The organism is Pseudomonas sp. Sample_23, from assembly GCF_004307595.1.
In the GTDB taxonomy this organism is placed as follows: Bacteria; Pseudomonadota; Gammaproteobacteria; order Pseudomonadales; family Pseudomonadaceae; genus Aquipseudomonas; species Aquipseudomonas atacamensis.
The window spans coordinates 1-55,617 of sequence record NZ_RCNX01000066.1; the positions used below are offsets into that span (position 1 = coordinate 1).

Sequence of the window (55,617 nt, forward strand, 5' to 3'; positions counted from 1 at the left end):
ATTCATGACTGAAGTTATGCGGGCGCGGGCGGGAAGATGCAAGTACCGCTGGGGATCTCAGAGACAGTCAGGCCCTTATCGTCGGCAAGCCAACTCCCACAGGATTCATGCCTGGCACAAAACTGTGGGAGCTGGCTTGCCAGCGATGAGGCCGGTTGCCTCAATACAAATCCCCGCATCTACACTTTACGGATGACGGTTGCGCACTAAACCCGCAAAATGCAACGATTCCGGCAATTATCGACGACGGTTCCACGAGAACCGTCGCTAAAGCCATCGTTCCAATCAGACTGGGCCTGCTGACTCTATGCGAATGCGCCTTATGTTACTGGGCGGCGGAAATGCCCTTGGGCAGGCGCTGATTCGCCTCGGTGCGGAAGAAGACATCGGTTTCCTCGCCCCCCGCCCGCCCGAAAACGGCTGGGATGCCGCGAGCCTCACCCAACTGCTCGACGACACCCGTCCCGATGCGTTGATCAACCTCGCCTACTATTTCGACTGGTTCCAGGCCGAGAGCGTCAGCGAAAGCCGCATGACCGGCCAGGAACGCGCCATCGAGCGTCTGGCCGAACTGTGCCAGCACCACAACATTGTCCTCGTGCAGCCGTCTAGCTATCGCGTGTTCGACGGCTCGCGGGCCACGGCCTACAGCGAGAAAGACGAACCGGTGCCGCTGGGCCTGCGCGGTCAGGCCTTGTGGCGCATCGAGCAAAGCGTGCGCGCGACCTGCCCGCAACATGTACTGCTGCGTTTCGGCTGGCTGCTCGACGACAGCCCGGACGGCACCCTCGGGCGCTTCCTCGCCCGTGCGGAACAACCCGAAGAGTTGCTGCTGGCCGATGATCGGCGCGGCAATCCGACTCCGGTCGATGACGCCGCGCGAGTGATCATCTCCGTGCTCAAGCAACTCGACTGCGCCGCGCCGCTGTGGGGCACTTACCATTACGCCGGCCACGAAGCGACCACACCGCTGGCGCTGGGCCAGGCGATTCTCACCGAAGCACGCAGCCTGCATCCGCTGGCGATCGAAGCACCGACCGCGCAGGCCCACGCCGCGCGCCCGGACGCCGCCGAAGAACCGCAACACGCGGTGCTGGCCTGCAAGAAAATTCTCCACACTTTCGGGATCAAGCCGCGCGCCTGGCGTGCCGCGCTCCCGGGTCTACTGGACAGGTTTTACCGACATGGCTGAAGCAACGGTTCTAATCACCGGCGGAGCAGGATTCATCGGCTCGCACCTGACCGACGCCTTGCTCGCCAAGGGCTATGCGGTACGCGTGCTCGACGATTTGTCGACCGGCAAGCGCAGCAACCTGCCGCTGGACAATCCCAAGGTCGAACTGGTGGTCGGCGATGTCGCCGATGCCGCTTTGGTCGCCCGCGCCATGCAAGGTTGCAACGCTGTCGCGCATCTGGCGGCCGTGGCTTCGGTGCAGGCCTCGGTGGACGATCCGGTGAAAACCCACCAGAGCAATTTCATTGGCACCCTGAATGTCTGCGAAGCCATGCGCCTGGCCGGGGTCAAACGTGTGGTGTACGCCTCCAGCGCGGCGGTGTACGGCAACAATGGCGAGGGCGAGTCGATTGATGAAGACACGCCAAAAGCGCCGCTGACACCCTATGCCTCGGACAAACTGGCCGGTGAGCAGTACTTCGATTTCTACCGTCGCCAGCATGGCCTGGAACCGGCAATTTTTCGCTTCTTCAACATCTTCGGCCCACGCCAGGATCCGTCCTCGCCGTATTCCGGGGTGATCAGCATTTTCAGCGAGCGCGCCTCGAAGGGTTTGCCGATCACCGTGTTTGGCGATGGCGAGCAGACTCGCGATTTCCTCTATGTCGGTGATCTGGTCGATTTGCTGGTGCAGGCGCTGGAAAAGCCTGATGTACAGGAAGGCGCGGTCAATGTTGGCTGGAATCAGGCGATGAGCCTGAAGCAGATGCTCGAAGCGTTGAAATCGGTAATCGGTGAGTTGCCGCCCGTGAGTTACGGGCCGGCGCGTTCGGGTGATATCCGCCATTCGCGAGCCGATAACCGGCGTTTGCAGCAGCGCTTCGAAATGCCGCCGCAGACGCCGATGAGTGTGGGCTTGGCGCGCTTGCTGGGGCGCTCCTGAGAAGCCCCTCACCCTAGCCCTCTCCCAGGGGAGAGGGAACTGACTGAGGTGTTTGTAAGAAGTACGCCGACTTGCGATACCCAGTCGAACTCAGGTTTTGAACAACACACAAATCGGCTCCCTCTCCCCCGGGAGAGGGCTGGGGTGAGGGGCCCGGGCCTCCAACGCCCCACATGACTCAGCACCAAATGAAAAAGGCGCCTTTTTCAACAGGCGCCTTTTTCACGGCCGGAATATTGCTATCCCTGTGGCGAGGGAATGTTATCCCCCGATCGACTGCGTACGGTCTTCGTCAGGTCTGTGCCTGCCCGCCACCAAGCCTCATTCACCACCACGTGAACGTTCAAAAAAAATCGACTTAGAACTTATAGCCCAGACCGACCATGTAGATGAACGGATCGACATCCACATTCACCCGTGCACGGGTGCCGGGGGCGACGGCGTTGTTCTCGACGGTCGCGCGGGTGTCGATATCGATGTAGCGCACCTGGGCGTTGAGCATGATGTTGTCGGTGATCATGTAGTCGGCGCCGACCTGCCAGGCCAGGCCCCAGGAGTTTTTCGCCTTGAAGTTGCTGAAGCCGTTGGCGCTGGCTTCGCTGCCGACGTGTTCGTCGTAGATCCAGGTGTAGTTGATGCCACCACCCACATACGGCTGGAAGGCCGATTTCGAATCCAGCGGGTAGTAGACCACGCTGAGGGTCGGCGGCAGGTGTTTCAGGGTGCCGAGCTTGCCGTTGGCGGCGGGCAGGGCGGTGCCCTTGAGCTTGACGTCATGCTCGAACGGCGTGGCTGCCAGCAGTTCGATACCGATGTTGTTGGTGAGCATGTAGGCGAAGTTCAGACCCAGTTGGGTGTCGCTGCTCATGGTCGCCTTGCCGCCCAGATTGGTGCCGCTCAGCGGACCCTGATCGACTTTGACGCTGGAACTGTCGGCCTTCGGGTTGACGGTGATCGCGCCAGCGCGCACGAGAATGTCACCGGCTTCGTGGGCGTGGGCGAGCGGGGCTGCGAGCGCGAGGGCAAACAGCGGGGCGCTGAGCAAGGACTTGTTCATGGGGGCTCCGAAAGGACGTAAAAATTCGATGTCCTAGGGTACGAAGCCGTCTGATACGGTGTTTTGACTCAGCTCAATGAAACAGAAGGGGCGGGGTTTTGTGGAACCTTTGAGGGCCTATTCGCGAGCAGGCTCGCTCCCACCTTGGAATGTGATCACCTGTGGGAGCGAGCCTGCTCGCGAAGACGATAGACCAGCCAATACAAAACTACCGGGAATTACTCCGGCAGTTCATACGCATAAATCTTCTCCGCCTCCATCTGATACCCGGCATCGGCCAGCTCACTGCTCGAGGCTTTCACCTGCAACGGTCCTTCAACCCAATACGGCTGATACAGCTCATCGAGCTTCACGCCCAGTTCGCTTTTCACATGGACGATCTGGTTCGACGGCGGTGGCGGTACGTGGATGCAGGCGCCGAAATACGGCACCAGCAAAAAGTCGGTGGTGCGCCCCTCTTCGCTGACTTCCAGCGGCACGATGTAACCGGGCAGGCGAATGTTCTGTCCGTCGAGGCTCTTCACGACCGGCGCATTCGGCATGTCCTGCTTGGCCGCTGGTGCGGACTCGGCGGAAAGTGCGTCGCCCATCTTCGACAGGTCGTGCAGCGGGGTCATGTTGGGTACTTCCGGCGCGGCGTCCGGCGGGATCATTTCCGACCATGTCAGGTCTTTCGGCGCCGCCGCCCACACGGGCAGGGCGACCAGCATCAGCAGCGCAAGCAGGGCGCGGGGCATGGTGAACATCCTCATAAACGGATCGACAGGCCATCGGCCAGGGATTGGCGATACGCGCGCCAGGCCGGCACGCTGCCCATCAGCAGCGCGGCCGCCAGAATGCCACCGAGCAGCGTCCATTCATACTCGCTCGGCCATGCCAGCGGCAGGTACAAACCGTAATTGGCCTGCACGTAACCTTGCGCAGCGGCGATGCCGATGTACAGCAATGCCAGTCCCGCGATGACTCCGGTCAGCGCTAACGCAAAGGCTTCCAGCACCAGCAGGCTTGCGATGTGCCACGGCCGCGCCCCCACTGAACGCAGAATCGCCATCTCGCGGCGACGTTCGTTGAGGCTGGTGAGAATCGCCGTGAGCATGCCGATCAGCCCCGTCAGCACAACGAACAGCGAGACGACGAACAAGGCTTTCTCGGCCGTACTCATCAGGCTCCACAATTCCTGCAAGGCCACGCCCGGCAGGATCGCCAGCATCGGTTCGCCACGGTACTCGTTGATCTCGCGCTGCAAGGCGAAGGTGGAAATCTTGCTGTTGAGGCCGAGCATGAACGCGGTGATCGCTTGCGGGGTCAGGTCCATGTTGCGCGCCTGATCAGCGCTGATCCGCCCGTTGCCGCGCGCCGGCACACCGTTGTGCCAGTCGATGTGAATCGCCTCCATGCCGCCGAGGCTGATGTGCAGCGTGCGGTCCACCGGGGTGCCGGTACGCTGGAGGATGCCGACTACGGTGAAGGGTTTGTCGTCGTGCTTGACCAGGCTGATCGCCGCCACGCCGTGGGCCAGTACCAGTTTGTCGCCGAGCTTGTAGTGCAGCGCTTCGGCGACTTCGGCACCGAGCACCACTTCGAAAGGATCGGTGGCAAACGCGCGACCGTCGGCCAGCGCCAGGTGTTGCTGGCGCCCGTACTGGTAGTGCTCGAAGTAGGCTTCGGTGGTGCCCATCACGCGATAGCCGCGATGGGAATCGCCGAGGGACATGGGGATTGCCCACTTCACTTTCGGGTTGTTGGCGAAGTGTTCAAAGCTGTCCCAACGGATGTTGTTGGTAGCGTTGCCGATGCGGAACACCGAATACAGCAGCAGGTTTACCGACCCCGAACGAGCACCGACGATCAGGTCAGTGCCGCTGATGGTGCTGGCGAAACTGGCCTTGGCTTCGGTGCGCACGCGCTCGACGGCGAGCAGCAGGCACACCGACAGGGCAATGGCGAAAGCGGTGAGCAGTGCGGTGAAGCGGCGGTTGGCCAAGCTGGCCATGGCCAGACGAAACAGATACATCTCAGACCTCGGCGGACGTGGCGGCGCGATTGAGTTCGGCCAGGGACAGATGACGGTCGAACAGCGGCGCCAGGCTCTGGTCGTGGCTGACGAACAACAGACTCGATCCGGCCTCGCGGCACTCGGCAAACAGCAGGCGAATGAAGTTCTCGCGGGCGTCGTAATCCAGTGCCGAGGTCGGTTCGTCGGCGATCACCAGTTCCGGTTGGCCGATCAACGCACGGGCGGCGGCGACCCGTTGTTGCTGGCCGATGGACAAGGAATCGGCGCGGCGACTGAGCAGGCTTTCATCCTTCAGACCCAAGTGCGCGAGCAGGGTGGCGGCGGCCTGATCGACGCTGCCGTGGCGCTGTTTCGCCCGTTGCGCACGCAGTTTCGAGAAGTGACACGGCAGCTCAACGTTCTCGCGCACCGAGAGAAACGGCAGCAGATTGAATTGCTGGAAAATGTAGCCGGTGTGATCGACACGAAACGTATCGCGCTTGCCGGCAGACAGTTCGGTCAGCTCCTGGCCGAGCAGGCGAATGCTGCCGCGACCGGGCTTCTGCACTCCGCCGAGCAGGCCGAGCAGGGTGGTCTTGCCGCTGCCGCTGGGGCCTTTGAGAAACAGGGTTTCGCCGGCTTCCAGACGAAACGCCGGGATGTCCAGCAGCGGCGGGTGACCGGGCCAGTTGAAGCCAAGGTCGGAAAGTTCGATGAGTGCTTGGGTCATGGCACCGATTTTCATGAAGTGAACACATAACCCTGTGGGAGCGAGCCTGCTCGCGAAAGCGCTGGGTCAGACACCCACATGTCAGCTGACACGCCGCCTTCGCGAGCAGGCTCGCTCCCACAGGGGATTTCGGTGGATCCTAGAATTTCAGCGCAGCCGACTTGGCCGTCACTTCGGTACCTTGCTGGCCGGTCGCGCTGATCAGTTGTACCTGAATCTTCTGCGTCGCCGGGAAGGTCTTGAAGATGTTCGTCAGGTTCAGCGTGCTCAGCGCGCCCGGTGTGGCGCAGCTGAATTGGTAATGTGCATGGATTTCGCTGTGGTCGTGGTGATGCTCGTGACCGTCCTTGTCCGCTTCATCTTCGTCGTGATCATCGGCGTCCGGCTTGTCGCCGAACAGCGGGCTTTCCAGTTCCTGGCTGACCACCTTGCAACCGGCCGCAGCGGGCAGGCTGAACAGGGCCAATGGTTTTTCCAACTGCGCACGAGCGGCAGCGACTTTGGCCTTGTCGGCATCGGACGTGGCGGCGTGTTCAAAACCGACCAGATTCATCGCCGGGCTTTCCAACTCCAGCTCCAGGGTCTGACCGTCGAGCGCGGCGTTCAGCCGACCCACGCCATGTTCGTGAGCGCCGAGGCTGCCGTGCTCATGATCGTGATCGTGCTCATCAACCGCATGGGCAGCGGCCAGCGGCAACAGGGCAAACGGCAAAGCGAGCAACAGACGACGCATGACGGACTCCGAGAAAAATGAAAAGTTTGTTATGTAATCTTATAACGAAAGTCCGCAGAGTGTGCCCGTGCGCTTGAGATTGCGCAAGACATGGCTAAGCACCGCCCGGGATGAGTTCGCGGGCGGTGCTGGGATTGGATGTCATGCTTGCAGAATCAGAAGCCTGCGCCGGGATAGTCGAACCAATAGTGTCCCGAAAGAACATCGTTGATCAGATTTGCGTCGAGCACATTCGGGGCATCGCGACTGAAACGCTGTCGCCAAGCCGGAAGCCACCAGTAGTTGATGGCTGTTCCGCGCGGAAATACCACCAGAGTCAGCACCTCCTTATCCATTTTGCCCTGCGTGTAGAGTTGATGACTGCGATCCATCAGGGCCATGTACTGGTCGATTGGCAGTCTGAACATAAGTGCCATGGTGAAGATTTTTTCACTCTGACTGAACGCCGGACTCTGCAGTACCCGCAATGCTTCGCAAGTGTGTGAATTCGGTTGACTCGCTATGCTCTGGCCTTCGGGGGTTGAAAGTATGTCGAAACGATCATCCATGTCTCGCCAGTCGGTCCGGTTATTGCGCTCAAAGTAATCACGAATAACAAGGGTCAGTGGACCTGCAGTTTCCCCGTCAGCGGGACAAGCCGAAAGATCGGCAGGCAACCAGATGCGCCATGCCACGATGAGCAAAAACGGAATTATGAGGAGGAGCGAATAAGGGCGTTTCATTGTGGCGTGCTGTGTTTATAGCGTCGGAAAATAGTGAAGTCATGGTCGCTGGGATTTGCATTACCGGTCGCATGGCGAAAACCTGCGTCGTTAACTTCAACTTTTTCCCACCCTGCAGAAATGCATACGCCCTTCGTTAGAACGAAGCCGACATGGCCGCTGGCGTCGGAATAATTCATTGCGTAAGCGCCGACGTCCCCGGGCAACGGCGTGCGCTCGACTTTCCAGCTATTGAGCAATCGTTGTCCATTCGCCCATTCACCCGCAAGCGGAGGACTAACCTTGGAGAAATATGGCAGGTATTTCGATTTGCCATGTTCAATCAACGCCACGTTGACCCCAATTGCGGTCAGCACGTCGTAGACGAACAGATTGCATTTATTTGTGTTTGGTGGAAATTCCACGCTCTGCCTGAGAGTAGGGTGTGGCAGCGACTTTTTGCTTTTATTCCCTGCCCACTGTGTTGATCCCCGGTGTGACAGCGCCTCCATCAGTATCCTGCGCGGCATGTCCTGAATGACGACTTTCACCGTTCGGGTTTCATTTGTACGTTTCACACCATATTCGACTTCGTAGAACGCGTCGTTCGAGACAGCGCCGCTGGTCGTTAGCGGGACTTTTACCCACGGTGATATCGCTATGATCGAAAGAGACTTCCCTGGATTCAACGTAGCAGTGTGCATACCTTTTTTTGTACCGGAGTTCCCCACAATCTGAACTGTCACTTCGTGGGTGTCTCGGGTTTTGATCGACGGTAGTTCCTTGCCCGCGAGCGTTATAGCGATCTGGCCGTTTTTGGACATCAATGAATAAATGCGAGGCCTGTCATCGTTTTGAACGATGTTGTCATCTACGACCTGACCGTCGATAAGCAGCTGAAATTTTACGCCTGGCGGTGGCTGCATCAGAAAGTCTTTAAAGATGAGTTTGATTTCCGATTTCATGACAAATCCTGTGTCAGGGGCTCTTCATAGGCATAGAAAGTCCATTCGGAATCTTCCCCTACCAACAGGGTGTCGTAATCCGAAGCGTTTTTTACCGGGTGTTCGCAGCCTTCGCCTGTGAGGTTGCAAGTGCTGTCTTGTAAAACGGCAACCTTCGCTTTGTCCTTGAGTTTGTAAGCCAAACCTGGCTTTTCCGTGTCATCGAGGCGTTCGATGATGACCTGCAAGTAGCGATAAGAGGTCAGGGCAGCAATCGGTGGCCCCATGTCAATTGGAGCGGGCCGGCCAATTCCTGCAAAACCACTGTGTTGCTGAGTGAGCAGCTTATTGATCATGGGCGGACAACCGCAGGCGACGTAGTCACCCTCTAGCGCAGCTGGTCCGGCAGGTAAAATCAGCGTTCTTTCACCCACTGCTACGATGGGGCCTTTGCCAGGCCCACAGACCGGACAACTGGCGAGTTGTCCAATGGAAGCGATTATTCTTCCTTCGATATTGAGGTTCTCATTTCCTTCAAGTATCACGCCACCTGTAGAGGTCGGGCCTCCTTTAGAGGCCAGTTTTCGTCCTGAAGACATTGGGAATCCTTCCCGCAAAAAAGAGATTAATTTAGCCGATTAACCGGGAATTACCAGATGTGTTTGGCGCCCTTTACTTGGCGTTGCACAAGTCCCGTGGGAGCATGCAGGTCAGAAAAATGCAGGAGCGAACTCGATGTTGCGGATACGCGGAACGGTCGGCGAGGTGCCGGTGGATTTGACGGTGGAGCTGGATGACAGCGATTGGGCGAGGCTGGGTTCCGCGCTAAGCGGGCAGGCGCCGATTGCGCAGTCTGAGGCGGTTGCGTCCGCCCCGGCGGCAAAGCCCGTGAATCAGGATGATGCGCTGTGGCAGGTGGCCAAAGACGTGTTGCGCAACGCCGGGCAACTTAGCGGGCCGGATCTGCTCGATCAGTTGGAGGCGCTCACCGGCAGTGCGGCAGCGGGCAAGCGTTTGCTCGTGCGTTTGCGCCACAGTGCCGATGTGAAAGTGGCGAGCGGCGGGGATACGCCGCTCTATAGCTGGATCGGGTGAGGCCTTAATACAGCGCCGCAAACACTTTGCGACGGTAAGCCGTCACCAACGGATGATCATTGCCCAGCAGCTCGAACACCTGCAGCAAGGTCTTGTGCGGCAAGCCTTCGCCGTAGCTGCGGTTGCGGATGAATAGCTTCAGCAGGGCGTCCAGTGCCGCTTCGTATTGCTGGCGCGCCAGTTGCTGGATCGCCAGTTGGTACACCGCTTCATCATCCTGCGGATTTTGCGCCAGGCGGCTTTTCAGGTCGGCGGCGTCCGGCAGGTCGCGGGCGAGGCCGAGGAACTGGATCTGCGCCTTGGCCCCGGCGAGTGCGGCTTTGTGCTCATCGCTCTTGACCGCGTCGAGCACAGTTTGCGCTTCGCCCAGCTCACCGCGCTCGGTCAGGCAGCGTGCGTAGAGGATCAGCGCCCTGGCGTTGGTATTGTCTTCATTGAGCAGGGTCACCAGCACCGCTTCCGCCTCGGCGAAGTGACCTTCGTCGAACATCGCTTGGGCCTGTTCGAACGGGTCGGCAGCAGCCGGTGGCGGCATCTGCACATGCGGTTCGAGCAGGGCGCGCACGGCGGATTCCGGTTGTGCCCCGGCAAAGCCATCGACCGGCTGACCGTCCTTGAACAGCACCACGGTCGGCAGGCTGCGGATGCCGAAGCGGGCAACGATGTCCTGCTCGATGTCGCAGTTGACCTTGGCCAGCAGCAGCTCGCCCTGATAGCTCTCGGCAATGCCTTGCAACATCGGCATCAACGCCTTGCACGGCGCACACCATTCGGCCCAGAAATCCACCAGCACCGGTTTGTTGAAGGAGGCTTCGATCACCGACTGGTCGAAATCGGCAGTCGTGGCGTCGAAGATGTACGGCGTTTGCTGACTCATGGGGGATCTCGTCAAAGCGTGGATGGGCTCACTATAAAGCTTCGCGAGGGGCTGCTGAAAGCTGTAACACTGATCGTTCCCATGCTCCGCGTGGGAATGCCTCCGGTGACGCTCTGCGTTACGCCGTACGAAGGGACGCGGAGCGTCCCGGGCTGCATTCCCACGCAGAGCGTGGGAACGATCATGCGCGGGTGGCGTGGTAAAGGCTCACATGCCGAAACTCTTCCGGCTCGGCCAGATCCGGCAAGGTCATCGCCTCGAGCACTTCGATTCGCTCATACAACGGATGACGAAAATCCCGCACCCGTGAATCCGCCACCAGCGCTTCGCGTCCGCGAGTGAGAAACGCGTCGAGCAGCGGCAGGTTGGCCCGGTCATACAACACGTCCGCCACCAGAATCAGATCGAAGCGATCGGCCTCGGCAAAGAAATCCGTCGAATAACTCATCTGCACATCGTTGAGCTCGGCGTTCGCCTTGCACGCGGCGATCGCCAACGGATCGAGATCGCAGGCCACCACTTCCAGCGCCCCGGCCTTCACCGCCGCGATGCCGGCGATCCCGGAACCGGCGCCGAAATCCAGCACGCGCTTGCCGCGCACCCACTCTGGAAACTGTGCCAGATAACGCGCCACGGCCAAGCCGCTGGCCCAGCAAAAACTCCAATACGGCGGTTCATGCAGGATCCGCTGGGTTTCTTCCTGGCTGAATTCGCGGGCCATGTTGTCGCCGTCGATCAACCACAGCTGCAAATCAGTGCCCGGCAACGCACAGGCTTTCAGTCTGGCGTCGCCGAGCAATTCCCCCAAGGCCTGTCGCAGGTCGAGCGGTGCTGTCATGGCGCTTTGACGAATTGCAGCTGGCCCAAAGCCTGAGTGGTCGGTTGAGTGATGGTCTGCGACGGCAGGTGCAGAATCAGTTGTCCGGACTGGCTGGCGCGACCGCGCAGCTCAACCCGTGCGCCGGCCGGAAATGCCTCGGGGTTGAAGCGCAGATGAAACGGCAGGATCTGGTTGTTGCCGATCAGGCTGGAACTGGCGAGCAATTGTTGCGGGCGATCCTTTTCATCAATCACCAGCAGCGCCAACTCGACTTCGGCGCCGGTTGGCACGCCTTGCAGGGTGCCGCTCAATTCGCGCTGATGCGCTGGCAGCGGGCCGAGTTCGGCGGCCTCTTTGGCTTTTTTCTGCGCCTGTTGCGGCGCGGGGCCCGGCGTCGGCGGTTGCGGCTTGGGTGCGTCGCTGCCACAGGCCACCAGCAGGCTGAAAAGACTGAGCAGAACGAGCGGACGTAACGGCATTGGAGGCTCCGGCAGAATGAATTCCATGGATCAGACGATCATGCCGTTCTGTATACCGCAAAGCCTATGGCTTGTCTTGCCACGGGGATGCGCTACCATGGCCCTCCCATTTTTTGTTGCCAGCCACCATGCACTGTCCCTTCTGCGGTGCCAACGACACCAAGGTCATCGACTCGCGTCTGGTCGCCGAGGGCGAACAGGTGCGCCGTCGGCGTGAATGCCTGGCCTGCGGCGAACGTTTCACGACGTTCGAGACGGCCGAACTGGTGTTGCCGCGCCTGATCAAAACCGACGGCAGCCGCCAACCGTTCGACGAAGAAAAACTCCGCGCCGGCATACAACGCGCGCTGGAGAAACGTCCGGTCAGCGTCGAGCGCCTCGAATCCTCTCTGGTCCATATCAAGCACAAGCTGCGCGCCACCGGCGAACGCGAGGTCAAATCCCTCGTGGTCGGCGAGCTGGTGATGGCCGAGCTGCAAAAGCTTGATGAAGTCGCCTATATCCGTTTTGCCTCGGTGTACAAGCGCTTCCAGGACCTCAATGAATTCCGCGAAGAGATCGACCGCCTCGCCCGCGAACCGGTGAAAGAATGACCACCGCCGCCGAGCAGGCGATCCTCGACGCCCATTTCATGGCCCGCGCACTGGAACTGGCGCGCAAGGGCCACTACACCACCCATCCCAATCCGCGAGTCGGTTGCGTGGTGGTGCGTGACGGCCAGATTGTCGGCGAAGGCTGGCATGAGCGCGCCGGCGAACCCCATGCTGAAGTCCACGCCCTGCGCGCCGCTGGCGAGCAGGCCCGGGGCGCGACGGCTTATGTGACCCTCGAACCTTGCAGCCACCACGGGCGCACGCCGCCGTGTGCCGATGCCTTGGTGACCGCTGGCGTTGCCCGGGTCGTGGCGGCGATGCGTGATCCCAATCCGCAGGTCGCCGGGCGCGGTTTGCAGCGCTTGGCTGATGCCGGTATCGCCACTGAAAGCGGGGTGCTGGAAGCAGAAGCACGCAAGCTCAATCAAGGTTTTCTGAAACGCATGGAACACGGCTTGCCGTTTGTGCGGGTCAAGTTGGCCATGAGCCTCGACGGGCGCACGGCGATGGAAAGCGGCGAGAGCCAGTGGATCACCGGCCCGGCGGCGCGTTCAGCGGTACAGCGTTTGCGCGCTGAGGCGGCGGTGGTGCTGACCGGCGCCGATACGGTGCTGGCCGACGGCGCGCGGTTGACCGTGCGCGCGGACGAACTCGGTCTCGACAGCGAGCAAACCGCGCTGGCCGTGAGTCGCCCGCCATTGCGCGTGTTGATCGATGGCCGCCTGCGGGTGCCGCTGGATGCGCCGTTCTTCAAGGCCGGGCCGGCGCTGGTCGCCACCTGTGTCGCGGTCGAGGAGCAATATGCCAATGGCCCGGAATGCCTGATCGTGCCGGGTGATGACGGCCAGGTCGATCTGCATCAATTGCTCATCGAACTGGCCAGTCGTGGCACCAATGAGGTGCTGGTCGAGGCCGGGCCGCGTCTGGCCGGCGCCTTTGCGCAACTGGGGCTGGTCGACGAATTCGTGATCTTCATTGCCGGCAAATTCCTCGGCTCCACGGCGCGTCCGCTGCTCGACTGGCCGCTGGCGCAGATGAAAGATGCGCCGGAACTGAAAATCACTGAAATCCGCGCGGTGGGCGATGACTGGCGAGTCACTGCGATCCCTGTCCCTTCGGCCCGCGTATAATTCCCGGCCATTGCGTTAGCGCTGGCCTCGTTCTCAAGGAGAACCCCATGTTCACCGGCATCATCGAATCCATCGGCAGTATCCGCGCACTGACCCCAAAGGGCGGTGATGTACGGGTGCACGTCGCAACCGGCAAGCTCGATCTGAGCGACGTCAAACTCGGCGACAGCATCGCGGTCAACGGCGTTTGCCTGACCGCCGTCGAGTTGCCGGGCGACGGCTTTGCCGCCGACGTCAGCCGCGAAACCCTCGATTGCACCGCCATGAATGACCTGAAAAGCGGCAGCCCGGTCAATCTGGAAAAAGCCCTGACCCCGACCACTCGCCTCGGCGGACATCTGGTCAGCGGTCATGTCGATGGTGTTGGCGAAGTGGTATCGCGCAGCGACAATGCCCGCGCCGTGGAATTTCGCATCCGCGCGCCGAAAGAGCTGGCCAAGTACATCGCCCACAAAGGCTCGATCACCGTCGACGGCACCAGCCTTACAGTGAACGAAGTCGATGGCGCCGAATTCATGCTGACGATCATTCCGCACACCCTCAGCGAAACCATCATGGCTTCATACAAGCCGGGCCGCCGGGTGAATCTGGAAGTCGACCTGCTGGCGCGTTATCTGGAGCGTCTGCTGCTGGGCGACAAGGCCGCCGAGAAGACCGCCGGCAGCACCATCACCGAAAGCTTTCTGGCCCAAAACGGCTACCTCAAATAATTCAAAAGAAGGGGGTGCCTTGTGGCGCTCAATAGCATCGAAGAACTGGTTGAAGACATCCGCCAAGGCAAGATGGTTATCCTCATGGATGACGAAGACCGCGAGAACGAAGGCGACCTGATCATGGCCGCCGAATGCTGCCAGGCCGAACACATCAACTTCATGGCCAAGCACGCCCGTGGCCTGATCTGCATGCCGATGAGCCGCGAGCGCTGCGAACTGTTGAAGCTGCCGCTGATGGCGCCACGCAACGGTTCCGGTTTCGGCACCAAGTTCACCGTCTCGATCGAAGCCGCCGAAGGCGTGACCACCGGCATCTCCGCCGCCGATCGCGCGCGCACCGTGCAGGCCGCTGCGGCCAAGGACGCCAAGGCTGAAGACATCGTCAGCCCGGGCCACATCTTCCCGCTGATGGCCCAGGCCGGCGGCACTCTCGCTCGCGCCGGCCACACCGAAGCCGCTTGCGACCTGGCGCGCATGGCCGGTTTCGAGCCGAGCGGGGTGATCTGCGAAGTGATGAACGACGACGGCACCATGTCCCGTCGCGCTGAACTCGAAGCTTTCGCCGCTGAACACAACATCAAGATCGGCACCATCGCCGACCTGATTCACTACCGGATGATCCACGAACGTACCGTTCAGCGGATTGCCGAGCAGCCGCTGGACAGCGAACTGGGCCAATTCAACCTGGTGACCTATCGTGATTCGGTGGAAGGCGACGTGCACATGGCTCTGACGCTGGGCACTGTCTGCGCTGAGGAGCCGACGCTGGTTCGCGTGCACAACATGGACCCGCTGCGCGATCTGCTGATGGTCAAGCAACCGGGCCGCTGGAGCCTGCGCGCCGCCATGGCTGCGGTCGCCGAGGCCGGCAGCGGTGTAGTGCTGCTGCTCGGTCACCCGCTCGATGGCGACGTGCTGCTGGCGCATATCCGTGAAACCGGTGAGCAGGCAGCGCCGAAAAAACCGACCACTTACAGCATTGTCGGTGCCGGTTCGCAGATCCTGCGTGACCTCGGCGTGCGCAAAATGCGCTTGATGTCGGCACCAATGAAGTTCAATGCGATATCCGGTTTCGATCTGGAAGTTGTAGAATACGTGCCCTCCGAATAATGACCGGCTGTTTCCGGACTCCGATTCGCGGCAAATAATCACTGAGGGGCGCGTAGCAGACGCGTCCCGGCTCTTTAAGAGAACTGACGAATGACCCTGAAGACCATCGAAGGTACCTTCATCGCCCCCAAAGGCCGCTACGCTCTGGTAGTAGGCCGCTTCAACAGCTTCGTGGTTGAAAGCCTGGTCAGCGGTGCCGTTGATGCCCTGGTTCGCCACGGCGTGAGCGAAAGCGACATCACCATCATCCGCGCACCGGGCGCCTTCGAAATCCCGCTGGTTGCGCAGAAAGTCGCCCAGAAAGGCGAGTTCGCAGCGATCATCGCCCTTGGCGCGGTCATTCGTGGCGGTACTCCGCACTTCGAATACGTGGCTGGCGAGTGCACCAAAGGCCTGGCCCAGGTCTCCATGGAATTCGGCGTACCGGTCGCGTTCGGCGTGCTGACCGTCGACTCCATCGAGCAAGCCATCGAACGTTCCGGCACCAAGGCCGGTAACAAAGGTGCCGAAGCTGCCCTGTCCGCTCTGGAAATGGTCAGCCTGCTGGCGCAGTTGGAGGCCAAGTGATTAGCGACGAAAGCGATCGTTTCAACCCGCGCGATCCGAAACCTGCGGATGCCGGCAAGCCGTCGAAGAGCGCCAAGCGTCGCGAAGCCCGTCAGCTCGCGACTCAAGCGCTGTACCAGTGGCACATGGCCCGGCAATCGCTGAACGAGATCGAAGCGCAGTTTCGCGTTGATAACGATTTCACCGATGTCGACGGTGCCTACTTCCGTGAAATCCTTCACGGGGTTCCGCAGTTCAAGACCGAAATCGACACTGCCCTGACGCCTTGCCTGGATCTGGCGATCGAAGAGCTCGACCCGGTTGAACTGGCGGTTCTGCGCCTGTCGACCTGGGAACTGCTCAAGCGCGTCGACGTGCCTTACCGCGTTGTGATCAACGAAGGTATCGAACTGGCCAAAGTGTTCGGTTCGACCGACGGCCACAAGTTCGTCAACGGCGTGCTCGACAAGCTGGCCCCGCGCCTGCGTGAAGCTGAAGTGAAGGCGTTCAAGCGCTGATCGGCGCTTGAATACTTTATCTCGGCCATGGGCGAGTTTGAGCTGATCCGCAATTTCTTCGCCGCCGCGCCTTGTGCGCAGGGCGGCGAAGGCGTTGCTCTGGGGATCGGCGACGACTGCGCCTTGCTGGCGGTTCCCACTGGGGAACAGCTGGCGGTTTCTACCGATACGCTGGTGGCCGGTGTGCATTTCGCCGACCCCTGCGATCCGTTTCTGCTCGGTCAGCGCTCGCTGGCCGTCGCGGTCAGTGACCTGGCCGCCATGGGCGCCGCGCCCGTTGCCTTTACCCTTGCCCTGACCTTGCCGACGGTGACTGCCGATTGGCTGCAAGCCTATGCCCGGGGTTTGAACCGCATGGCGCAAAGCTGCGGCGTCGCGCTGGTCGGCGGCGATACCACGCGCGGACCGTTGAGCCTGACGGTCACCGTGTTCGGCCGCGTACCCGCTGGCCAGGCCTTGACCCGCAGCGGTGCGCAGGCCGGTGATCTGCTCTGCGTCGGCGGCGAACTGGGCAATGCAGCCGGCGCCTTGCCGCTGGTTTTGGCTCAACGTGATGCCGAAGCGCATATCGCCCAGCCGCTGCTCGAGCATTACTGGTCGCCACAACCGCAACTGGCGCTCGGTCAGGCCCTGCGCGGCAAGGCCACGGCGGCACTGGATATCTCTGACGGCCTGCTCGCCGATTGCGGACATATCGCGCTGGCGTCGAAGGTGCGACTTGAGATTGAACGCGAGCGTGTACCGTTGTCGGATGCTTTAGTCGCGTTTCTCGGCCAGCGCGGTGCCGAGCGCGCGGCATTGAGCGGTGGTGATGATTACGTACTGGCCTTCACCTTGCCGTCCGCCGAGTTGCCGGCACTGCTGGCCGACGGCTGGCCGATTCATGTGATCGGCCGTGTGCTGCCGGGCCAGGGCGTGCTGCTGCTGGACCGCGACGGGCGCGACATCACTCCGCAGATTCGCGGCTACCAACATTTTCAGGAGACACCGTGACAGATCACCCGAAACAGGTCCCTGCCGAATTCGTGCCTCCTTCGGTCTGGCGCAATCCGTGGCATTTCCTCGCGTTCGGCTTCGGCTCCGGGACCTTGCCAAAAGCGCCGGGCACGTGGGGCTCGCTGGTGGCGCTGCCGTTCATTCCGCTGTGGCAGATGCTGCCCGACTGGGGCTACTGGCTGATGCTCGGCATCACCATGCTGTTCGGCTTCTGGCTGTGCGGCAAAGTCGCTGACGATTTGCGCGTGCACGACCACGAAGGCATTGTCTGGGACGAAATGGTCGGCATGTGGATCACCCTGTGGCTGGTGCCGGAAGGCTGGTACTGGTTGCTCGCGGGTTTTCTGGTGTTCCGCTTCTTCGATATCCTCAAGCCGTGGCCGATCCGCTGGATCGACAAGCACGTGCATGGCGGCGTCGGCATCATGCTCGACGACGTGCTGGCCGGTGTGTTCGCCTGGCTGGCGATGCAAGGGCTGGTATGGGCATTCGCCTGATTCGACTCACGTGAGGAACCACGCAATGCTGCGACGCGGGTTGGCGCTGCTGCTTCTGGCTCTGCTGGGCACGTTCGCCCACGCGCAGGCCGCCGCGCCTGTGCCTGGGGTGATCCATCTGGCCAGCGAAGACTGGGAGGATTACACCGCCGCCGATGGTCACGGTCTGGCCTGGGACGTGTTGCGCAAAGTGTTCGAGCCGGCCGGGGTCAAGCTGGACATCCGCACGGTGCCGTACACCCGTTCGATCGGGCTGGTGCAGTTGAAGGAAGTCGACGCGCTGGTCGGCTCCTACCGCGACGAAGCCGAGCACGTGCTGTACCCGCAATCGAAGTTCGATTCTGATCACATCTACGCGCTGGGCCTGGCGAGCAGCCCGCCGCCGACCCAGGCGACCTTGGGCAAATATCGGTTGGCCTGGGTGCGCGGCTACCGCTACGAAAACTACTTGCCGAACATCCAGCGCTTCAACCAGATCGAACGACGTACCGGCATTCTGCTGATGCTCAAGCAGGGCCGGGCGGATTACTACATCGATGCGCTGACCGAGATTGAAGCGGTCGTGCGCGATGCCGCGGATCCAGCGCAGTATCGCTATTCGCATCTGGCTGAGTTGCCGCTGTTTCTCGGTTTCGCCGATACCCCACAGGCTCGCGCGTTGATGGCGCTGTATGACCGGCGCATGGCGGAGCTGGTCAAGAGCGGAGAGTTGAAGCCGGTCTTCGAGAAGTGGCAGCAGCCGTATCCGTTTGATCCAAAATGATCACAATGTCCTGTGGGAGCGTATGGCAGCTGTCATCAAACTTTTTGATAGTTATGCCCGATAATTCAGCCTAAGCGTCCACAGGAACCTGCTGTTACAATGCCCGCCTGCGAATTTTCAGTCTTCTAGATCAGGAGCACATCGGTGCCTGTCGTCTTCGTCGCCGCTTCCAAGCTGCCAACGCCTTTTGCGCAATTCACCATGCACGGCTTTCTCGATGAGAGCACCGGGCGTGAGCACGTCGTGCTGAGCCTCGGTGAAATTGCCGATGGCGCCCCGGTACTCGGTCGCCTGCATTCCGAATGCCTGACCGGCGATGCCTTGTTCAGCCAGCGTTGCGACTGCGGCTCGCAATTAGAGGCAGCTTTGCAGGCGATTGCGCGCGAAGGCCGCGGCGTGCTGCTGTATCTGCGTCAGGAAGGGCGCGGCATCGGTCTGCTGAACAAGATCCGCGCTTACGAGTTGCAGGACGGCGGCGCCGATACCGTGGAAGCCAACGAGCGTCTGGGCTTTGCCGCCGATCAGCGCGACTACGCCATGTGCCTGCCGATGCTTGAGCATCTGGGCGTGAAATCCCTGCGCCTGATGACCAACAACCCGCGCAAGGTCAAAGCGCTGACCGATATGGGCATCGTCGTCGCCGAGCGCGTGCCGCTGCACACCGGGCACAATCCGCACAACAAACTCTATCTGGCGACCAAGGCCAGCAAGCTCGACCACATGATGGGCAACGAACATCAGGGCGAGGTCGACCGCGCGTGACCCGTGGCCAGGTGCGGCGGCGGTTGGCGGTGGCCTTGTGGCAATACCTGGCGCTGGCGCTGTTGCCGCTGTTCGTGCTCAACGCGCTGTTCGGTGAAGGCCAGGGCCTGCTGCCAGTGCTGGCAATGCCTTTGTTCATCGCCGGCGTCGCCTCGATGTTTGTCAGCCTGAAGTATTTCGCCCGCTACAAACACGCCCTGATCGCCACGCAAAAAGCCCTCGATACCGCCGAAGAACCCGCCGCCTGGATTGCCCTTGCGGCGCGTCGGCGTACGGCGTTGCTGGTAGCGTCCTTGCCGGCCTGGATTGGCGCACTGGCGGTATTCGTCGGCCTCGAAGCCGTGCCGTTGATGTTGCTGGCGCTGTCCACCGCCGTGCTGTTCTACCTCTATCATATTCCGCGTCAACTCGGCTGATGCATCGCCTGTGGCTGGCGGTTCTGCTGCTCGCCCTGAGCAGCCCGGCGCTGGCCGCACTGCGTGTGGTCAGCCTCGCCCCCTCACTGTCTGAAATCGTCGTTGAACTGGATTCCGCTGACCTGCTGGTCGGCGTACTGGATGCGGGCGAGCGGCCGGCGGCGATAGCGGATGTTCCATCAGTGGGCCGCTACGGCCAGCTCGACATGGAGCGCTTGCTCAGCCTGAAACCGGATTTGCTGCTGCTCTGGCCCGGCAGTGTTGGCGCGGGGCAGCGTGATCAGCTCAAGCACCTGAACATTCCGACCTTCGTCGCCGAACCGCACACGTTGGCGCAACTCGCGGCGCAGATCGAAGCCATTGCCAAACAGCTCGGGCGTCCTGAACGCGGGGCGAAACGGGCGGCCGAATTGCGCAAACAACTGGATGACCTTCGTCAGCGTTATAGCCGTGACGAACCGCTGCGGGTTTTCTATCAAGTCTGGGACAAACCGCTATACACCGTCGGTGGCGGGCAGATCATCAGCGATGCGCTTGAAGTGTGCGGTGCGCGCAATGTGTTTGCCGAGCTGAATCTGCCGGCGCCGCAGGTGAGTATCGAGGCGGTGTTGCAGCGTGATCCGGAAGTGATTGTCGCCGGTGATCAGGCGCAGCTAGGGGCGTGGAAGACCTGGCCGCAGGTGGCGGCGGTCAGGCAGGGGAGACTGATATTGGTCACTGACAAAGGCCTTGAGCGACCGAGCGGGCAGATGATCAGCGCCACCGCCAAACTATGCCAATTGATCGCGCCGGATCGGTAGACCGCATCGCCTGTATTCGCGAGCAGGCTCGCTCCCACACTGGATTTTCGCTGAAAACAAACTGTGTGGCCGCACTCAGTCTACTGTGGGAGCGAGCCTGCTCGCGAAGAGGTCAGCCAGCCAATACAAATCTCAGCTCAGAGTTCAGGGGTCCACGTCACCCCGAACATCCACGCCCGACCTTCCTCGCGATAGCCATACTGCGCGCCGTCATAGCTGTAATTCGCCCGGCTGTAGCCCTTGTCCAGCAAGTTATCCACCTTCAGATCCAGCTTGATCTCACGGTTCAGCGCCCAACTGCTGCGCAGCCCGAGCGTGCCGTAGCCACCCAGCGACTGGGTGTTGTTCAAGTCGTCGTAACTGCCGCTGACCAATTGCCAACTGGCGCCGAGTCCCAAGCGATCAAACTGCCGATCCACATCCCAACTGGCCGTGCGCCGCGCCCGTCGCGCCAGCGTATGCCCGGTATCGCGATCACGTGGATCAATGATCGCTACGCCAAGATTGCTCTGCCAGCCAAACAGCTCGTGCTTCAGTGCCGCTTCAAAGCCATTGATCCGCGCTGACGCAACGTTCTGTGGGCGTGAGTTGCTGCCGAAGATGATCGCGTCTTCCAGGTCGGTACGGTAAATCGAGGCTTCCAGCCGCGCGCTGTCGCTCAACTGGCTGCGCCATTGCAGTTCGTAGCTTTTCGAAGTTTCCGGTTTCAGGTCGGGATTGCTGAAATCCGGGTAGTACAGGTCGTTGAAGGTCGGCGCGCGGAAACCTTCGCTGTAGCTCAGCAGCACGTCGTTGTCCGGGTTCAGCGGCAGGGTGAAGGTGCCGCTCCAGGTGTTCTGGCTGCCGAACTGCTGGTTGTCGTCGTGGCGCAGGCCGATCTCGGTGGAGAAGCTGTCGGCCTGATAGCGATGCTGGATGAACGCTGCGCGATTCCAGCGGCTGTCCTCGTCAAACGCAGTGCTGCTGTTGACCCGGTCTTCGTACCAGTCGCCGCCCAGAATCAGGCTGTTGCGAGCGTCCAGCGTCAGGTCGTTCTGCCAGTTCACCGAGTCGCGATAAGTGTTGAACACCGTGCGCTCGTCGCTGAGCTTGTCGAAGGTCTTTTCGCGGTTTTCGCTGTGGCCGAATTCAATGCGGGTTTTCCAGGTTTCGTTGACCCGCGCATCGACATAACTGCTGATGCTGCTGACATTGAAATCACTGTATGGCTGCTGTTGCACCGACTCGAAAGTGTCCATGTCGAAGCGGCCGAACGGGTTGTCGAATTCGCTCCTGCCACGGTTATCCAGCAGATTGGCGCCGACTTCGACGTCATCGGTCAGCGCGTGGCTGAGGCTCAGGCTCAGGGATTTGTTGCGGTAGGCGTCATGGTCGCTGTCGCTTGGATACGACTCGTGGGTACGGTCGATTCCGGCCGTTTCGTCGAGGCTGGCGCCGAGGTTGAAGCGGGTTTTCTCGTCGCCGCCGGACAAGCCGAGGCTGCGTTCCCATGTCTGCTGACTGCCAAAGCCCAGATGCAGGCGTGGCTGCAAGCCTTGCTCGGTGCCGCGCCGGGTGAAGATCTGGATCACCCCGCCAATCGCGTCGCTGCCGTAAATCACCGAGCGTGAACCGCGCAGCACTTCGACGCGCTCGATCTGCTCGATGTTCAGATGTTGCAGGTTGCTGTCGCCGGAAGTCGAGTTACCGATGCGCTGGCCATCGACCAGCACCAGGCTCTGCGCCGATTGCGTGCCGCGAATGTAGATCCCCGGCAGACTGCCGCGCCCGCCGGTCTGCGCCACTTGCACGCCGGGCACGCGCCGCAGCAGATCGGGCACGTCGCTTGGTTGCAGGCGATCGATGTCTTCGCGGGTGAACACGGTGTTGGCGGCGCTGCTGTCGTTGCGCGCTTCGACCTGACGATTGGCGCTGATCAGCGTGTCCGGCAGCTTCAGCGCCTGATCGCGTTCGAATGTATCGGCAAGGGCGCTGGCGGTTGGCAGCAGGAGGAAGGGCAGGGCGAGGCGCGAGAGGTTCATGGACAGTCCAACGGGAGTTTCAGGTGTACACAAATCAAATGTGGGAGCGAGCCTGCTCGCGAAGGCGGTGTATCAGTCAGTTCGTCTTTGACTGACAGTCCGCTTTCGCGAGCAGGCTCGCTCCCACAAGGGTATTGCGTTTATTGGGCGAGCAATGCCAGGCGCTGGCGAATCGACGCTTCGATCCCGGCCTCATCCAGCCCGCACTCGGCAAGCATCTGTGCCGGTTTCGCATGCTCGACGTAAATGTCCGGCAAGCCCAGATGCAGCATCGACTTGAGGATGTTTTCGCGGGCGAGAAACTCGCTGACCGCGCCACCGGCGCCGCCCATGATTGCGTTCTCTTCGATAGTCACCAGCAACTCGTGGTTGCCGGCGATCTCGCGCACCAGCGCTTCATCCAGCGGTTTGACGAAACGCATGTCGACCACGGTGGCGTCGAGCTTCTCGGCGACTTTCAAGGCTTCGCTCAGTTGCACGCCGAACACCAGCATGGCGACCTTGCTGCCCTGGCGACGGACAATGCCCTTGCCGATTTCGATCGCTTCGAGATCTTTTTCGATGACTGCGTTCGGCCCGCTGCCACGCGGGTAACGCACTGCCGCCGGGCCGTTGTAGAGGTGGCCGGTGGTGAGCATCTTGCGCAATTCGTTTTCATCGCTCGGGGTCATGATGACCATGCCCGGGATGCACCGCAGGTACGACAGGTCGTAGCTGCCAGCGTGGGTCGGGCCGTCTTCGCCGACCAGGCCGGCACGGTCGATGGCGAACAGCACGTCGAGGTTCTGCACGGCGACGTCGTGTACCAACTGGTCGTAGCCGCGTTGCAGGAACGTCGAATAGATCGCCACCACCGGTTTCGCACCTTCGCAGGCCATGCCGGCGGCGAACGTGACCGCGTGCTGCTCGGCAATCGCCACGTCGAAATAACGCTCGGGGAAGCGCTCGCTGAACGCCACCAGATCCGAGCCTTCCTTCATCGCCGGGGTAATTCCGACCAGACGAGCGTCAGCCGCCGCCATGTCACACAGCCACTCGCCAAACACCGCCGAATACTTCGGCCCGCTGACGGCTTTCGGCGCAGCGGCGGGAGCGTCCAGAGGTTCGAGTTTGGTGATGGCGTGGTAACCGATCGGGTCGACTTCCGCCGGGGCGAAGCCTTTGCCTTTCTTGGTGACGATGTGCAGGAACTGCGGGCCTTTGAGATCGCGCATGTTGCGCAGCGTGGCGATCAGGGTCGGCAGATCGTGGCCGTCGATCGGGCCGATGTAATTCCAGCCCAGCTCTTCGAACAGGGTGCCAGGGACCAGCATGCCCTTGGCATATTCTTCGGTGCGACGGGCGATTTCCCACGCACCGGGCAGGCGCGAAAGGACTTTCTTGCTGCCCTCGCGCATGCTCGCGTAGGTGCGGCTGGACAGGATCTTCGCCAGATAATTCGACAACCCGCCGACGTTGCGCGAGATCGACATGTCGTTGTCGTTGAGGATCACCAGCATGTTGGCGTTGACTTCCGGCGCATGGTTGAGCGCCTCGAAAGCCATGCCGGCGGTCAGCGCGCCGTCGCCGATCACGGCGATAGCCTTGCGGTCGCTGTCCTGCAGACGGGCGGCAATGGCCATGCCCAGCGCAGCGCTGATCGAGGTGCTGGAGTGGCCGACGCCGAAGGTGTCGTACTCGCTCTCGGAGCGGCGCGGGAACGCGGCAATGCCGTCCTTCTGACGCAGGCTGGCCATGCGCTCGCGGCGACCGGTGAGGATCTTGTGCGGATACGCCTGATGCCCGACGTCCCACAGCAGACGGTCGTCCGGGGTGTCGAAAACGTAATGCAGCGCGATGGTCAGCTCGATCACGCCCAGGCCGGCACCGAAATGCCCACCGGTCTGGCCGACCGTGTAGAGCAATTCCAGGCGCAACTCATCGGCCAGGGTTTCCAGCTCGGCTTCGCCTAACCGGCGCAGGCCGTCCGGCGTGTTCGCGCGGTCGAGCAGGGGCGTGGTCGGGCGCTTGCGGGGAATCTCATGAAACGTCGTGGGCATCAGGCGAATCGTTATAGGTATAAAAGATGCGGCAGTTTACCTGATGCATCGCCCCCTGCCCACGCGTTGGTCTTTTTTGGCCGATACGCCGTCAGTTGCGTCGCTCGACGATATACCGCGCCAGCTCGCGCAACGGCTCGGCGGCCGCGTCAAACGGTCGCAGCGCCTGCAGAGCCTGATCGCGCAGTTCCAGAGCGTAGGCCTTGGCGGCGTCGAGGCCGAGCAGGGCCGGGTAGGTCGGCTTGTCGCGGGCGATATCGGCGCCCTGGCGTTTGCCGAGGGTCGCGGTATCGCTTTCCACGTCGAGGATGTCGTCCTGCACCTGAAAGGCCAGGCCGATGGCCTGTGCATAAGTCTGCAACGCCTGAAGCTGATCAGGCTGGGCGCGGCCGCTGGCCAGGGCGCCGAGCCTGACGCTGACTTCAATCAGCGCGCCGGTCTTGTGCCGGTGCATTTGTTCGAGGGCTGTTTGATCGAGCTTGAGACCGACCGAACCCAGATCGATGGCCTGACCACCGACCATGCCCGCCGGACCGGCTGCATGGGCCAGCGCCGTGACCATCTGCAGACGGATGTCGCTGCTGCAATCGCTCAGGCGCGGATCGAGCAGGGCGCTGAAGGCCAGGCTCTGCAAGCCGTCACCGGCGAGGATCGCGCAGGCTTCGTCGAATTTCTTGTGGGTCGTCGGCTGGCCGCGACGCAGATCGTCATCGTCCATCGCCGGCAAATCGTCATGCACCAGCGAGTAGGCGTGGATCAACTCGACCGCACAGGCCGCGCCGCTGGCCTGTTCAGCCTGGCCACCGAGGGCTTCGCACGCCGCGTAAGCCAGCAACGGACGCACGCGTTTGCCGCCGTTCATCACGCTGTAGCGCATCGCTTCGTAGAGCCGCGCCAGTTCCGGCAGCGGCGCGTTGAACAGCGTCTCCAGCGCCGCGTTGACCCGGGCCTGACTGCTCGCCGAATACGCCGCGATCATTCTGGCTCATCCGCGTCGAAGGGTTCCTCGGCGAGCTCGCCATCGCGCTCCAGCAGCACCTGCACTTTCTGCTCGGCCTGGGCCAGCGCCGCCTGGCAGTCACGGGTCAGGCCGATGCCCTGCTCGAAAGCGGTCAGCGAGTCTTCCAGCGACAATTCACCGTTCTCCAGACGCTCGACCAGTGTTTGCAGGTCGGCGAGGGATTGTTCGAAATCCAGTGCAGCTTTTTTGCGGGCCATGGCGGCAATTTCCGGTAGACGTTAAACCGGCGCGACACTAGCAGATAGGGGGGGTATGGGCAAATGAGCGGGCCGTCGCTAGGCCCCTCCATAACGGTCGGCGAGTCAATCCGGATAGTTGATTTTGTAACGCGTACTGCGTCCGCCGCCCGGCAGGCGTTGCAGGCAGCCCTTGTCCAGCAACTCCGCCAGATGCCGCGTTGCGGTGGCTTTGGAAACTTTCGCAACCGCTTGATATTGCCCTGCGCTGAGGCCCTGTTCGAAACCGCGCTCACCGCCATCGAGCAAGCGATTGAGCACTTTGATCTGCTCCGCTGAAAGGTCGGATTCGCGGTGCGCCTGCCAGAAGCGAGTCTTGCCCAACACCGAATCTATCCGGGTGATGGCTTGCTGCAGGCTGCGCAGCAGTGTCTGCAAAAACCAGGTCAGCCATTCGGTGATATCGAGCGTGGCCTTTTGGCTCGACTCCAGAATCCGGTAATAACCGGCGCGATCCTCGAGAATGCTTGCGGACATCGCGTAGAAGCGGATCGCCTGCGCTTCGCCTTGCGCCAGCGCCAGATCGGTGATTGTGCGGGTCAGACGACCGTTGCCGTCGTCGAAAGGGTGCAGAGTGACAAACCAGAAATGCGCGATGCCTGCGCGTAACAGCGGATCCAGCGAAACCTGATCGCGGCTGGCTTCGAACCAGCTCAAGAAACGCTCAATTTGCTGTTCCAGCCCTTGGCGCGGTGGCGCCTCAAAGTGAACCGTTGGCCGGTCGAGCCGACCGGACACCACCTGCATCGGTTCGTCGCCGCGCAAGGTACCGACGAGTATTGGCCGTGCGCTGGACATCGCTTCCTCGGCGGGGAAAAGCCAGGTGTGCCATTCCAGCAATCGGGCCAGGGTCAGCGGCTCGTCGAAGCCATGGGTGGCATCGAGCATCAATTGCGCCAAGCCCTCGCTACGCTGGCTGACGCTATCGCGATCAATCCATTCCAGACCCAGGCGCCGGGCCAGAGAAGAACGCACGGAGCCGACATTCAGTTGCTCACCTTCGATGGCGGAGGAGGTGACGATGTTCTGAAGCAACGCATCGAGCTCGCTCTGTGCGCTCATCGAATCGCCCACTGAGCCGGCCATTCCCAAGAGTCGGCCCTGCGTCTGCACGCACTCGCGCAGCAGCGGGGCGAGGCGCTCTGCTTGCCAGTTGAAGTCGGGCCAATCGGGCTGTTGCCAGATCCAATGTGCGGTCATTGATCACCTGTCATGGAAGCGTGAGCCGAATAAAAACGCTATTCGGCTCATTTGGTGAGCCGAATATGCCGGCTATTCGGCTCATCGTCTACCCGGATGGCGCGATTCCTACAGCAATCACACATGTATCCGATTGTTAAAAAACTGCCGAATCGCTACTCTTCGCGGCTTCTACGGCCCCGACAGTTGCGGGGTATTCAGACGAAACGCAGTTCACCGCTGTGAAGTACCGAGGATCGGGTGCAAGGTTTCGTTCAAGGCATGGCAGGAGGCGTCACATGCGTTCATTTCTTTTGCTGCTGATCGGCCTCGCCTGCGCGCCTGCGCTGTGGGCCGCGCCGACTGCGCAGTTGTCCGAGCCGGTCGGCGGCTGGCGTTATCACGGCCTGCTCGATCGTTCGGAAAATCCGCAGGTCGCCTACCCGACGCCGCCGATCGATCGCGGCATCCAGCGCAATCGCACGATGATCCAGGGCCAGCTCAAAGCCCTCGGCCGCATGCGTCCGCCGCACAGCCTCGCCGTCAACGGCAATCCATTGAATCTGTACACCGACGATCAGGGGCGTTTTGCCCGGCCTTACGCCTTCGGCGCCGGCTCCAACAGCGTTGAAGTGATCAGCGCCGAGGGCCAGTCGCTCAAGCGCGTGCAATTTTATGAAGCAAATAATCTGCGCACGCCGGCGAAGATTCGTCTTGTCTTGGGATGGGACGACCCGAAAGCCGAGCTGGATCTGCATATTGTCACCCCCGACGGTCAGCATGCCTTTTGGGCACGGCCGGCGCTGAGCAATGGCGGCGGCCTCGACCCGGATGGTGTCGACGGCCCCGGCCCGGAAATGTTCACCATGACCGCGCCGCTGCACGGCACGTATCTGGTCTACGTCAACTATTGGGGCAACTACGGCGATGGTGGCTATAACTTCGAGGAAACCGGTAATCAGAACGAGGTGATCACCTCACAGATCACCCTGGTGCTCAACGAAAACACCGTCGACGAAAAACGCGAAACCTTCATCGTGCCCCTGCGGGCGATCGGTGATTTGTTGCTGGTCAAGACTTTCAACTATTAAGCATCCCGCCACGGATGAACTCGGATGTTGTGAACATGAGCGATAACACTGTGACTCCAGCTGCCGCGACACCGGCGGCCAAACCTTCGCGGCGCTGGCCGCTGGTCGTGCTCGGCCTGTGCCTGGTGGCCGGTGTGGCGGGCGGTTTCGGCTGGCTGCTGCTCAAGCCCAAAGCGCCGCCGGCGACACTTGCCAGTGACAAGCTCGGCCTCGGCCGTCCAGACGCCTTGCTCGAAACTCGCTCGCTGAGCCAGTTGCCCAAGGACCTCCTGACGGTGCCGTTTCTCAAGGCCACGCTCACCGAGGATTTCGTCTTCTATTACGAAACTCACGCCGACCGCCTCGGCCTGATCGGCAGCCTGCGGCGGATCATCTACGAGCATGACCTGAAGTTGCAGGACAGCCTGATCGAGCAGCTTTTCGATCAACCGGCCGATGTTGCGCTGTGGCGTGGCGCCGATGGCCGCTTGAAGGATTTCCTGCTGGTGATGGATCGCGGCGGATTGGCCAAGCTGCTCGAGCCGTTGGCGAAAGTGGCGCTGGATGACACTCAGCTCAGCATCTTCGGCACTCTCAAAGTCGGCGGCGATGACGTGCCGCTGTATCAACTCAGCTACAACGCCAGCAAATCACTGCTGTTCGCGTCGCGCGGCGACAAACTGGTGGTGCTGTCCAATCCAGCCAAGTACTACGACTCCGAGAGCGGCGTCTCGGAAGAGTCGGGCCGCGTTTCCGCGCAAGCGCTGGCAGCGTTGCTCAACGGTGAAAAACTGTTTCCGGAAGCGTTCGGCTTGCCGGCGAAAAGCCCGGAAACCAAGCAGCGTCTGTCGGTCAATTCCAGCGTGCTCGCCATGGGCTATCAGCGCTTCATCCCGAATTTCGCCGGCCTGCGTTTCGACATGGACGACAAGGGCTGGCACAGCTATCTGGCCATGGATGAACTGGAAAACCAGCCGGACTTCGATTTCAAACCGGTCTGGCAGGCGATGCCGTTGGGGGCGAGCGCTTGCGTGACCCTGCCGGTGGCGGCCGAGCCGCAGAAACCGATATTGATCAAACTCGGTGCCGATGAAGCTGTTGCGCAAACGCTGACCGAACACGTCGCTGGCGCGGCCGGCCTGTGCTGGTACGCCGATTCGCGGTTGTACACACCGCTGCTGGTCGCCAGCCTAAAAGACGAGGACAGCAGCAAGCTTGACGGTGATCTGGGCAAACTGTTCGGCTCGATGGTCGGCGCGTTCGAAGCGAATGTCGCCGAAAGCGTATTCCCGGTGATCGACAAGCAGGAAGGCCAGAGCCACGTCTGGCAGCGTCAGGTCAGTTCCAGTTTCGGTCCGTACGCGGCGAAGACCGCTGAAAACCCGGAGGCGATTTCCGGCAAGGCGTTCATGAAAGTCAGCCTCGCCCGTCATGGCTCGACGCTGCTGTTCTCCCTCGACGACAAACTCGTCGATAAAGCCCTCGGCACCCTCGACAAGCGCTTCCCGCCGATGGCCGACGTGCTGCCAAAAGACGTATTGATGCCGATCTACTTCGGCCCGGATGCGATGGCGCAACTGATGCAGCGCGAAACCCTCGACAGCCTGCCGCAGGACATGGAACCGGTGTTTTATAACGCTGCGCAAACCTACCTGATGCCGAAACTGCGCACCCTCGGGGGCTACGGCAAATATGCCCTGACCCTGCCTGAAGGCAGCGAGCCTGACGGCCACTGGCAATGGCTGCCGCTGGAATGGAAAGCGCTGTGAGCGCACTGATCCGCAGCCTCGGCTTGCTTGCGTTGCTGCTGAGCGCAGGCGCCCGTGCGGTTGAAGCTCCAGCGCTCGACCCGGCGCAATCCCAGGTATTCCGCGCCTGGTTTGTGCGCATCGCTCAAGAGCAGCTCAGCCAAGGCCCGAGCCCGCGCTGGTATCAGCAGGACTGCGCCGGGCTGGTGCGCTTTGCCGCCAACGAAGCGCTGAAAGTCCATGACGACAAATGGCTGCGCAGCAATGGTCTGTCCAATCGCTATCTGCCGCCGGAACTGGCGCTGAGCGACGAGCAACGCAAGCTCGCGCAACAGTGGCAGCAGGGCGGCGGCAAGGTCGGGCCGTACGTCAACGCGATCAAACTGATTCAGTTCAACAGCCATCTGGTCGGCCGCGATGTGTCGCAGGCGCGGCCCGGTGACCTGATGTTTTTCGATCAGGGCGACGACCAGCACCTGATGATCTGGATGGGCCGCTACATCGCCTATCACACCGGCACCACCACCCCCACTGACAACGGCATGCGTTCGGCAAGCCTGCAGCAACTCATGACATGGAAGGACACCCGATGGATACCCGACGCAGCCAACCCCAACTTCATCGGCGTCTATCGACTGAACTTTCTCTCCCAATGACCGGTGCTCGCATGTTGCGTATCTGTTCGCGAATTTCCTTGCTGTTGGCGTTGTTGCTGCCGTTTACCTGCGTCAACGCCGAAGACTCGGTGGAGCCGAGCAATTACACGCCGGTGGCCGGTGAGAGTTTTTTCTTGCTCGCCGATAGCAGTTTTGCCAGCGACGAACCGGCGATGGTCCGCCTCGAAGCCCCGGGTCGTGACTACCGGCGCTTTCGCATGGAGCCGTACGGCGGCGCCGACATTCGCGTGTATCGCATCGACAAGCCGCTGGATTTCCTCAAGCGCCAGAAGAACCTGCATCGCGTCGTCAGCGACGGCCAGTTCAAGGGCGAAAGCCTGTCCAACACCCTCGCGTATCTGTGGGACAACTGGTATCGCAAATCCCGCCGGGTGATGCAGCGTGCGTTCTCCTACGAGTCGCGCAAGCAGGTCACCGAAGAAGTGCCGGAGCTGAAAATGGGCGAGGCCATGGCCGCGCCGACGCCGTACGACGCGCAGCCGCAATTCGCGCTGATCCCGGGTCTGCCGGTGGTCAGCCAGTTCCGTTATCCGCTGTGGCAGGCCAAGCCTATCCAGCCGCCGGCCGGGGTTAATCTGGCCGGCTCGTCCAGCGACTTCGTCAGCGTCGCGCCGGGCAACGTCTACATCCCGCTGGGTAACCTGAAACCGGGGCTGTATCTGGTTGAAGCGCTGATCGGCAAGTACCGCGCGACCACCATGGTTTTCGTCTCCAACACCGTCGCGGTGAGCAAGATTGCCGGCGATGAACTGCTGGTCTGGGCCGCGCGCAAACACGAAGGCAGTTCGGTGCCGAAGGTCAACGTGCTATGGACCGATGGCCTCGGCGTGATGAGCAGCGGTGCTACCGATGCCGACGGTTTGCTGCGCCTGAAACACGTCAGCCCGGAGCGCTCGTTCGTCATCGGCGAGGACGAAGAGGGCGGCGTGTTCGTCTCGGAAAACTTCTATTACGACAGCGAAATCTACGACACCAAACTCTATGCCTTCACCGACCGGCCGCTGTATCGTCCGGGCGATTGGGTGTCGTTGAAAATCGTCGGTCGCGAGTTCAAGAATGCCCGTGATTCGGTGTTGCCGGGTGCGGCGGATGTCAGTGTCAGCGTGCTTGATGCCACGGGGACCGAGTTGCAAACCCTCGATCTGAAACTGGATTCCAAGGCCGGTACCCAGGGCCGTTTCCAGTTGCCGGATAACGCCGTGGCCGGTGGTTACGAGATCCGTTTCAACTACAAGGAGCAGGCCTACAGCAGTGCTTTCCGTGTGGCTGAATACATCAAGCCGCACTTCGAAATCTCGCTGAATCTGGCCAAGCAGGATTACCGTACCGGTGAGCCGGTGAAAGGCAGTCTGGTGTTGCTCTACCCAGACGGCAAACCGGTGGCCAACGCCAAATTGAGCCTGAGCCTGCGCGCCCAGCAACTGTCGATGGTCGACAACGAGCTGCAATACCTCGGGCAATTCCCGGTGGAATTGACCAGCACTGAACTGACCACCGACAGCAAGGGCAACGCGACCCTCGATCTGCCAGCCGCCGACAAGCCAAGCCGCTACATGCTCACTGTGTTTGCCAGCGACGGCGCGGCTTATCGGGTCAAGACCACCAAGGAAATCCTCATCGACCGTGGTGCGGCGAGCTTCCGCTTGAGCGCGCCGCAGCGGTTCAGCGCGGTCGGCGACAAGGTTGTCTTCAGCTACGCGAATGAGGGTGGCACCGAACAAAGCAAAGCCGTAACGCCGAGCAGCTACGCCTGGGTGCGCCTGGAAGATCAGAGCACCGGCGAAGGCAAACTCGCCGCAACAGACAAAGGCTTCAGCCTCGCCTTCGAACGTCCGGGCACCTACAACCTGACGCTGAAGGATCAACACGGTCGCGTCCTCGGCGCCACCGGCCATTCGGTCACCGGCGACGGCGTGAAAGCGGTGCCGGGTACCGTGGAAATCGTCCTCGACAAGCCCGAGTACAAGGCGGGCGAAGAAGCGCTGGCGCTGATCACCTTCCCTGAGCCGGTCAGCGATGCACTGCTGTCGCTGGAGCGCGACAAGGTCGAGGCCACTGCGCTGCTGGCCAAGGGCGCTGACTGGTTGACGCTGGAAAAACTCAGCGACACCCAATACCGCGCGCGCATTGCGGTGAAGGATAACTTCGCGCCGAACCTGACCTTCTCCGTGCTCTACACCAAGGGCGGTCAGTACAGCTTCCAGAACGCCGGGATCAAAGTGGTCGCGCCGCAAATCGACGTGGCGATCAGCACCGACAAAGCGGTGTATCTGCCGGGCGATACGGTCACGGTCGACCTGACCACTCAGTTCGCCGGCAAAGCGGTTCCGGCGCATCTGACGGTCAGCGTGGTCGACGAAATGGTCTACGCGCTGCAACCGGAAGTCGCGCCGACCATCGACCAGTTCTTCTATCACCCACGGCGCAACAACGTGCGCACCAGTGCCAGCCTGTCGTTCATCAGCTACGACGTGGCCTTGCCGGGCAGCCCCGGCGCACCGGGCAAGGCCAATCGCAGCGAGCGCGGCGTGAAAGTGCTTGAGCGTCCGCGCCGTGAAGACGTCGACACCGCTGCATGGCAGCCGGAGTTGTTGACTGGCGCCGACGGCAAAACCCGCTTCACCTTCAAGATGCCGGACTCGCTGACCCGCTGGCGCATCACCGCGCGGGCGATTGCCGATGACGGTCAGGTCGGGCAGAAGAAGCAGTTTGTCCGTTCGGAAAAACCGCTGTACCTGAAGTGGAGCGGGCCGAGCAGATTCCGCAAGGGCGATCAGCCGCAACTGGGTGTGTTCGCTTTCAGTCAGGCGGAGAAACCGGTCAAGGCGGAACTGGTGACTCACTATGCCGGTAGCGAACAACGTCTGCCGGTGACTCTGAACAGCGGCATCAATTACCTGCCACTGCCGGCGTTCGCTTTGGCCTCTGGCGAGTGGACGGCGGAGCTGGTGCAGGATGGCAAAGTCGCCGATGCCCTGGCTGTGCGCTTGAGTGCCACCGGTGAAGGCTGGCAGGTCACCCAGACCCAAAGCCTCGACGTGGTCAGCGGCGATACGCCGTTGAGTTTGCCGGCGGATGCCACGGATATCCGCCTGCGTCTGGATGACAGTCCGCAAGCGCTGTTCCGTTCCGCCCTCGATGATCTGCTCGGCTACCCGTACGGCGGCGTCGAGCAGACGGCCAGTCGCTTGCTGCCGCTAAGCATCGCTTATCCATCGCTGGCCTCGAATCCGCAGATTCGCGATCGCTTGCGCCTGATCATGCAGAACAGCCGCCTGCGCCTGGTGCAAATGGCCGGGCCGTCGGCGAGCTTCACCTGGTGGGGCTACGACGGCGAGCCGGATGCATTTCTCACCGCCTATGCCTATTACGCCGACTGGAACGCCAGCCGCGTACTCGACCTGACCCTGCCGCCGGACCACTGGCAGCGGGTGCTGGAGGTTTATGCCAAGCAAGCGCCGAATACGCCATTGCTGCAACGGGCGCTGATTCTGTCGTTCGCCAAACAGATGCAGCTGCCAGTGAACACGCTGCTCAGCGGTTTGATCGACGATCTGGCCAAGGCCGGTGAAGGCGCTGCCGAAACCTTGCTCGACGACGGCCAGGACAGTCTGGTGATGAACGACCCGGATTCGGCACTTGGTCTGGCGACGGCACGGGTACTCACTGCATCGTTGGCCTCGCAGGTGAAAGTTGCTTTGCCGGAGGCATTCAATCGTCAACTGGGCGCAGCGCAACAACGTCTGGCGGTCAGCTCGCAGCCCTTCGTCGAAGCACTGAACCTGTCGCTGCAACCGTTTGATCAGGCCCGTGCGACGGCGTTGTTGCAACGCCTGTTGCCGCAGCAATCGACGCTGGAACGTGCACTGGCGCTGACCTGGCTGCAACGCAGCATCGCTCAGGCTTCGCCGACCATCGCGCTGATGCCGGGTGAGGGCTGGAAGAAAAACTACGGCGCCAGCGGCGAGATGTACTGGACATGGCAAGGTGCGACGCCGCTGCCGAGCGTGCTGAGCGTGTCCGGCACGCAAGAGCGGCCGCTGCGTGCGGCGCTGAGCTTCCAGACTCAACAGCCGCAGGGCGATCCGATGGCCGTGACCATCACCCGGCGCCTGTCGCGGCTGGTGCCGGGCGACGAAGCGTTCACCTACAAACTCGAGCCGGTCGGCACTAAACCGTTGTCCAGCGACAGCCTGTACCTGGACGAGGTGATCCTCACCAGCAAGGCAGCGAAACCGCTGCGCTACGGCATGCTTGAAGTGCCGCTGCCACCGGGCGCGGATGTCGAGCGCACGACGTGGGGCATCAAGTTGCAGGGCAAGGACGGCACCGAACCGACCGCGCTGGAGAAGGCGCGTTTCGAACCGGGACAACTGGCATACGCGGTGCCGGTCGACGCGCTGAGTGGTGAGTTGCGCCTGCGTCATCTGGTGCGCTTCTCGCAGAAGGGCCAGTTCAACCTGCCGCCGGTACGCTTCAAGCAAGTGTATGCACCGCAGCATCAGGCCCAGGAGGCGAAAGCCGCCCTCGGTCAGGTCACGGTCAACTGACATGCGCCGGCCGCTGTTGTGGCTGCTGATGGGTGTGATGCCTGCGCTGGCGACAGCGCAGGACGAGCCGTTGCGCGTGGCCTATCAGGGCGACTTGTTGTCGTTGAGTCAGACGCAACTGACCAAGCGCGAACCGTTGCCAGCGTCGCTGGATGCGCCGCTGGGCAGTCTGTGGAAGTTGTTCGTCTACGCGTGGCTGGTGGATACCGGTGCACAGGAACCGGCGTATGAATGTCGCGGGCAGTCCAAAGAAGAAGTTTATTGCTGCTCGGCGGGCGGCAGGATAGAGCGGGATCAGGCGCTGGTGAAATCCTGCGGTCTGTATTTCGAACCGGCGCGGTTGGGCATTGCAGCGACGGATTGGCGAGCGTATTGGCAGGCGCGGCAAGCGCCGTCGTGGTTGCTGGATTTGCCAGCCGTGCAACCGGCAACAAGGGTTTCGGTTGCCGAGTTATTGAGCGTTCTGGCGTTGCTGCCAGCGCAGGAACAGATGCGCCGCGTGCTGCTCGATGTCGTGCTGAACGCGGCGGACGGCAATGTTGTCGGCGAGTTGGGCGGACGCCTGCGGGTGAAGACCTGGAGCTGGCTCGGCGACCAGGATGCACAATCGCGGCAAGGTGGATTCGCCGGCTGGAGCGCCGACGGCGCACCGATCTGGGCGGGTGGGCGCGGTACCAGTCAAATGGTTCTGCGTCACTACGGTCAGGCGCTGGCCAGCGTGTTGCCGACGGCGTGGCCAGCGGACACGGGGCGTTGTGTGGAAGTCGGGCTGTTTTCGAAATATCCGGTTTCGAAGGTTCTGGTCGGGGACCGTGTCGCCACGTCCGGGCCATTGCGCGGCGACTACCGCGTCGAATTCGCCAACGGCAATGCGCTGGACATCCACAGCGATGGCGAACTGTTTCTGCTCAACGACAAACTCGTCGCAAGACTTGATCGCGAAGAATATGTCGCTCGCGTTCTCGAACGCGAAGCCAAACCGCAACCCGCCGAAGCCGCCAAGGCGCTGGCCGTAGCGATCCGCACTTATCTGCTGCAAAACGCCACGCGCAACGGCGACTGCCTGAGCATCGACGACAGCAGCAATCGCCAGCGCGTCGCCCCGCGTCCAGCCTCGGCCGAGTCACGCAACATCGCGGCGTGGACGGCGGACCTGGTACTGGCCGGCAGCACCGTCACCTATCACTCCGACCAGCCCGGCCCGGACAAACTCGCCTGGCAGCAAGCCGTCGAGCAAGCGAACGCCGGCCAACGTTTCGACGCGATTCTGCTGCACGCCTATCCACGCGCCAGCCTCAGCCGTTGGGACAACCCGGTCGCTTCCTGCGAAGCATTGCCCGCCGCGCAAGACTGGCTGCAAAAGCAGCGACGCGGCTGGCGTCCGAGGCTTGAAAGCGAAACCGGCTACAACGAAGTCAGCACTTTCGCCGTATGCAAACTCGCCTTCGGCCGACCCTTCGTCGACCGCGAACGCCAGCGCATTTACGTGCGCGGCGTACTGACCCTGCAGGATCGCCTCGATCTGACCCACGAATATCTGCACCTGGCCTTCGAAGCACACCCCAACGGCCAGGATGAAACCTACATCGAAGGGCTCGCCCGTCACCTTTTGCTGGAATAGACCATGACACTCCGTTATCCACAGGTCTTGCTGCTGCTCTGTGCCCTCAACGTACTGCCGCAAGCGTTCGCCGCCGATGGCGTCAAACTCGACACCCCGGTGGGCGGCTGGCGCAGCGGCGCTCCGCAAGGCGAGGGCGAGAGCTTTCGCCAGACCGTCAACTACCCGGCCTCGTCGGTCAACACACCGCTTGGCCAGGCCAATACCGCCAGAATCAGCGGCCAGATCAAAGCCGTGCCGAAGAACAACGAACCCGGCCGCCTGATCGTCAACGGCGTCAGCATGCCGCTGAAAATCGACCCCGCCGGCGGCTTCGATCGCCCGTTCTCCTTCCCCAACGGCAGCAACAGCGTCGAAGTGCGCAGCGCCGACGGCCAGCAACGCCACCGCACGCAATTCCTCAACGCCCGCGGCGGCGCCACCCCGGCCAAATTGCGCGTGCTGCTGGCCTGGGACAGCGACGGCACCGACCTCGACCTGCACCTGATCACCCCCGATGGCGCCCACATCTGGTACGGCAACCGCGTCGCACCCAACGGCGCCGCCCTCGACGTCGACGTCACCACCGGCTACGGCCCGGAAATCGCCGCCATGCCCGCGCCGATCAAGGGGCAGTATCTTGTCTATGTGAATTATTACGGCGGCGGGTATCGCGGAGATGACGAAGGTGGGGATGAAGCGGTGCAGGCGCTGACCACGGCGCAGGTGACGGTGATTACTGAAGAAGGGACGCCGAGCGAGAAGATGGAGACGTTTGTAGTGCCGATGCGGACGGCGGGGGAGCTGACGTTGGTGAAGTCGTTCAGTTATCCGTGAGGGGCATTTGTCCAACATGTTGTTGGACAAATTCAGCAACTGTAGCTGGGCGCTCGAACAGCTTACAGATCAGCCAGACTGACCTGCATTCGCTGAGGAGCGGCGAGGCGCTCGTGAACGATGGCGGCAAGTTCGTCATCCTCTTCACTGGCCAACTTATCTTCGGCAGGCGGCTCGCCTCGTTCGGCGGCGCGCTTCAGCGCGTCCTCAATGGGGAATGAGGTTTTGGGCATTTGGTGTTTCCTGCGATATTTGGCGGGACGGTAACCAGTGCATTGGGCGCTATACAAGCTGGAATGCAATTTCAGCAATGGATATGGTTTGTTGCAGGCATTAAAAAGCCGGCTTGTGGCCGGCTTCTCGGGGACTGGCTTGGTTTATTTTTGGTAAACCGCGCCAGCCTTCAAAACGTACATCCGGATCTGCGTCCGGCTGTGGGACTTGGTCAGACGTTGGTCTGCCGCGTCGGGCGTCATCCGAGCCGCTGGGCGGGTCGATGCGCGAATGTGGGGCGCAGGATACTGAGTTTTGCTCTGGATTCCCAGCCTCGAGTGCGGTTTAGAGCGACTGAAGCGCTACAAACTCGGGATTTGTACCGGTTGTCAGGGCCTATTCGCGGGCAAGCCCGCTCCCACAGGTTCGAATGAACTGTCATAGAAACGGCACCACCGGCCGGCGCTTGCCCAGTGTCGACCACCAGAACACCCAGCCAAGAATGTGAATCCGCTGCTCTTCGATCTGCGCCGGCCGGAAGACCTCGTCGGGGTATTCGGCGCTGTTGTGGCTGCGCATGCGCAAGCCATTGCCGGGCATGCGGTGCAGGTATTTGATGCGCAGCATGCCGTCGTGCTCTACGGCGTAGATTTCGCCGTCGACGACCTGGGTCAGACCGCGGTCGATGGCGACGATGGAGCCGTCTTCGATGCGATCGGCCATGCTGTTGCCGATCATGTGCGCGCAGATGGCGTTGGCGTGCTGGATGTCGAGTTGATCGAGGTGGGCGCGGGGCAGGCGCAGGGATTGGTCGGGGTCGAGGATGACGTGGGTTTTGCCGTCGCCGTTGGCGATCGGGGTTTCCTTGAAAAATGCCAAGTCAATGTCGCTGGGGTTGATGACGGTGTAGACGCCGTAGATGGACTGGGCATCGAACGTGTCGCCGTTGCTGGCGGGTGGGTGCAGGCGCGCGACCTCCTTGACGCCTTCCCCGGTTTTCAGCCATTCACTATTGACCGACAACAGGCGTGAGACTTCTTCCATGCGATACGCCGGGACGCCCCGGGTGTACCAGTTATGAACGTTTTGGGCTTCCGTGCCCCAGAACCTTGCGAAATCCGTGGTGCTGATGTTCGCTGCTTCCAGGAGTGCCTTGAATCGTGGACCGCTAGTGTTCTTTCTCATAAACACGGAGTCTACGGCCGGACTAGAGCGGTTTGAATAAACCGGGCGTTCAAAAAAAGCCTGTATTTTGCGACGGGATGTAAGACGTACTTGTGGGAAATTAAACAGATTAAAACTGCATGTAGGAATTTAAACGGTTTGTTTAGTCGGGCTTTTTTCAAGAGCCCCTCACCCCAACCCTCTCCCGGAGGGAGAGGGGGCCGACCAAGGTGTATTTCGAGTTACATCGACCTGAACAACCGAGTCGATTATGCAGACGCCAATAACAAAAAACCCCGGAAATCCGGGGTTTTTTTCAAGCGTCACGCAAAGCGCAATGGCTTAGCCCTTGTAGGCGGCAACCGACTTGGTGATCGCTTCGCGGGCGGCGTCTGCACCGGCCCAGCCTTCGATCTTGACCCACTTGCCCTTCTCGAGATCCTTGTAGTTCGCGAAGAAGTGCTCGATCTGCTGGATCAGCAGGGGTGGCAGATCGGTGTATTCCTTCACGTCGACGTACAGCTGCGACAGCTTGTCGTGTGGCACGGCGATGACTTTGGCATCGCCGCCGCCGTCGTCGGTCATGTTCAGGATGCCGACTGGACGCGCGCGGATTACCGAGCCTGGCGCTACCGGGTAAGGGGTCACGACCAGCACGTCGAGGGGATCACCGTCGTCAGCCAGGGTGTTCGGGATGTAACCGTAGTTGGCCGGGTAGAACATTGGGGTGGCCATGAAACGGTCAACGAACAGGCAATCGCTGTCTTTGTCGATTTCGTATTTGATCGGCGCGTGGTTGGCCGGGATCTCGATCGCGACGTAGATGTCGTTCGGCAGGTCTTTGCCAGCCGGAATCTTGCTGTAGCTCATTGGGCGGTGCCCCCGTAGTTGACCAAAAACACTTGGCCGGATTGACCAAAAAGTGGCGGCGATTATAGGCACATTCCTACGCCGACGCCACGTACCAGAAGTCGTGCAGAGCTTACTCGTGCGCCTGATAGACCGGGTCTGTGGCCTGAAGTTGCCGCAGTCTGCCCAACGGATCCTGCCGGTAGAAAAGCTGCAGTTGCAAGTAGACCTGTGGATAAGCCTCGTGGAGCAGATCTGGGGCGCTGAAGAAGTATTCGCTGGTGACGGCGAAGAACTCCGCCGGGTTCTCGGCGGCGTAGGGATCAATGGCGGTTTCGGCGTCTGGATCGTGGTCGAGCTGGCGGTTGAGGTCGTCGTAGGCGGCCTGCATCACTTCAGCCCAGTCGCTGACGCGCATGTCGGTGTGCAGTGGCGGCAGGCCGTTGGCGTCGCCGTTGAGCATATCGAGCTTGTGCGCCAGTTCGTGGATCACCAGGTTGTAGCCTTCCCAGCCACCGCTGGCCTGTACGCCGGGCCAGGCGAGAATCACCGGCCCCTGCTGCCAGGCTTCACCGCTGTGTTCGCCGTCCCACTCATGCTCGACGCCGCTGGCATCGCGATGACGTTGCGGGCTGAGGAAGTCATCCGGGTACAGCACGATCTCGTGGAAACCCTGGTACCAGTTCAGATCACCGAGATGCAGCAGCGGCAACTGTGCTTGGGCGGCGAGCAGCAGGCGTTGTTCCTGATGCAGTTCGACACCGGGCAGGGCGGTCAGGTGTTTGTCGTCGAGAAACAGCACGCAGGCCTCGCGCAACCACTGGTCTTCAGCAGCGCTGATGCCATCGAGGAAGGAGAGTTGATGGCGCACCCGTTGCCACAGGTCGTCGGCAATCGGGTGCCTGGTCAGGAGGCGCCGGCGTCGCCAAGCGCTCAGTGACCACATCGGTTCAGTGCGATTGCACTTTGGTGCCGCCGAACCGGCTGCGCACCACGCCGATGATCATCGGTACCAGCGACAGCAGGATGATTGCCACCACCAGCAGCGAGAGGTTTTTCTTGATGAACGGCACGTTGCCGAAGAAGTAACCCAGAGTGACGAGACCGCCGACCCAGAGGATGGTGCCGAGCACGCTGAAGCCGAAGAAACGCGGGTACGGCATCCGCGCCACGCCCGCGACGAACGGCGCGAAGGTGCGGATGATCGGCAGGAAACGCGCCATGGTCACGGTCTTGCCGCCGTGCTTGTCGTAGAAGTCGTGGGTTTTTTGCAGGTAGTCGCGACGGAAGATTTTCGAGTTCGGGTTGCTGAACAGCTTCTCCCCGGCCGTGCGTCCGATCACGTAGTTGGTACTGTCGCCCATGATCGCCGCCAGCATCAGCAGGCCGCCGAGCAGCACCGGATCCATGCCACCGCCGGCTGCCACTGCGCCAGCGATGAACAGCAGCGAGTCGCCCGGCAGGAACGGCATCACCACCAGCCCGGTTTCACAGAAGATCACCAGAAACAGGATGGCGTAGATCCATGGCCCATAGTTGTTCACCAGCAAATCGAGATACACATCGAGATGCAGGATAAGGTCGAGCGGGTTGAAATCCATGGGGGCACCTGTATGACGGCCCGACTCGGCAGGCCTGTGCGGATGACTTCGTGTAAGCCTACAGCGGGGTGTAGTTTTTCTTACAAGCCGGAAAGATCGGGATTATACGGTCTGACCGCTGAAAAGCGCGCCGGTTTTGTAGCGGGGAGTGTCGCGAAGTGAGCAATTGTCAGGGAAGGGGCGGCCGTGGCGAGGGAGCGAACTCCCTCATCACCGAAGCCGTTGGAGTCAGAGCTCGTCGCTGATCGGCAGTACGTAGTTCTTGAACTCGGTGTCTTCCTTGAAACCGATCGATTCGTAGGTTTTCTGCGCCACTTCGTTGTTTGCGCTGGTCGATACGCGCATGCGCACGGCCTGGGTTTCCTTGGCCATTTTCTTCGCAGTGCGGATCAGGTTGTCGGCGACCAGTTGCCGGCGCGCGTCTTCGGCAACGTAGATGTCGTTGAGAATCCACACGCGTTTGAGCGACAGCGACGAGAAGCTCGGATAGAGCTGGCAGAAACCCATGAGTTTCTTGTCGTCATCGTCGGCCAGGGCCAGATAGATCACCGACTCTTTGCGGCGCAGGCGTTTTTCGAGGAACGCGCGGGAGGAATCCGGGTAAGGCAGGGAGCCGTAGAACTCGCGATATTTGACGAACAAAGGAGTCAGCAAATCCAGATGTTCGAGGGTCGCTTGAATAATCCGCATGATAGGTCTCGTCTTCAAGTGGCTGTCTTCAACTGCTCTGACGGCGATGGGAAACCCGGGCGGCCGTGCGTCGATCCTGCCTGAAAGCAGCGCAGAAAGGCAATGCGGAAACGGTTCAGGCTGGCGGTGGATCGAGCAGAAAGTTGCCTTTCATGTCGACAGCGTCGTCCGTCTCCAATGTGTGCAGCTGAGCTTCATCCTTCAGGTTGACCCCCGACAGCTGGCGCCGACAGGCCTCGCGCATCAGATACAGCAAGCGATGCGCCGCCATGCCGTAGCTCAAACCTTCAAGCCGAACATTGGAAATGCAATTGCGATACGCGTCGGTCAGGCCGACCTTCGGCGCGTAGGTGAAATACAGCCCGAGGCTGTCCGGCGAACTCAGGCCCGGGCGCTCGCCGATCAGCATTACCACCATTTTCGCCCCGAGCAGCTGGCCGATCTCGTCACCGATAGCGACGCGGCCCTGTTCCACCAGCACCACCGGCGCCACGGACCAGCCGTCGCCGCTCATCTGTTCTTCCAGGCGCGTCAGGAATGGCAGCGTGTGCCGATGCACCGCCAGCGCCGACAGGCCATCAGCGACGACAAGCACCAGATCGACCCCGCCCGGGTGGGCGCTGGCGTAATCGCGCAAGGTCTGCGCCGATTCATCGCTGAGCTTGCGCCCCAGATCCGGGCGTTGCAGGTAGGTGTGTCGGTCCGGCGCGGCGCTTTGCAGCGCCAGGGTTTCCCGCCCGCGCTCGCTCAGTTGTGCGCTGATTTCGCTGTGATCGAAGGCCAGGTGCACGGCATCGCGGGCCTGGGCGTGGGCAAACTGAAAATCCAGCTGCGCCCGCGTCGGCAGACTGGTGCCGGTGCGGCCCAGGGCAATGCGTGCCGGAGTCAGGCGGCGCAGTTCCAGCCACGGGTTTTGCGGATCGACCGGAGGTTTTTCCATAAGACTCATCCCAAGTGCGCCAAGGCCTGGCGGAAGGCCGGCGGCAGGTTGTTGCCGAAGCGAACCTTACCGTCCGCCTGGGTGAAGATGCCCATGTTGGCCAGCCATTGCTCGAACTCTGGCGCCGGTTTCAGGCCCAGGGTCTGGCGGGCGTACAAGGCGTCGTGAAACGAAGTGGTCTGGTAATTGAGCATGATGTCGTCGGAGCCGGGGATGCCCATGATGAAGTTGATCCCGGCGACGCCGAGCAACGTCAGCAGGGTGTCCATGTCGTCCTGATCGGCTTCGGCGTGGTTGGTGTAGCAGATGTCGCAGCCCATCGGCACACCGAGCAGCTTGCCGCAGAAGTGGTCTTCGAGGCCGGCGCGGATGATCTGCTTGCCGTTGTAGAGGTATTCCGGGCCGATAAATCCTACGACGGTGTTCACCAGGAACGGCTTGAAATGTCGCGCCACGGCGTAGGCCCTTGTCTCGCAAGTCTGTTGATCGATGCCGTGGTGGGCGTTGGCCGACAGCGCGCTGCCCTGACCGGTTTCGAAATACATCAGGTTCTGCCCGAGGGTGCCGCGCTTGAGGCTGAGCCCGGCGTCGTAGCCTTCCTGCAATACATTGAGGTTGATACCGAAACTGGCGTTGGCCGCCTCAGTGCCGGCAATCGACTGGAACACCAGATCCAGCGGCACGCCACGGTTGATCGCCTCGATCGAAGTGGTGACGTGGGTCAGCACGCAGGCCTGGGTCGGGATGTCGTAGCGCTGGATGATCGCGTCGAGCATTTCCAGCATTGCGCAGATCGAAGCGATGCTGTCGGTGGCCGGGTTGACCCCGATCATTGCGTCACCGTTGCCGTAGAGCAGGCCGTCGAGAATGCTCGCGGCGATGCCGGACGGCTCGTCGGTCGGGTGGTTGGGTTGCAGGCGGGTCGACAGGCGCCCGCGTAAACCGAGGGTGCCGCGAAATTGGGTGACCACGCGGATTTTCTGCGCGACCAGCACCAGATCCTGCACGCGCATGATCTTCGATACGGCAGCGACCATTTCCGGGGTCAGGCCGGGGGCGAGGGCGCGCAGGCTGGTTTCGTCCGCCGCATCACTGAGCAGCCAGTCGCGAAAGCCGCCAACGGTGAGGTGGCTGACCACGGCGAAGGCTTGTTTGTCGTGGGTGTCGATGATCAGTCGAGTGACTTCATCGGCTTCGTAGGGAATCAGCGCTTCTTGCAGGAAGTGGGCGAGCGGGATGTCCGCCAGGGCCATTTGCGCGGCCACCCGTTCGCCGTCGTTGAGCGCGGCGATCTCGGCGAGAAAATCCCCCGAGCGGGCGGGGCTGGCCTTGGCCATGACGTCTTTGAGGCTGTCGAAGCGGTAAGTCTGCGCGCCGACCGTGTGAGCAAAACTGGCCATTCAGCGTTCTCCGTGACGGCGCAGAATGCGTCTGCGCCGTGGTTTTCGACAATCAGTGCAAGGCTTGTTCAGCTTTTTGAATCGCCGCGAATTCTTCTTCCGGCGTGCCCGCTACCAAGTGATGCCGACTGTAGAAAGCAAAGTAAGCAATTAACACTCCATAGATGATCGCCGCGCCGATCACCACCCGTGGATCGACGAGGAAGCCCGCCACCACGGCGATGCACGCCAATACCAGCGCCACACCCGAGGTGAAAATGCCACCCGGCGTGCGGTACGGCCGGTCCATTTTGGGGCGCCGGATACGCAGGGTGATGTGCGCGGCCATCATCAGCACGTAGGAAATGGTTGCGCCGAATACCGCGACCAGAATCAGCAAGTCGCCCTGACCGGTCAGCGACAGACCAAAGCCGATGATGCCGGGAATCACCAGGGCCAGCACCGGCGCCTTGCTTTTGTTGGTCTGCGACAGTTTGCGCGGCAGATAACCGGCCCGCGACAGCGCGAAGATCTGCCGCGAGTAGGCGTAGATGATCGAGAAGAAACTGGCGATCAGCCCCGCCAGGCCGACGAGATTGACGAAGCTGCCCATCCACGTCGAGCCACCGTAGGCCTTGCTCAGTGCTTCGACCAACGGGTTACCCGACGTCAGCAGCGAATTCGCACCAGCGCCGCCGGGGCCGACGATCAGAATCAGCAGGGCGAACATCAGCAGCACCAGCATTGCCCCGATCAGGCCACGCGGCAGATCGCGCTTGGGGTTTTTGGTTTCTTCTGCGGCCAATGGCACGCCTTCAACGGCAAGGAAAAACCAGATCGCATAGGGAATCGCCGCCCACACGCCGACGTAGCCGAACGGCAGAAACGGACTGGCGCCGACCGCAGTGGTCACCGGGATGTCGAGCAGGTTGGCAACGTCGAAGTGCGGCACCATCGCCACCAGAAACACCCCCAGCGCCAGCGCGGCGACCGCGGTGATGATGAACATCAGCTTGAGCGCTTCGCCGACCCCGAAAATATGGATGGCGATGAAGATGATGTAGAACGCCAGATAGATCATCCAGCCGCCAATACCGAACAGCGACTCGCAGTAGGCGCCGATGAACACCGCGATGGCAGCGGGGGCGATGGCGTACTCGATGAGGATCGCGGTGCCGGTGAGAAAACCGCCCCACGGTCCGAAAGCACTGCGGGCGAAACCGTAGCCGCCGCCAGCGGTGGGAATCATCGACGACAGTTCGGCCAGGGAAAAGCACATGCACAGGTACATGGTCGCCATCAGCAGCGTGGCGAGAAACATGCCGCCCCAGCCACCTTGGGCGAGGCCGAAGTTCCAGCCGGCGTAATCTCCGGAAATCACATAAGCGACGCCGAGGCCGACCAGCAGGACCCAGCCGGCGGCGCCTTTTTTCAGTTCGCGTTGTTGGAAATAATCGGTGCCGACTTTTTCGAAGTCGACGGAGGAGCCGGTCGCCGGAGCGCCGGCCGGGGATTCGCTTGGCATAGGGTTCACCATTTTTATTGTTTTATTGGCCCGGCTACAGCCAGGAACCTGATCGTTCCCACGCTCTGCGTGGGAATGCAGCCCGGGACGCTCCGCGTCCTTTCGAAACCGAACGCGGAGCGTCCGTTGAGGCATTCCTTTGCTGCGCGTGGGAACGATCAGCATTGCAGGATCAGAAGAATCCCAGCGGATTGATGTCGTAGCTCACCAGCAGGTTCTTGGTCTGCTGATAATGGTCGAGCATCATTTTGTGGGTTTCACGCCCGACGCCGGACTTCTTGTAACCGCCGAACGCGGCATGCGCCGGATAGAGGTGGTAGCAGTTGGTCCATACGCGACCGGCCTTGATCGCCCGGCCCATGCGGTAGGCGCGGTTGATGTCGCGGGTCCACAGGCCGGCGCCGAGGCCGAACTCGGTGTCGTTGGCAATCGCCAGGGCTTCGGCTTCGTCCTTGAAGGTGGTGATGCTCACCACCGGGCCGAAGATTTCTTCCTGGAACACGCGCATCTTGTTGGTGCCCTTGAGCAGGGTCGGCTGGATGTAATAACCGGTGGCCAGGCTGCCCTCGAGTTTTTCCACCTTGCCGCCGGTCAACAGTTCCGCGCCTTCGCCCTTGGCGATTTCCAGGTACGAGAGGATCTTGTCGAATTGCTGCTCCGACGCCTGAGCGCCGACCATGGTGTCGGTGTCCAGCGGGTCGCCGCGTTTGATCTGGCTGACTTTCTTCATCACGGCCTGCATGAATTCGTCGTAGATCGACTCCTGTACCAGTGCGCGCGATGGGCAGGTGCACACTTCGCCCTGGTTGAAGAACGCCAGTACCAGACCTTCAGCGGCTTTCTCGATGAAGCTCGGCTCAGCCTGCATGATGTCTTCGAAGAAGATGTTCGGCGACTTGCCGCCCAGTTCCACGGTGGATGGGATGATGTTTTCCGCCGCGCATTTCATGATGTGCGAGCCGACCGGGGTCGAGCCGGTGAAGGCGATCTTGGCGATGCGCTTGCTGGTCGCCAAGGCTTCGCCGGCTTCTTTGCCGAAGCCCTGCACGACGTTGAGCACCCCCGGTGGCAGCAGGTCGCCGATCAGTTCCATCAGCACGCAGATGCCCAGCGGGGTTTGCTCGGCAGGCTTGAGCACCACGCAGTTACCGGCGGCCAGCGCTGGCGCGAGTTTCCACGCGGCCATCAGCAGCGGGAAGTTCCACGGAATGATCTGGCCGACCACGCCCAGCGGTTCATGAATGTGGTAGGCCACGGTGTTGCCGTCGATTTCCGCAGCGCTGCCTTCCTGAGCGCGCAGGCAACCGGCGAAATAACGGAAATGGTCAGCGGCGAGCGGGATGTCGGCGTTGAGGGTTTCACGGATGGCTTTGCCGTTGTCCCAGGTTTCGGTGATCGCCAGCAGTTCGAGGTTTTCTTCGATGCGGTCGGCGATTTTCAGCAGGATCAGTGAGCGCGCCTGCACCGAAGTGGCGCCCCACGCATCGGCGGCGGCGTGGGCAGCATCCAGCGCCTTGTCGATGTCTTCGGCGGTGGAGCGGGGGAATTCGGCAATTGGCTGGCCATTGACTGGCGAGGTATTGGTGAAGTACTGACCTTTGACCGGCGCGACGAACTCGCCGCCGATGTAGTTGCCGTACTTGCTCTTGAACGAGACTTTGGCGCCGTCAGTACCGGGGTGGGCGTAACGCATGATGATGTTCTCCTTGGCTTTGTACTTATTAGAGAAACGCGCAAGTGCGCTTGCTATAAGCGTAGAGCAAGGCTCGGGCCACTGCCGTGCAGGTCAGGCAAATCAAGGGCTTGGCCGGTTTGTCTCGGACGAATGGAGTGGTGCTGTGACGGTTTCGGTACAGCACGGGTGACAGTTTGTACCGCTTGCGGCACAGTCCGTGACCGGGCGGTCTTGCCAGCATTGCATTGCCGGAGCCGCTGGAGGATGCTGGGCGTCACCTCATGCTTTGGGCCATCGCGCCCCGGGGAGAACAATAAGAAATGCACGACAACCATTTGAGTCGCCATGCCCGTCAGGTTCTCACCGTCACCCAGGGCAAACCGCACCTGCACGGCCCCGGCGCCGATCCGTCGATCGCCCGTTCGTGGCTGCGTTGCCTTGAGGACTATCACCTCGATCCTTCCGTGACCATGGCGCCGACCGTGCTCGAGCATGGCCGAGTACTGGAAAGTCGCGAACGTCTGCAGCAAGTGCTGCAAATTGCCGGCACCGAGATGAGCAGCCTGCATCAGCAACTCTCCGGCGTCGGCCATGCGGTGCTGCTGACTGACGCGCGCGGTGTGATCCTCAATTGCGTGACCGCGCCGGCCGAACGGAAGATTTTCGAGCGCGCCGGTCTCTGGCTCGGCGCCGACTGGAGCGAAGCCTGCGAAGGCACCAACGGCATCGGTACCTGCCTGGTCGAGCGTCAGGCGCTGACCATTCACCAGGACGAACACTTTCGCGGCCGCCACACCGGGCTGACCTGTTCGGCGAGCCCGGTGTTCGATCCGCACGGTGAATTGCTGGCGGTACTTGATGTGTCTTCGGCGCGGCCGGACGTCTCGCGGCAGAGCCAGTTCCACACCATGGCGCTGGTCAATCTGTCGGCGAAGATGATCGAGAGCTGCTACTTCCTGCGCTGTTTCGACAATCAGTGGTTGCTGCGTTTCCATCTGCAGGCCGAGTCCGTCGGCCTGTTCAGTGAAGGGCTGCTGGCGTTTGACGGCGAAGGGCGGATCAGCGCAGTCAACCAGAGCGCCCTGAACCTGCTCGGGCATATTCGCGGTGGTTTGCTCGGTAAACCGGTGGAAGCGTTTTTCGATTGTTCGCTGGATGACCTGCTTGGTCGCGCGAGTGCCAACGCCAGCGCCAGTTGGCCGCTGCGCACCCGTGATGGCCGGCATCTGTTTGCCGTGTTGCGCGGCGAATCGCGCAAGCCGACAGCCATTGTTCCAGCGCCAATCGCTACTCCAGCGCCACGCCTGTCCGGCATCTGCCTCGGCGATGAAGCGTTGCAGGCGGAATTTCGCAAAGCCCTGCGCGTGTTCGAGCGCGACGTGCCGCTGTTGATCAACGGCGAAACCGGCTCGGGCAAGGAAGCGTTCGCCAAAGCTGTGCACCAGGCCAGCCAGCGCTGCGGCAATGCTTTCGTCGCACTCAATTGCGCGGCCATTCCGGAAAGCCTGATCGAGAGCGAACTGTTCGGCTATCGCGGCGGCAGCTTCACCGGCGCGCGCAAGGACGGCATGCGCGGCAAGCTGCAACAGGCCGATGGCGGCACTTTGTTCCTCGACGAAATCGGCGACATGCCCTTGGCGTTGCAGACGCGCTTGCTGCGTGTGCTGGAAGATCGGCAAGTGGTGCCGATTGGCGGCGAGCCGCAAGCGGTGGACGTGCGCATCATCAGTGCGACGCACCGCAATTTGCTCGAGCGGGTCGAGGACGGCAGCTTTCGCGAGGATCTGTATTACCGCTTGAACGGGCTGGAAGTGGCGTTGCCGGCGTTGCGCGAGCGCAGTGATAAATCGCAGTTATTGGATTTTCTCCTGGCCGAGGAGGCCGGCGGCGAAACGATTCTGATCGACGAACCGGCGCGGCAGGCGTTGTTGGCATTCAACTGGCCGGGCAATGTGCGGCAGTTGCGCAATGTCCTGCGTACGCTGGCGGCGTTGTGTGATGGCGGCCGGGTCGGCGTTGAGGATTTGCCGGTGATGATTCGGCAGGCGCGGCCGGCGGTGGTGGCGGCGCAGATTGTCGCGCAGCCATTGGACGACGCCGAGCGTGTCGCATTGCTCAATGCGCTTGAACAGACGCGCTGGCATATGACCCATACCGCTGAACAGTTGGGCGTCAGCCGCAATACGCTGTACAGAAAGCTTCGCAAGCACGGCATCGCCCGCTCTGCCTGACCGACCTGATCGTTCCTCAGCTAAAGAGTGCCATTTCCCCCTCCCTACGCTAACCTGCGGCCATGTTTTACGAGGTCGACTATGCACATTCATATTCTGGGTATCTGCGGGACTTTCATGGGCTCGATGGCGGTGTTGGCCAAAGAGCTGGGCCATCACGTCACGGGCTCCGACGCCAACGTCTATCCGCCGATGAGCACGCAGCTCGAGGCCCAGGGCATTCAGCTGACGCAGGGTTATGACCCGGCACAGCTCGATCCGGCGCCGGATCTGGTGGTGATCGGTAATGCCATGTCCCGTGGCAACCCGGCGGTGGAATATGTGCTGAACAAAGGCCTGCCGTACGTCTCCGGCCCGCAGTGGCTGGCCGACCATGTGCTGCAAGGGCGCTGGGTGCTGGCCGTGGCCGGTACCCACGGCAAGACCACCACCAGCAGCATGCTCGCCTGGGTGCTGGAGCATGCCGGCATGAGCCCGGGTTTCCTCATCGGCGGCGTGCCGCAGAATTTCTCGGTGTCGGCGCGTCTGGGCGGCACGCCGTTTTTTGTGATCGAGGCTGACGAATACGACAGCGCCTTCTTCGACAAGCGCTCGAAATTCGTCCACTACCGTCCACGCACAGCCATCCTTAACAACCTTGAATTCGATCACGCCGACATCTTCCCCGATCTGCCAGCGATCGAACGTCAGTTCCACCACTTGGTGCGCACCATCCCGAGCGAAGGGCTGGTCATCCACCCGACCACCGAGCCTGCCTTGCAACGGGTGATTGAAATGGGCTGCTGGACCCCGGTGCAAACCACCGGCGCCGGCGGTCAGTGGCAGGTCAAGCTGCTCAGCGAGGACGGCTCGGCGTTCGAAGTGATGTTCGAAGGCGTGTCGCAAGGCACCGTCGAGTGGGAATTGACCGGTCAACACAACGTCGCCAACGCCCTTGCCGCTCTGGCCGCAGCGCGTCACGTTGGCGTCGTGCCGTCGATGGGCATTGCTGGGTTGAGCGCGTTCAAGAACGTCAAACGGCGTATGGAGAAAGTCGCCGAAGTGCGCGGCATCACCATTTACGACGACTTTGCTCATCACCCGACCGCCATCGCTACCACCCTCGACGGCCTGCGCAAACGCATCGGCGACGCACCACTGATTGCGATCATCGAGCCGCGCTCCAATTCGATGAAGCTCGGCGCGCACCGTGACGGTCTGCCGGACAGCGTGGTCGATGCCGATCAGGTGATCTGGTATGCCCCGGCCAACCTCGGCTGGGACCTTGGCGCGACCGCTGCCCTGTGCACCGTGCCGTCCGTCGTCAGCGATTCGCTGGAAGGCATCATCGAACGCGTGAAGAGCCAGGCGCAGCCCGGTACTCACGTGGTGATCATGAGCAACGGCGGCTTCGGTGGCCTGCACGGTAAGCTCGCCGAGGCACTGCAATGAACACTTTTTCTCAGGCCGGCGGCCCGGAACGCATCACCCTGGCGATGACCGGCGCCTCTGGCGCGCAGTACGGTTTGCGCCTGCTTGATTGCCTGGTGCGCGAAGATCGCGAAGTGCACTTCCTGATCTCCAAGGCTGCGCAATTGGTCATGGCCACCGAGACTGACGTGTCGCTGCCGAACAAACCGCAGATGATGCAGGCGTTTCTCACTGAATACACCGGCGCCGCAGCCGGGCAGATTCGCGTGTATGGCAAGGAAGACTGGATGTCGCCGGTAGCCTCCGGCTCCGGCGCGCCGGCAGCCATGGTGGTGGTGCCGTGTTCGACCGGCACGCTGTCGGCGATTGCCACCGGCGCCTGCAACAACCTGATCGAACGCGCGGCGGACGTCACCCTGAAAGAGCGCCGTCAGTTGATTCTGGTGCCGCGCGAGGCGCCGTACTCGAGCATTCATCTGGAGCATATGCTCAAGCTGTCGAATCTGGGCGTGACAATTCTGCCGGCCTCGCCGGGCTTCTATCACCAGCCGCAGACCATCGATGACCTGATCGACTTCGTTGTGGCGCGGATCCTCAATCTGCTCGGCATCCCGCAGGACATGCTGCCGCGTTGGGGCGAGCATCACCTGAGCAGCGATGAATAAGCTGCTGGTGCTTGTGCTGGCGCTGCAATTGGGCGGGTGCGCCACCGTGCGCACGCTGGATGCGGCCAAACCCGGCGCACCGGTGGTGTATGCCGGGACGCGGCTGGATTTGTATGCGTTGAACGGCGGCTGCTGCGCGATGGACCGGTTCGGTGCCGAAGCGCCGAGCTATCCGGGAGTGGACCTGCCTGCCAGCGCGTTGCTCGACACGCTGTTGTTGCCGTTGTCGTTGCTCACCGTGATTGGCGTAGGTTTTCAAGCGACTGGTGGATTGTAGGGGGGCGCACACCCTCTGTGGATTGTAGCGACTGATCGTTCCCACGCTCTGCGTGGTAACGCATCCTGTGACGCTCCGCGTCACGCTTTTTAGGACGCAGAGCGTCCATGGCTGCATTCCCACGCAGAGCGTGGGAACGATCATCATGGGCGGATGGATTATTTGCCGAGCTTGCGCAGCTCATCGGATTCAATCACCCGCACCCCATCCTGTTCTTCCAGCGCCAGGCGCCACATCGCTCGGGCCAACTGGCACGCTTCGATGCCGTGGTATTTGCCCGGAATCAGCTTTGACAACGGCCCGGCCAGTTGCTCGACCAGACGCGGTTCGGTGCGTTCGCCAAGCAGCAGCGAAGGTCGGCAAATGGTCAGTTGCGGCCAGTTCTGCGCGCGCAGCGCCTGTTCCATTTCACCCTTGACCCGGTTGTAGAACACCGAGGAATTCGGATCGGCGCCAATCGCACTGATCACGATCAGGTGCCGTGCGCCCATCTCCCGGGCGCGCTTGGCGAACGCCACGACCATGTCCAGATCCACTGCGCGAAAGGCTTCTTCGGAGCCGGCCTGTTTGATCGTGGTACCGAGGCAGCAGTAGGCGATATCGACCCGGCCACTGAGCTGCGGCAGAAACGCCTGCGGGTCACCGACCGGGTTTTCCAGATGCGGATGCTCGGCCAGCGGCCGGCGTGAAGGGGCGAGGACACGGGTAATCGTTGGCTCGTTGAGCAAACGGTCGAGCAGATGTTCACCGGTCAGTCCGGTGGCTCCGGCAAGCAATACGTGCTGAGGCGTCAAGTACATAGTGTCTCTCCCTTGATACTGTTCAGCTTAGTTGCCTTTTTTCGCCGCGTCGTTCAATGCGCTGCTTTGCAACGCTTTGCGCGCTTGCTGTTTACGCAGCAGTTGCCAGTGCGACAGCACGGTTTTCGGCGCCCAGATCTGCGGCTCCGAGGCTTCGAAGCCGTCGGCCAGCTCGCGTTCGGCGACGGTGGCTTTGGCCAGTTTGAAAGCCTGCTCCAGATCATCAGTCTGGTTCAGCGCCTGGGCGAACAGCGCGTCGCCGAAATAGGTGAAGTTGGCTTCTTCCGAGCAACCGAACGACACCCGATCGGCGCGCGAGGCAGTCATGATCAGCGTGCGTTCGTCTTTCAGCGCCGGGATGAAGCCGCCGGAATAGCACGAAGAAATCACGATGACCTTGTCGCGATGCTTCAGCGGCGCGAGCACGGCGGCGAGCTCATCGGCGGGCAGGTCGGCCAGTTCCATGCGCGGCTGATCGAGCACCAGTTCATGTTCGGCGGTGCCGTGGCTGGTCAGATAAATGAACAGCAGATCTTCCGGCCCGCTGCGTTCGGCAAGGGCTTGCGCGGCGCGGCGCAGGTTTTCCCGGGTGGCCATCGGCCGGTCGCCGAGATGATCGCGATGATTGACCAGACGAATCTGGCCGAAGGCGCCGAAGCGCGTGTTGAGCATGTTGGCGACGTAGTCTGATTCACGCAGGAACACGCTTTGCTTGCCGTCGCCGCCAAGGGTCAGGGTGTACAACTCGACTGCCGGAGTCGAAGCGGGAATCGCCGCCAGTGCCTCGTCCAGCAACCGGCCTTGGGCGAGCAAACCGAGTTCGAGGGTGTCGGGGAGCAATTTGCCGTCGGCGTCGCGCACGCGTTGGCCGTTGATCCAGGTGCCGCTGAGCACGCTGCCATCGGTCAGCACCAGCGTGCCGCGTCCTGAATAGCTGTCGTTGTCGAAGCCGCCGATGTAGAAGCTGCCATCGGCCAGGTTCAAACGGCCCTGGCCGGTAAAACGCCAGTCATTGAACACACCGATGTAATGGCTGCCATCCGCGCCGATCAATTCGCCCTTGCCGGTCAGCGCGCCTTCCTTGAACTGGCCGAGCCAGACGTCGCCGTCGGCGTTCTCGTAGCGGCCCTTGCCGTGCAGTTGATTGTTCTTGAAACCGCCGACGTAGATATCGCCGCCGGCGCTGTTGTAGGTGCCGTTGCCTTCCAGTTGACCGTTGACGAAATGCCCGCTGAACGAATTGCCGCTGGCATCGCCGCGCTGGCCTTCGCCGTTGGGTTTGCCGTGGGCGAACTGGCCTTGATAGGAGCTGCCGTCGTCCATTTCCAGGCGGCCGAGGCCGGAATACTGGTCAGCCTTGAACTCGCCGCGATAGGTCATGCCGTTTTCTTTCAGCGTGCCTTCGCCATCGCGCCGGCCCTGCTTGAAACCACCGGTATAACTGCTGGCATTGGTGCTCAGGCTGCCCTGACCATCGAACAGCCCTTGCTGGAACTGGCCGCGATAGACCTCGCCGTTGCTGCCATGCCATTCGCCCTGCCCGTGCCACTGACCCTTGTCGAACTCCCCGGCGTACCAGCTGCCGTTGGGGTAGTCGACGCGGCCCTGACCTTGCAGCAAGCCGTCGACCAGTTCACCGCGATAGCGACCGCCATCGGGCAGGCGCGCATCCGGCGGCAACAGCGATTCGCCGTCGCCGCAAGCGGTGAGCATCAGGGTCAGGGCAAGGGGTGCAAGTCGAGCGATTGAGCGCATAGCGGGATCCGGGCAATTAGGCGACCGAGTATGCCGCAGCTATGCGTCGCATATATACAGACGTGACGCGAAACAGCGTGCGCTGCTTCGCATCCGGGATGATCAGACGAAGCAGAGTGACAGCGGCTCGGCGATGTAGGCCGGTTTGTCCGAGCCTTCTATCTCCAATGTCGCGGTAGCCTTGAGCAACCACTGGCCGGGTTTTTTCTCGGTGACTTCGACCATGTCGACCTTCAGTCGGACTTTCGAGTTGACCTTGACCGGCTGGATGAAACGCACGCTGTCCAGGCCATAGTTGACGACCATCTTCACGCCTTCGGGCAGCACGAGGATGTCTTCCATCAGTTTCGGCATCAGCGACAGCGACAGGAAACCATGGGCAATCGTGCTGCCAAACGGCGTTTGCGCAGCCTTGACCGGATCGACGTGAATGAACTGAAAATCACCGGTGGCTTCGGCGAACAGGTTGATGCGCTCCTGATCGATGGTAAGCCATTCGGAACGTCCAAGTTCCTTGCCGACATAATCTTTGAGCTCTGCAACGGGAACATAGGGCATTGAGACTCTCCTTGGGTTCATCGGTTTTATAGTTTTTCAGGGGGCGGATTTGACCGGCCTGCGAACCACTGTAGATCATCATGGCGATTTGCTCAGGTCAACCGACCATGCTTTTGGCGAATGCCGGTCCATAGCGCCGGCATGCTTATAATGCCGAGCCCCTGCTGGCTGAAAATGTAAGACGGAGATGTCGGATGTTGTTACGTGGCCTGACCCTGCTGGTGCTGTTCCAATTGCTTGGCACCGCGCTCAATCATTTGCTGTTGCCGATATTGCCGGGGCCGATCATCGGGCTGCTGCTGTTGCTGGTGTTCCTGATCATTCGCGGTGAAGTCGGCGAGCCGCTGAATCAGGCAGCGGGCAGTCTGCTGCGTTATCTGCCGTTGCTGCTGGTGCCGCCGGCGGTGGGCGTGATGGTGTATGCCACGGCGATTGCTGCGGATTTCTGGGCGATTGTCGGCGCGCTGGTGATCTCGCTGATCCTGTCGATGGCCTTTGCCGGCGTGCTCATGCA

The 55,617-nt window shown here is 61.5% G+C and carries 55 protein-coding genes (1 of these 55 only partly in view); 26 read left to right on the plus strand and 29 right to left on the minus strand.

Annotation, left to right across the window (positions count from 1 at the left end; all coding sequences use genetic code 11):
• Positions 1-307: 307 nt before the first annotated feature.
• Both D8U82_RS17165 and D8U82_RS17170 read left to right on the plus strand, forming a co-directional pair.
• A complete protein-coding gene (locus D8U82_RS17165) occupies positions 308-1,192 on the plus strand; it encodes a sugar nucleotide-binding protein (protein WP_130902598.1) in 885 nt (294 codons plus the stop codon).
• Positions 1,185-2,117 carry an NAD-dependent epimerase/dehydratase family protein gene (locus D8U82_RS17170; RefSeq protein ID WP_130902599.1) on the plus strand — a complete coding sequence of 311 codons (933 nt, stop codon included), beginning with the start codon at positions 1,185-1,187 and terminating at the stop codon, positions 2,115-2,117. Before D8U82_RS17165 ends, D8U82_RS17170 begins: the two co-directional genes overlap by 8 nt.
• Before the next feature lie 358 nt (positions 2,118-2,475).
• Here D8U82_RS17170 and D8U82_RS17175 read toward each other — a convergent pair whose 3' ends face one another.
• From D8U82_RS17175 to D8U82_RS28510, 8 genes are all read right to left on the minus strand, one after another.
• Positions 2,476-3,174: an OmpW family outer membrane protein gene (locus D8U82_RS17175; protein ID WP_024014503.1), complete on the minus strand. Its 699-nt coding sequence runs from the start codon at positions 3,172-3,174 to the stop codon at positions 2,476-2,478.
• Positions 3,175-3,392: 218 nt separating this feature from the next.
• Positions 3,393-3,911 carry a DUF3299 domain-containing protein gene (locus D8U82_RS17180; protein ID WP_024014502.1) on the minus strand — a complete coding sequence of 173 codons (519 nt, stop codon included), beginning with the start codon at positions 3,909-3,911 and terminating at the stop codon, positions 3,393-3,395.
• Positions 3,912-3,922: 11 nt separating this feature from the next.
• Positions 3,923-5,188 carry an ABC transporter permease gene (locus tag D8U82_RS17185; RefSeq protein WP_071173729.1) on the minus strand — a complete coding sequence of 422 codons (1,266 nt, stop codon included), beginning with the start codon at positions 5,186-5,188 and terminating at the stop codon, positions 3,923-3,925.
• A gap of 1 nt (position 5,189) precedes the next feature.
• Positions 5,190-5,900, minus strand: a complete 711-nt coding sequence (locus D8U82_RS17190; protein WP_038861205.1) for an ABC transporter ATP-binding protein — start codon at positions 5,898-5,900, stop codon at positions 5,190-5,192.
• Positions 5,901-6,039: 139 nt separating this feature from the next.
• On the minus strand, positions 6,040-6,633 hold the full coding sequence (locus D8U82_RS17195; protein ID WP_056790744.1) for a DUF2796 domain-containing protein: 594 nt from the start codon (positions 6,631-6,633) through the stop codon (positions 6,040-6,042).
• Between the two features lie 155 nt (positions 6,634-6,788).
• Entirely contained in the window at positions 6,789-7,355 is a 567-nt protein-coding gene (locus tag D8U82_RS17200) for a hypothetical protein (RefSeq protein ID WP_123443245.1), read from the minus strand.
• On the minus strand, positions 7,352-8,299 hold the full coding sequence (locus D8U82_RS17205) for a CHAP domain-containing protein (protein ID WP_016772974.1): 948 nt from the start codon (positions 8,297-8,299) through the stop codon (positions 7,352-7,354). Before D8U82_RS17205 ends, D8U82_RS17200 begins: the two co-directional genes overlap by 4 nt.
• On the minus strand, positions 8,296-8,877 hold the full coding sequence (locus D8U82_RS28510) for a PAAR domain-containing protein (RefSeq protein WP_223631308.1): 582 nt from the start codon (positions 8,875-8,877) through the stop codon (positions 8,296-8,298). The genes D8U82_RS17205 and D8U82_RS28510 overlap by 4 nt, the downstream gene beginning before the upstream one ends.
• Before the next feature lie 136 nt (positions 8,878-9,013).
• On the opposite strand from D8U82_RS28510, the gene D8U82_RS17220 reads away from it, so the two are divergent.
• A complete protein-coding gene (locus D8U82_RS17220) occupies positions 9,014-9,373 on the plus strand; it encodes a hypothetical protein (protein ID WP_130902600.1) in 360 nt (119 codons plus the stop codon).
• A 4-nt stretch (positions 9,374-9,377) separates the two neighbouring features.
• On the opposite strand, the gene trxA is transcribed toward D8U82_RS17220, so the two are convergent.
• The 3 genes from trxA to D8U82_RS17240 form a co-directional block, all read right to left on the minus strand.
• The gene (gene trxA, locus D8U82_RS17225; protein WP_130902601.1) at positions 9,378-10,250 is read right to left on the minus strand and encodes a thioredoxin; all 873 of its coding nucleotides are present in this window, start codon (positions 10,248-10,250) and stop codon (positions 9,378-9,380) included.
• 181 nt (positions 10,251-10,431) lie between these two features.
• Positions 10,432-11,088, minus strand: coding sequence for a 50S ribosomal protein L11 methyltransferase (locus tag D8U82_RS17235; RefSeq protein WP_130902602.1), 657 nt, complete (start codon positions 11,086-11,088; stop codon positions 10,432-10,434).
• Positions 11,085-11,549, minus strand: coding sequence for a YbaY family lipoprotein (locus D8U82_RS17240; protein WP_071173724.1), 465 nt, complete (start codon positions 11,547-11,549; stop codon positions 11,085-11,087). Before D8U82_RS17240 ends, D8U82_RS17235 begins: the two co-directional genes overlap by 4 nt.
• Positions 11,550-11,677: 128 nt before the next feature.
• On the opposite strand from D8U82_RS17240, the gene nrdR reads away from it, so the two are divergent.
• The 12 genes from nrdR to D8U82_RS17300 all read left to right on the plus strand — a co-directional run bounded on the left by nrdR (position 11,678) and on the right by D8U82_RS17300 (position 20,393).
• A complete protein-coding gene (gene nrdR / locus D8U82_RS17245; RefSeq protein WP_177434144.1) occupies positions 11,678-12,142 on the plus strand; it encodes a transcriptional regulator NrdR in 465 nt (154 codons plus the stop codon).
• On the plus strand, positions 12,139-13,272 hold the full coding sequence (gene ribD, locus D8U82_RS17250; protein ID WP_130902603.1) for a bifunctional diaminohydroxyphosphoribosylaminopyrimidine deaminase/5-amino-6-(5-phosphoribosylamino)uracil reductase RibD: 1,134 nt from the start codon (positions 12,139-12,141) through the stop codon (positions 13,270-13,272). The genes nrdR and ribD overlap by 4 nt, the downstream gene beginning before the upstream one ends.
• A 47-nt stretch (positions 13,273-13,319) precedes the next feature.
• Complete coding sequence (locus D8U82_RS17255) at positions 13,320-13,982, plus strand: riboflavin synthase (RefSeq protein WP_016772981.1); 663 nt, start codon at positions 13,320-13,322, stop codon at positions 13,980-13,982.
• Between the two features lie 21 nt (positions 13,983-14,003).
• Positions 14,004-15,095 carry a bifunctional 3,4-dihydroxy-2-butanone-4-phosphate synthase/GTP cyclohydrolase II gene (gene ribBA, locus D8U82_RS17260; RefSeq protein WP_039761895.1) on the plus strand — a complete coding sequence of 364 codons (1,092 nt, stop codon included), beginning with the start codon at positions 14,004-14,006 and terminating at the stop codon, positions 15,093-15,095.
• A 90-nt stretch (positions 15,096-15,185) separates the two neighbouring features.
• Positions 15,186-15,662: a 6,7-dimethyl-8-ribityllumazine synthase gene (gene ribE / locus D8U82_RS17265; RefSeq protein WP_003228649.1), complete on the plus strand. Its 477-nt coding sequence runs from the start codon at positions 15,186-15,188 to the stop codon at positions 15,660-15,662.
• Positions 15,659-16,159 (plus strand): transcription antitermination factor NusB, encoded by a 501-nt coding sequence (nusB, locus tag D8U82_RS17270; RefSeq protein ID WP_024014489.1) that lies wholly within the window; start codon positions 15,659-15,661, stop codon positions 16,157-16,159. Before ribE ends, nusB begins: the two co-directional genes overlap by 4 nt.
• Before the next feature lie 27 nt (positions 16,160-16,186).
• Complete coding sequence (gene thiL, locus D8U82_RS17275) at positions 16,187-17,152, plus strand: thiamine-phosphate kinase (protein WP_130902604.1); 966 nt, start codon at positions 16,187-16,189, stop codon at positions 17,150-17,152.
• Positions 17,149-17,652: a phosphatidylglycerophosphatase A gene (locus D8U82_RS17280; protein ID WP_130888587.1), complete on the plus strand. Its 504-nt coding sequence runs from the start codon at positions 17,149-17,151 to the stop codon at positions 17,650-17,652. The genes thiL and D8U82_RS17280 overlap by 4 nt, the downstream gene beginning before the upstream one ends.
• A gap of 25 nt (positions 17,653-17,677) precedes the next feature.
• Positions 17,678-18,415, plus strand: coding sequence for a transporter substrate-binding domain-containing protein (locus D8U82_RS17285; protein WP_024014486.1), 738 nt, complete (start codon positions 17,678-17,680; stop codon positions 18,413-18,415).
• Positions 18,416-18,559: 144 nt separating this feature from the next.
• Positions 18,560-19,177, plus strand: coding sequence for a GTP cyclohydrolase II (gene ribA, locus D8U82_RS17290; protein WP_024014485.1), 618 nt, complete (start codon positions 18,560-18,562; stop codon positions 19,175-19,177).
• Positions 19,174-19,593: an MFS transporter gene (locus D8U82_RS17295; protein WP_130902605.1), complete on the plus strand. Its 420-nt coding sequence runs from the start codon at positions 19,174-19,176 to the stop codon at positions 19,591-19,593. The genes ribA and D8U82_RS17295 overlap by 4 nt, the downstream gene beginning before the upstream one ends.
• The gene (locus D8U82_RS17300; RefSeq protein WP_130902606.1) at positions 19,593-20,393 is read left to right on the plus strand and encodes a cobalamin-binding protein; all 801 of its coding nucleotides are present in this window, start codon (positions 19,593-19,595) and stop codon (positions 20,391-20,393) included. The genes D8U82_RS17295 and D8U82_RS17300 overlap by 1 nt, the downstream gene beginning before the upstream one ends.
• A 137-nt stretch (positions 20,394-20,530) precedes the next feature.
• Here the strand turns inward: D8U82_RS17300 and D8U82_RS17305 are convergent, their stop codons facing one another.
• The 5 genes from D8U82_RS17305 to D8U82_RS17325 form a co-directional block, all read right to left on the minus strand.
• Entirely contained in the window at positions 20,531-22,414 is a 1,884-nt protein-coding gene (locus tag D8U82_RS17305) for a TonB-dependent receptor (RefSeq protein ID WP_125925918.1), read from the minus strand.
• A 140-nt stretch (positions 22,415-22,554) separates the two neighbouring features.
• The gene (gene dxs, locus D8U82_RS17310; RefSeq protein WP_073475710.1) at positions 22,555-24,453 is read right to left on the minus strand and encodes a 1-deoxy-D-xylulose-5-phosphate synthase; all 1,899 of its coding nucleotides are present in this window, start codon (positions 24,451-24,453) and stop codon (positions 22,555-22,557) included.
• A 91-nt stretch (positions 24,454-24,544) separates the two neighbouring features.
• Positions 24,545-25,432, minus strand: a complete 888-nt coding sequence (ispA, locus tag D8U82_RS17315) for a (2E,6E)-farnesyl diphosphate synthase (protein ID WP_125925919.1) — start codon at positions 25,430-25,432, stop codon at positions 24,545-24,547.
• Positions 25,429-25,671, minus strand: coding sequence for an exodeoxyribonuclease VII small subunit (locus D8U82_RS17320; protein WP_016772991.1), 243 nt, complete (start codon positions 25,669-25,671; stop codon positions 25,429-25,431). Before D8U82_RS17320 ends, ispA begins: the two co-directional genes overlap by 4 nt.
• Positions 25,672-25,776: 105 nt before the next feature.
• A complete protein-coding gene (locus D8U82_RS17325; protein WP_130902607.1) occupies positions 25,777-26,910 on the minus strand; it encodes a Fic family protein in 1,134 nt (377 codons plus the stop codon).
• Between the two features lie 278 nt (positions 26,911-27,188).
• Here D8U82_RS17325 and D8U82_RS17330 point away from each other — a divergent pair, with 278 nt between their 5' ends.
• From D8U82_RS17330 to D8U82_RS17355, 6 genes are read left to right on the plus strand one after another with little or no spacing between them, the layout of a single operon-like run.
• On the plus strand, positions 27,189-27,980 hold the full coding sequence (locus D8U82_RS17330) for a DUF2135 domain-containing protein (RefSeq protein ID WP_130902608.1): 792 nt from the start codon (positions 27,189-27,191) through the stop codon (positions 27,978-27,980).
• Between the two features lie 35 nt (positions 27,981-28,015).
• Positions 28,016-29,728 (plus strand): DUF2138 domain-containing protein, encoded by a 1,713-nt coding sequence (locus D8U82_RS17335; protein WP_130902609.1) that lies wholly within the window; start codon positions 28,016-28,018, stop codon positions 29,726-29,728.
• Positions 29,713-30,363 carry a DUF1175 family protein gene (locus D8U82_RS17340; RefSeq protein ID WP_038860946.1) on the plus strand — a complete coding sequence of 217 codons (651 nt, stop codon included), beginning with the start codon at positions 29,713-29,715 and terminating at the stop codon, positions 30,361-30,363. The genes D8U82_RS17335 and D8U82_RS17340 overlap by 16 nt, the downstream gene beginning before the upstream one ends.
• Positions 30,360-34,934 (plus strand): alpha-2-macroglobulin, encoded by a 4,575-nt coding sequence (locus D8U82_RS17345; protein WP_125925923.1) that lies wholly within the window; start codon positions 30,360-30,362, stop codon positions 34,932-34,934. Before D8U82_RS17340 ends, D8U82_RS17345 begins: the two co-directional genes overlap by 4 nt.
• Position 34,935: 1 nt before the next feature.
• On the plus strand, positions 34,936-36,555 hold the full coding sequence (locus D8U82_RS17350) for a DUF2300 domain-containing protein (protein WP_130902610.1): 1,620 nt from the start codon (positions 34,936-34,938) through the stop codon (positions 36,553-36,555).
• 3 nt (positions 36,556-36,558) lie between these two features.
• The gene (locus tag D8U82_RS17355) at positions 36,559-37,371 is read left to right on the plus strand and encodes a DUF2135 domain-containing protein (RefSeq protein WP_130902611.1); all 813 of its coding nucleotides are present in this window, start codon (positions 36,559-36,561) and stop codon (positions 37,369-37,371) included.
• A 62-nt stretch (positions 37,372-37,433) separates the two neighbouring features.
• On the opposite strand, the gene D8U82_RS28150 is transcribed toward D8U82_RS17355, so the two are convergent.
• From D8U82_RS28150 to D8U82_RS17400, 10 genes are all read right to left on the minus strand, one after another.
• Positions 37,434-37,604, minus strand: coding sequence for a hypothetical protein (locus D8U82_RS28150; RefSeq protein ID WP_016772997.1), 171 nt, complete (start codon positions 37,602-37,604; stop codon positions 37,434-37,436).
• A gap of 418 nt (positions 37,605-38,022) precedes the next feature.
• The gene (locus D8U82_RS17360) at positions 38,023-38,769 is read right to left on the minus strand and encodes a S24 family peptidase (RefSeq protein WP_038860948.1); all 747 of its coding nucleotides are present in this window, start codon (positions 38,767-38,769) and stop codon (positions 38,023-38,025) included.
• Between the two features lie 321 nt (positions 38,770-39,090).
• Positions 39,091-39,618 (minus strand): inorganic diphosphatase, encoded by a 528-nt coding sequence (gene ppa, locus D8U82_RS17365; protein ID WP_003205933.1) that lies wholly within the window; start codon positions 39,616-39,618, stop codon positions 39,091-39,093.
• Positions 39,619-39,730: 112 nt separating this feature from the next.
• The gene (locus tag D8U82_RS17370; RefSeq protein ID WP_130902612.1) at positions 39,731-40,543 is read right to left on the minus strand and encodes a zinc-dependent peptidase; all 813 of its coding nucleotides are present in this window, start codon (positions 40,541-40,543) and stop codon (positions 39,731-39,733) included.
• 4 nt (positions 40,544-40,547) lie between these two features.
• Entirely contained in the window at positions 40,548-41,198 is a 651-nt protein-coding gene (locus tag D8U82_RS17375; protein WP_016773001.1) for a DedA family protein, read from the minus strand.
• 228 nt (positions 41,199-41,426) lie between these two features.
• Entirely contained in the window at positions 41,427-41,888 is a 462-nt protein-coding gene (locus D8U82_RS17380; protein WP_016773002.1) for a GNAT family N-acetyltransferase, read from the minus strand.
• Positions 41,889-42,003: 115 nt separating this feature from the next.
• Entirely contained in the window at positions 42,004-42,828 is an 825-nt protein-coding gene (gene eutC, locus D8U82_RS17385) for an ethanolamine ammonia-lyase subunit EutC (RefSeq protein ID WP_130902613.1), read from the minus strand.
• Positions 42,829-42,833: 5 nt separating this feature from the next.
• Complete coding sequence (locus tag D8U82_RS17390) at positions 42,834-44,228, minus strand: ethanolamine ammonia-lyase subunit EutB (RefSeq protein WP_130902614.1); 1,395 nt, start codon at positions 44,226-44,228, stop codon at positions 42,834-42,836.
• Positions 44,229-44,280: 52 nt separating this feature from the next.
• Positions 44,281-45,732, minus strand: coding sequence for an ethanolamine permease (gene eat, locus D8U82_RS17395; protein WP_024014466.1), 1,452 nt, complete (start codon positions 45,730-45,732; stop codon positions 44,281-44,283).
• A gap of 172 nt (positions 45,733-45,904) precedes the next feature.
• Positions 45,905-47,425, minus strand: a complete 1,521-nt coding sequence (locus tag D8U82_RS17400) for an aldehyde dehydrogenase family protein (RefSeq protein ID WP_024014465.1) — start codon at positions 47,423-47,425, stop codon at positions 45,905-45,907.
• A gap of 302 nt (positions 47,426-47,727) precedes the next feature.
• Between D8U82_RS17400 and D8U82_RS17405 the strand changes: the two genes are divergently transcribed.
• The 4 genes from D8U82_RS17405 to D8U82_RS17420 all read left to right on the plus strand — a co-directional run bounded on the left by D8U82_RS17405 (position 47,728) and on the right by D8U82_RS17420 (position 51,990).
• Complete coding sequence (locus D8U82_RS17405) at positions 47,728-49,638, plus strand: sigma-54-dependent Fis family transcriptional regulator (protein ID WP_130902615.1); 1,911 nt, start codon at positions 47,728-47,730, stop codon at positions 49,636-49,638.
• Between the two features lie 81 nt (positions 49,639-49,719).
• The gene (mpl, locus tag D8U82_RS17410; RefSeq protein WP_130902616.1) at positions 49,720-51,069 is read left to right on the plus strand and encodes a UDP-N-acetylmuramate:L-alanyl-gamma-D-glutamyl-meso-diaminopimelate ligase; all 1,350 of its coding nucleotides are present in this window, start codon (positions 49,720-49,722) and stop codon (positions 51,067-51,069) included.
• The gene (gene ubiX / locus D8U82_RS17415) at positions 51,066-51,713 is read left to right on the plus strand and encodes a flavin prenyltransferase UbiX (RefSeq protein WP_024014462.1); all 648 of its coding nucleotides are present in this window, start codon (positions 51,066-51,068) and stop codon (positions 51,711-51,713) included. Before mpl ends, ubiX begins: the two co-directional genes overlap by 4 nt.
• The gene (locus tag D8U82_RS17420) at positions 51,706-51,990 is read left to right on the plus strand and encodes a YceK/YidQ family lipoprotein (RefSeq protein ID WP_095181909.1); all 285 of its coding nucleotides are present in this window, start codon (positions 51,706-51,708) and stop codon (positions 51,988-51,990) included. Before ubiX ends, D8U82_RS17420 begins: the two co-directional genes overlap by 8 nt.
• Before the next feature lie 158 nt (positions 51,991-52,148).
• On the opposite strand, the gene D8U82_RS17425 is transcribed toward D8U82_RS17420, so the two are convergent.
• From D8U82_RS17425 to D8U82_RS17435, 3 genes are all read right to left on the minus strand, one after another.
• Positions 52,149-52,790: an oxidoreductase gene (locus D8U82_RS17425; protein WP_016773010.1), complete on the minus strand. Its 642-nt coding sequence runs from the start codon at positions 52,788-52,790 to the stop codon at positions 52,149-52,151.
• 27 nt (positions 52,791-52,817) lie between these two features.
• Positions 52,818-54,545, minus strand: coding sequence for a C13 family peptidase (locus D8U82_RS17430; RefSeq protein ID WP_130902617.1), 1,728 nt, complete (start codon positions 54,543-54,545; stop codon positions 52,818-52,820).
• A 102-nt stretch (positions 54,546-54,647) separates the two neighbouring features.
• Positions 54,648-55,103 carry a MaoC family dehydratase gene (locus D8U82_RS17435; protein WP_016773011.1) on the minus strand — a complete coding sequence of 152 codons (456 nt, stop codon included), beginning with the start codon at positions 55,101-55,103 and terminating at the stop codon, positions 54,648-54,650.
• A 194-nt stretch (positions 55,104-55,297) separates the two neighbouring features.
• Here D8U82_RS17435 and D8U82_RS17440 point away from each other — a divergent pair, with 194 nt between their 5' ends.
• A protein-coding gene (locus D8U82_RS17440; RefSeq protein WP_130888561.1) for a CidA/LrgA family protein crosses the window boundary here: on the plus strand, positions 55,298-55,617 show its 5' portion. Its footprint extends 43 nt past the window's final position; 320 of the gene's 363 nt are visible here — the first part of the coding sequence; its start codon is at positions 55,298-55,300; the stop codon falls past the right edge of the window.

Bases quoted from the DNA above. Each gene is read 5' to 3' on its own strand.
- D8U82_RS17390 (WP_130902614.1), bottom strand. From the start codon at position 44,228: ATGGCCAGTTTTGCTCACACGGTCGGCGCGCAGACTTACCGCTTCGAC.
- D8U82_RS17330 (WP_130902608.1), top strand. From the start codon at position 27,189: ATGCGTTCATTTCTTTTGCTGCTGATCGGCCTCGCCTGCGCGCCTGCG.
- D8U82_RS17195 (WP_056790744.1), bottom strand. From the start codon at position 6,633: ATGCGTCGTCTGTTGCTCGCTTTGCCGTTTGCCCTGTTGCCGCTGGCC.
- D8U82_RS17335 (WP_130902609.1), top strand. From the start codon at position 28,016: ATGAGCGATAACACTGTGACTCCAGCTGCCGCGACACCGGCGGCCAAA.
- D8U82_RS17345 (WP_125925923.1), top strand. From the start codon at position 30,360: ATGACCGGTGCTCGCATGTTGCGTATCTGTTCGCGAATTTCCTTGCTG.
- ribD (WP_130902603.1), top strand. From the start codon at position 12,139: ATGACCACCGCCGCCGAGCAGGCGATCCTCGACGCCCATTTCATGGCC.
- D8U82_RS17255 (WP_016772981.1), top strand. From the start codon at position 13,320: ATGTTCACCGGCATCATCGAATCCATCGGCAGTATCCGCGCACTGACC.
- D8U82_RS28510 (WP_223631308.1), bottom strand. From the start codon at position 8,877: ATGTCTTCAGGACGAAAACTGGCCTCTAAAGGAGGCCCGACCTCTACA.
- D8U82_RS17425 (WP_016773010.1), bottom strand. From the start codon at position 52,790: ATGTACTTGACGCCTCAGCACGTATTGCTTGCCGGAGCCACCGGACTG.
- D8U82_RS28150 (WP_016772997.1), bottom strand. From the start codon at position 37,604: ATGCCCAAAACCTCATTCCCCATTGAGGACGCGCTGAAGCGCGCCGCC.
- D8U82_RS17170 (WP_130902599.1), top strand. From the start codon at position 1,185: ATGGCTGAAGCAACGGTTCTAATCACCGGCGGAGCAGGATTCATCGGC.
- D8U82_RS17300 (WP_130902606.1), top strand. From the start codon at position 19,593: ATGCATCGCCTGTGGCTGGCGGTTCTGCTGCTCGCCCTGAGCAGCCCG.
- D8U82_RS17185 (WP_071173729.1), bottom strand. From the start codon at position 5,188: ATGTATCTGTTTCGTCTGGCCATGGCCAGCTTGGCCAACCGCCGCTTC.
- ubiX (WP_024014462.1), top strand. From the start codon at position 51,066: ATGAACACTTTTTCTCAGGCCGGCGGCCCGGAACGCATCACCCTGGCG.
- D8U82_RS17430 (WP_130902617.1), bottom strand. From the start codon at position 54,545: ATGCGCTCAATCGCTCGACTTGCACCCCTTGCCCTGACCCTGATGCTC.
- eat (WP_024014466.1), bottom strand. From the start codon at position 45,732: ATGCCAAGCGAATCCCCGGCCGGCGCTCCGGCGACCGGCTCCTCCGTC.
- D8U82_RS17200 (WP_123443245.1), bottom strand. From the start codon at position 7,355: ATGAAACGCCCTTATTCGCTCCTCCTCATAATTCCGTTTTTGCTCATC.
- D8U82_RS17375 (WP_016773001.1), bottom strand. From the start codon at position 41,198: ATGGATTTCAACCCGCTCGACCTTATCCTGCATCTCGATGTGTATCTC.
- D8U82_RS17165 (WP_130902598.1), top strand. From the start codon at position 308: ATGCGAATGCGCCTTATGTTACTGGGCGGCGGAAATGCCCTTGGGCAG.
- D8U82_RS17405 (WP_130902615.1), top strand. From the start codon at position 47,728: ATGCACGACAACCATTTGAGTCGCCATGCCCGTCAGGTTCTCACCGTC.
- D8U82_RS17180 (WP_024014502.1), bottom strand. From the start codon at position 3,911: ATGCCCCGCGCCCTGCTTGCGCTGCTGATGCTGGTCGCCCTGCCCGTG.
- ppa (WP_003205933.1), bottom strand. From the start codon at position 39,618: ATGAGCTACAGCAAGATTCCGGCTGGCAAAGACCTGCCGAACGACATC.
- D8U82_RS17400 (WP_024014465.1), bottom strand. From the start codon at position 47,425: ATGCGTTACGCCCACCCCGGTACTGACGGCGCCAAAGTCTCGTTCAAG.
- D8U82_RS17380 (WP_016773002.1), bottom strand. From the start codon at position 41,888: ATGCGGATTATTCAAGCGACCCTCGAACATCTGGATTTGCTGACTCCT.
- ispA (WP_125925919.1), bottom strand. From the start codon at position 25,432: ATGATCGCGGCGTATTCGGCGAGCAGTCAGGCCCGGGTCAACGCGGCG.
- D8U82_RS17355 (WP_130902611.1), top strand. From the start codon at position 36,559: ATGACACTCCGTTATCCACAGGTCTTGCTGCTGCTCTGTGCCCTCAAC.
- D8U82_RS17370 (WP_130902612.1), bottom strand. From the start codon at position 40,543: ATGTGGTCACTGAGCGCTTGGCGACGCCGGCGCCTCCTGACCAGGCAC.
- trxA (WP_130902601.1), bottom strand. From the start codon at position 10,250: ATGAGTCAGCAAACGCCGTACATCTTCGACGCCACGACTGCCGATTTC.
- D8U82_RS17320 (WP_016772991.1), bottom strand. From the start codon at position 25,671: ATGGCCCGCAAAAAAGCTGCACTGGATTTCGAACAATCCCTCGCCGAC.
- D8U82_RS17175 (WP_024014503.1), bottom strand. From the start codon at position 3,174: ATGAACAAGTCCTTGCTCAGCGCCCCGCTGTTTGCCCTCGCGCTCGCA.
- nrdR (WP_177434144.1), top strand. From the start codon at position 11,678: ATGCACTGTCCCTTCTGCGGTGCCAACGACACCAAGGTCATCGACTCG.
- D8U82_RS17220 (WP_130902600.1), top strand. From the start codon at position 9,014: ATGTTGCGGATACGCGGAACGGTCGGCGAGGTGCCGGTGGATTTGACG.
- D8U82_RS17325 (WP_130902607.1), bottom strand. From the start codon at position 26,910: ATGACCGCACATTGGATCTGGCAACAGCCCGATTGGCCCGACTTCAAC.
- D8U82_RS17360 (WP_038860948.1), bottom strand. From the start codon at position 38,769: ATGAGAAAGAACACTAGCGGTCCACGATTCAAGGCACTCCTGGAAGCA.
- dxs (WP_073475710.1), bottom strand. From the start codon at position 24,453: ATGCCCACGACGTTTCATGAGATTCCCCGCAAGCGCCCGACCACGCCC.
- D8U82_RS17205 (WP_016772974.1), bottom strand. From the start codon at position 8,299: ATGAAATCGGAAATCAAACTCATCTTTAAAGACTTTCTGATGCAGCCA.
- ribE (WP_003228649.1), top strand. From the start codon at position 15,186: ATGACCCTGAAGACCATCGAAGGTACCTTCATCGCCCCCAAAGGCCGC.
- D8U82_RS17435 (WP_016773011.1), bottom strand. From the start codon at position 55,103: ATGCCCTATGTTCCCGTTGCAGAGCTCAAAGATTATGTCGGCAAGGAA.
- thiL (WP_130902604.1), top strand. From the start codon at position 16,187: ATGGGCGAGTTTGAGCTGATCCGCAATTTCTTCGCCGCCGCGCCTTGT.
- D8U82_RS17240 (WP_071173724.1), bottom strand. From the start codon at position 11,549: ATGCCGTTACGTCCGCTCGTTCTGCTCAGTCTTTTCAGCCTGCTGGTG.
- eutC (WP_130902613.1), bottom strand. From the start codon at position 42,828: ATGGAAAAACCTCCGGTCGATCCGCAAAACCCGTGGCTGGAACTGCGC.
- D8U82_RS17190 (WP_038861205.1), bottom strand. From the start codon at position 5,900: ATGACCCAAGCACTCATCGAACTTTCCGACCTTGGCTTCAACTGGCCC.
- D8U82_RS17350 (WP_130902610.1), top strand. From the start codon at position 34,936: ATGCGCCGGCCGCTGTTGTGGCTGCTGATGGGTGTGATGCCTGCGCTG.
- D8U82_RS17420 (WP_095181909.1), top strand. From the start codon at position 51,706: ATGAATAAGCTGCTGGTGCTTGTGCTGGCGCTGCAATTGGGCGGGTGC.
- D8U82_RS17235 (WP_130902602.1), bottom strand. From the start codon at position 11,088: ATGACAGCACCGCTCGACCTGCGACAGGCCTTGGGGGAATTGCTCGGC.
- D8U82_RS17340 (WP_038860946.1), top strand. From the start codon at position 29,713: ATGGAAAGCGCTGTGAGCGCACTGATCCGCAGCCTCGGCTTGCTTGCG.
- D8U82_RS17285 (WP_024014486.1), top strand. From the start codon at position 17,678: ATGCTGCGACGCGGGTTGGCGCTGCTGCTTCTGGCTCTGCTGGGCACG.
- D8U82_RS17305 (WP_125925918.1), bottom strand. From the start codon at position 22,414: ATGAACCTCTCGCGCCTCGCCCTGCCCTTCCTCCTGCTGCCAACCGCC.
- mpl (WP_130902616.1), top strand. From the start codon at position 49,720: ATGCACATTCATATTCTGGGTATCTGCGGGACTTTCATGGGCTCGATG.